Raw genomic sequence first — 57671 nt, forward strand, 5'->3', positions numbered from 1 at the left:
CCAAGCAAGCGGGGCGTGCTCCTGCAACTCAACCTCGCGCGGCTGCGGACGCTTGCACCGCGATTGCAGATATGGGGACTGTCCGCAACCATCGGCAATCTCGACGAGGCGCTCGACGTGCTCGTCCGGGATCGTCCGCGTTCCCAAATGGAAATCCTTCAGGACGACCGGCCCAAGCCATTTCATCTGCACTCGATCCTGCCGCCCGCCAGCACGCGACTGCCATGGGCCGGGCACCTGGGACTCGCCAACCTGGGCGAGGTCGCCAAGCTGGTGCTGTCTACGTCGAGCAGCATCGTCTTCACCAATACGCGCTCGCAAGCGGAGTTGTGGTTCACGGCGCTGAGTTCGATCTGGCCCGAGGAGGCAGATACGCTCGCGATTCACCACAGCTCGTTGGATCAACATGTGCGACTGCAGGTGGAGGACGGACTGCGCAATGGGCGTTTGCGCTGTGTGGTGGCCACGAGCAGCCTCGATCTGGGTGTCGATTTTCCGGCGGTTGATCGCGTCATCCAGATCGGCGGTGCGCGTTCGGTCGCGCGCACGGTACAGCGCGCGGGCCGCGCCAGGCATCGGCCAGGCGCGCCCGTACATATGGATGGAGTCGCCACGCAAGCCATGGATCTCTGCGAATTTGCCGCCACGCGCGAACTGGCTCAGGAGCAAATCTACGAAAGCCGCAAGCCGTTAGCGCTGTGCTTCGACGTGCTGAGCCAGCATGTGATGTCCATGGCGCTTGCGGGTGGGTTCGACGCCGAAGCGCTGCTGCGGGAAGTGCGATCTTCCGCCGCGTTCGAAGCACTGGATGCCACGGATTGGAGCGACGTGATGGACTTTCTCACGCGGGGCAGTTCGTCGCTCGCGGCTTATCCCGAATACGAGCGACTGACCGCAAACGAAGAAGGTCGATACGTCCCCGCCAATGCACGCGTAGCCGGACGTCACCGCATGTCCATAGGCACCATCTTCAGCCATACCGCGTTTCAGGTGCAATATCTGCGCGGCGCCCGATTGGGAAGCATCGAGGAAACCTTCCTCGCCCGGCTCAAGCCCGGCGATGTATTCAATTTCGCGGGCAGAAGCCTCGTTCTGGTCCGGATTGAAAACACCACGGCATGGGTGCGTCGCTCGAACACCATCGGCACACACACGCCGTCCTGGGCCGGATCACTCATGGCCATGTCCGCCAGGGTCGGAGAGCGAATGCAGACCCTGCTCGCACAGGCCATCACGCACGATGCAGCCTCAAGCGCAAGCGCGCCGCTTTCACGCGAGCTTCGCTATCTGCTGCCGCTTCTTCGACTGCAACAGCAACGCTCGCACGTGCCTGCCGAGAACGAACTGCTGATCGAACAGATTGATCCCGCATCGCCGAAGCGTGCATCGGGAGGCAAAAAACAGCAAGATGCACCACGCGCGGCGAGCCTTTTCGTCTACCCCTTTGCGGGCAGAGTCGTCCACGAAGGCCTTGCCCTGCTGCTCGCCACGCGTATCGCCCAGGCGCAGCCCAACACCTTCTCGTGGAACTGCAATGAAATCGGCTTCATGCTGCACCCTGAAAACCCCATCGATGCGAGCGCCATTGACTGGCAAGGCATTCTCTCGGGAGATCACCTGGAGGCGGACCTACAGGCCGCGATCAATTTCAGCGAACTGGCCCGCAAACGCTTCAAGGAAATCGCTCAGATCGCCGGGCTGGTGACGACGCGCATGCCGGGCTCGCGCATTCCGGACAGACAATTGCAGGTCTCGGCAGGACTGCTCTTTGACGTATTGAGCAAATATGACGCTGAACACATTCTCTTGCGCGCCGCAAGGCGTGAGGCGCTCGATCAGGAATTGCATCTACCCACGATGCGCGAGAGCCTCGCCCGCATGTCAATTCAGCATCGCGTCATAGCGCGTTCTGAAAAGCACACGCCGTTTTCCTTCGGCCTGTGGGCGGAGAGTTTCCGAGGGCAGCTCTCCAACGAAAGCTGGAGCGAACGCATCAAGCGCCTGTCCGTTCAAAGCGATGAGCCCACGATGCGCGAAGGCGCACCACCACGACGGCGCCGCACCAATCCCTCATGAACAGCCAGTCCCTCAATATCCCACAGGGCCTCGAGGTCCGCATAGCGGGGCATGAATTCATCGCACTGCCCGAGCGGGCGCTCTATTGGCCCACGCATCGGACATTGATGATCGCCGACCTGCACCTGGGGAAAAGCGACACGTTCCGTTCGTTCGGCATAGCCGTCCCTATCGACGTTCAGATGCATGACCTGCAACGATTGAACGGCTTACTCGACGCACTTAAACCCGAATCTCTCGTGATACTCGGCGACTTCGTGCATGGCGCCATCGTCGGATCGCAGACATCCCACGCGTGGCGCAAATTGAGAGAAGCGCACCACTCCACGCGATTCATCCTCACGCGCGGCAACCACGACCGTACGGTGCTGGCAGAACAATGGTTGATTGACGACCTGGTTCCCAGCCTGTTGCTTGGTGATGACGTTCTCTTGAGTCACGAACCTGCGCATTCTCGAACCTCGCACAAGGAGTTCAGTTTGAACATCCATGGTCATAAGCACCCCGTCTTCCGCCCCCATCACTGGAACCGCGCCATGCCCGCGATGGTTTTTGAGGGAACCGAACTGGCTTTGCCCGCTTTTTCGCATTTCACTGCGGGAGTGCGAGTGGGGGGAAGGGAAGTCGGGTTTGGGTGTTTCAGGTAGACGGCTCGTCGGGCGTGGTGGAACTGCGGATTCGGTGAGTCATTCGCCAAGGGAGATTTCAACATCCATCACACTCGCGACAGCGTCACCGCGCCGACGCGCCGGATTCATGAGTGTGCGGGGCAGATACTCCAGCGACGCGTTAGCCCCCGCATTCGCCTCCGGCTCCAGAACAGCCCAGCGCTCGACAACATCCGTGGCAGATATCGGATTCGCAGAACAACACCGGACACGGGGACTTTTCACCACGTTTTGTTGCGCAAACATCGCTTTCGCAGGTAGGAGGACATCCATTTCATCTGCGTGGAGGGGAGCACATTGCCTATTCACAATCAGCACCGCGACAATGACAAGCACAAGACAGATCCGTCGAAGTCGTCCCAGATCGCCGTAGCTCCAGACAAGATGAACGCTCCAACCCTGACATCGCCAGTTCACGGCACCTCGTTACTCTTGCGCAAGGAACGTTGGCGAGGACTTGCGCAACGTTCTACGGCGCGCTTGCCAGCGATACTCTTGATCGCGCTATTGCTGCTGCAATGGCTCACCGGCTGCGCCACCAGCAAACTCCCCACCAACGTCGAGCGCCCCGTCTCCACGGCGTCCGCTCCGGTGGCGACCGCTCCGCTGGTGCAGCTCGCGCAGGCGCGTAAGCAAAAGGAAAGCAAGGCCGGGGCTGCGGCTTCCGGGTTCATGTTGTTGACTGGGGCGCAGACGGCCTATGGGAGTCGCCTGTCGCTGGTGGAGCAGGCGCGGCATACGCTGGATCTGCAGTACTACGCGATTCACGCGGATGCGAGCACCGAGCGGTTACTGGTGGCGATTGTGGATGCGGCGCGGCGTGGGGTTCGGGTGCGGATTCTGCTCGACGATTTTCACGGAACCGGCCGCAATGCGCTGGTGATGCGCATGGCGTTCGTACCGAACGTGCAGATGCGCATGTTCAATCCGCTGCCGGGTGATCGCGAGAACATCGTCAGCCGCATGTGGCATGCGGCGACCGATTTTCAGCGTGCGCAGCAGCGCATGCACAACAAGCTTTTTCTCTCCGACAACGTGATGGGCGTAATGGGCGGGCGCAATCTTGGAGACTCGTATTTCGGCAACGCCGAGGCCAACTTCATCGATGCCGATGTGCTCGTGGTAGGGCCGCTGGTGCAGGATCTGTCGCGCAGTTTTGACGAGTACTGGAACAACGAGCGCGCCTACCCGGTGCAGTCGCTGATCGAAAAGAAGGAACTCGACCGCATGCGCGCGGATTTTGCTCGGCGTGACGAAGCGGCCTCCGACTCCGACTCGGGGTCTGCCGAGAACGGCGATGCCAAGGTCAGTGACCGTGAAGGGCGAGCAAACGCCGCCCCACTGCAAGACGCGTCGGCCGCTCAGAACACAGGTGGCGCACGGCCCATGCCGCCGGACGGCGAGCCGCGACCGGGCATGAAAGATGCCGTCACGCAGGAGCAGCGCGCGCAGGCCTGGAACATGCAGTCGCTCGATCTCGCGAAAGCTCCGTTGATCTGGGGCAACGCGATCATGCTGGCGGACAAACCGGGCAAGATTCCCGCGGTCGATGCGGAAGGCAATACCGATCCGTTGACGTCGCACGCGTCCGCGCGTGCCAGTCCGCAGGCGCGGAAAACCTTGCGCGGAGAGAACGATGACGATGGCGAATCCGGTAAAAAGAGCGCCGCAGCCGTCGCACCGGCACCTGTGCAGCCGCCGGATTCCGTAGTCGATGGACTCGTCAGCCTGATCGACTATGTGAACAAGGACCTGCTGGTCGTCTCGCCCTACTTTGTGCCCGGCGAGCGCATGATGGAAACCTTCAAAGCGGCCGTGGATCGCGGCGTTCGCGTGCGCATACTGACCAATTCGCTGGCCTCCAACGACGCGCCTGTGGCGCACATTGGTTACGCGCGCTACCGCGAACAGTTGATCAGGAACGGCATCGAGTTGTATGAACTGGTCAGCGACCCGAGCAATTTGCGTTCGGCTCTCGGCATGGGCAGTACCGGCAGCGCCACGCCGCAGGCGCAGCGTGTGATGCTGCACTCCAAGGTGCTGGTGCTCGACGGCCGGCTCACCGTGGTCGGATCGATGAATCTGGATCAGCGATCCAAGCTGCAGAACACCGAAATCGCGGTGCTGGTGCGCAGCCGCAAGCTGTCCGCCGAAACCACGCAACTGATCGAACAGGGCCTGACACAGGGCGCATGGCGCGTGGTGCTGGAGAATGACCGGCTGGTCTGGAAACCGCCACAGAACAGCGACCTCAAGGAAGAGACGACCGATCCCGATACCAGTCTGCCGCTGCGCATGATGCTCAAACTCATCGCGCCGCTGGTGCCGGACTCGGTGCTTTGAGCACTTCGGCGTATCAATGCTGCATCAGTGCGTCATCTGCCAGTCGACTTCCTTCTGGCTGGGTTCGGCCACCTCGAAGGGACCGTGCTGCGTTTTGAGCCAGGCCGTGATGTCACGCTGATTGCGCATGGCGCGCACGTGGGCGAACGCGCACTCCGCCTCGGCAAAGCGCCTGCGCAGTAGATTGAGCCATTGCTTGAGTCGCCCGGCGCGCTGTGCGGGCTCCAGATCCGCGCAGACCATTTGCCAGAAACGAATGATGTGCGGCCCAAGGTCCTTCCATTCGACGGCCCCGCCCACACCTTCATCCGCGTCGACCGAGCGTATCGCGAGCGCGAGGCCGGGATCGGCGACGATGCCGCGCCCCAGCATGAGGTCATCGCAACCGGATTCGCGACGACAGCGCAGCGCGTCCTGCACCGTCCAGATTTCGCCATTGGCGATGACCGGGATGTTCAAGGCGGCGCGAATCGCCGGTATGCGTTCCCAGTAGGCGGGCGGGCGATATCCGTCGGCCTTGGTGCGCGCGTGCACGACCAGTTCACTCGATCCTCCGGCCTGCATCGCCTGGGCGCAATCGATGGCGAGGCTGTCGTCGTCGTAACCCAGGCGCATCTTCGTGGAGACCACCATCTGCGCGGGCACGGCACGGCGTACTGCCTCGACCACGCGGCCGATGCGGTCAGGCTCGCGCAGGAGCGATGCACCGCCACCATGCCGGTTCACGACCTTGGCGGGACAACCGAAATTCAGATCGACACCGAACGGACCGAGTTCGGCGAGTCGCGCGGCATTCTGTGCAAGCGCCTGCGGATCCGAACCGAGCAGTTGGGGGCGAACCGGCACGCCAGACAAGGTGCGGCACCCGTTGCGCAGTTCGGGGATGTAGCGGTGAAAAACGTGATCGGGCAAAAGCCGGTCGGTGATGCGAATGAATTCCGAGACGCAGCGATCCATGCCGCCCACGCGGGTCAGCACATCGCGCAAGACGAAATCCAACAGCCCCTCCATCGGAGCCAACAGCAGTTGCATGGCGGACGACCTATGCGAAGTGGAAGGCCGAGGAGCTTAGCCGCACCGCCATGCAGCCCAGAGCGTCAACTTGCGCGGGGACTGCACGGCACTGTTTCTTTGTCTCTCTCGGCTTATCCGTGAACCGGCCGCTTCAGGCGAACTTCCTCGACCTTCACTCCGCCGACCACGTGTGTCTTTGCGGTGGTCATCTCGCGCTTGAAACCGGCCATTTCGTGAAAACGAAGTGCCCGCTCGTTGCGCAGCGGCACCCACGAGGTCACCGAAGTGCAGCCCTCTTCCTGAAGACCGTCGCGCGCCGCATCCCACAGAGCCAGGCCAACGCCCTTGTTCCAATGGGTGGGAGCCGCGTAGATGGCCCAAATCTCGCCCGTGGTGGGGCGACTCTTTTCATCGCGGGAGCGATCAAAACCGATAAAACCGACGATCTTGTCACCGTCAACGGCAACCTGAACCTGAGGCTCGCAGTATTCGATGGCTTCGCGCCAGTACGCCTGACGCTTTTCCACCGAAGACATGGATTTCAGTTGGTCGTCGGGAACCAGACCTCGGTATGCCTCCAGCGCGGAAGCAGTGTGAACCTGAGCAATGGCTTTTGCATCGCGAAGTGTCGCGGGACGAACCTGAATACTGGACATGGGGAGAACGAAACGTGTGAAACAACGAAAAACCCATCATTCTCGCAAAAATGTGGGTTGGGTTCACGCGCTCGTTTGTTTCCATAGCGGCCAGGCTGCTTTTTCCATGTTCTGCTTGCCTAAATGGCCAACATCGTTCATAGCAGCCCAATGCGCCGGATCGGAAGACTCCTGCCGCACCGCGCTCACCCTGCCGATATTGTTCAGAAGAGCCTGCGCAGCAGCGACATGATACGGTCAAATTGAGGCCCATAAGGCGGATAGAGCATCGCGCCCATCGAAAATCGCGATTGAACAAGCACCGATTTCTGATGGCTGAAGCGCAGGTAGCCGGCCTCGCCGTGGTAGCCACCCCAGCCGCTGTCGCCCACGCCGCCGAACGCCAGACCGTCGTGCGCGATGTGCATGAGCGTTTCGTTCACGCTCACCCCTCCGCTGACGGTGCGCTGAAGCACGGAATCGCGCACCGCATCGCTCTTGCCGAACCAGTACAGCGCCAGTGGCCTCGGGCCGTTGTTGATCAGCGTGATGGCATCGTCGAGCCGGTCATACACCACCACGGGAAGGATCGGGCCGAAGATTTCTTCCTGCATGAGCTGCATCTCCTGCGTGGCACCGAACACCAGGGAAGGCGGCATCTGGCGTGCCACGCCGTCGCCGATGGTCGTGGGCGGCGGCGCGGGCGTGCCGGGCTGCGGCGTCAGGACCTGCACGTCGGCACCTTGCGTCTGCGCCTGCTGCAGCATGTTGCGCAAACGCGCAAGATGCCGCGAATCGATGATGGCCGCATAGTCCGGGTTTCCCTCGAAATAGGGAAACAGCCTGGCCACCGCCGCGCGATACGCCTCCGTAAACGCGACCTCCTTGCCGCGCGGCAGCAGCAGGTAGTCGGGCGCAATGCATGTCTGCCCGCCGTTGAGCAGCTTGCCGTGTGCGATCTTCAGCGCTGCGTCGGCCATGTCGCAATCGGCATCGATGATGCATGGCGACTTGCCGCCGAGCTCGAGCGTGGTCGGCGTGAGATTGGCCGCGGCGGCCTGCGCGACCTTGCGCCCGACGGCCGTGGAGCCGGTGAACACCAGATGATCGAACGGCAGCGAAGCCACCAGCGCAGCAATCGCCGCATCGCCCTGCACCACGCACATCTCGTCGGGCGCGAAGAACTGCGCCACCAGCGAAGCCATTTGCGCGGACGTATGAGGAGTCAGTTCGCTCGGCTTGATCAACACGCGATTGCCCGCCGCCAGCGCGTCGATCGCGGGACCCAGCGCAAGCTGCACCGGGTAGTTCCACGGCGCGATCACGCCCACCACGCCCAGTGGCTGCGTCTGCACATGGGCGCTGGCAGGCATCAGGTAAAGCGGCGTGCGTGCGCGGCGCGGCTTCATCCATTGGGACAGTTTTTTGAGCACATGCGCGAGCTGCGCGCGCAGCACAAAAAAATCGGCCACTTCGGTGAGCCGCTGCGAGCGCATGCCGAAGTCCGCCTGCACCGCCGCAGCGAGCACCGGCGCGTTTTCCTCAAGCAGTTTCTTCATCCGCAACAGCCGCTCGCGCCGCACCAGCAAGGGCACATCGACCTGTGCCCGGCTGGCCTCACGCTGCAGCTCGAACAGTCGGCGAATGTCATCGGGATGCGTATAACTGGTCATATTTGTTCATCATATCGGCGCAAGCGAACAGGCCAGTGAACTGCCCCGCAGCGAACTGAGAATTTGTAAAAATCAGCACGCAGCCCGCCCAAAAGAGGCACAGACAAAGCGAAGTGCCGCACACGCCTCTCTCCATCCACCCGTCCGAAAAAAGAAAACGCCGCTGAAGGAATTTCTTCCCAGCGGCGTTTTGCCATTGTTAACACTCGCCTGTCAAGGCAGAAATCTCACCGCACTTCCCGCGCCTGCACATCCGTCACATCCGGCGCTGCCCTGAGCAGCCCAGCCCCACGCATCCGGGACTCACCATCGGAAAACGACGAGGAAGAAGATGAAGACGACGCAGACGAATCACGCGGTGCAGACCACCGTCCCGTGCTGCGATACACCGTGCTCCATCCACTGCGTGGATCCATCTTCATCGCCCACGGCATGACGGGCTGGCCCGTGAGCCGCGCCCAAAGAGCACGCGCACCCCACACCAGCGCCAACAGCATCGCGGCGGCAAGCACGCTCAGAAACACCACCACACCGCCAACGATGACGATGAGGCGCAAAACAATTCGGACGATGCCGGACAACAGATCGTTCAAAGCAGTCTTTCCTTTCTAACCCTGGGGCTCGCACCCGTTCGTTCCCATATTACCGGTGCGAGCCACTCATTGCAGCATCAAGCCCTTCGCGGGCTCTGCCGAATTCAAATACCCCTGGGTCCTTCACAGGATCCACGGAAACCGGAATCACGCTCTTGGGCGGATATTTGCCCTCCAGCAACAGCTTGGACAACGGATTCTCGATACGTTGCTGGATCGCGCGCTTGAGCGGGCGAGCACCAAACACCGGATCGAAACCCACCTTGGCCAATTCTTCCATCGCAGCAGGCGAAACCTCAAGATGCAGGTCCATCTTCTCGAGACGCGCCTCGAGCAGCTTGAGCTGGATGCGCGCAATCGATTCGATATTCCTGGCGTCAAGCGCGTGGAACACGACGGTTTCGTCGATGCGATTGAGGAATTCGGGTCGGAAATTGTTTTTAAGTTCCCCCAGACCGCTTCCTTGATGTCTTCCGAACTCTGGCCGACCATGCTCTGGATGAGATGCGAGCCGATATTGCTCGTCATGACGATCACCGTGTTCTTGAAATCCACGGTACGGCCCTGGCCGTCGGTCAGGCGACCATCGTCGAGCACCTGCAGCAGCACGTTGAACACGTCGGGGTGCGCTTTCTCGACCTCATCGAGCAGCACCACGCTGTAAGGCTTGCGGCGAACCGCCTCGGTCAGATAGCCGCCTTCCTCGTAGCCTACGTAGCCCGGAGGCGCGCCGATCAGCCGAGCCACGGAATGCTTTTCCATGAACTCGCTCATGTCGATGCGGATCAGGTGGTCCTGGCTGTCGAACAGGAAACCGGCGAGCGCCTTGCACAGCTCGGTCTTGCCGACGCCGGTCGGGCCGAGGAACAGAAAGCTGCCCAGCGGCCGGTTGGGGTCCGAAAGACCCGAACGCGAGCGGCGAATGGCGTTCGCCACGGCCGAGATCGCCTCATCCTGACCGACCACGCGCTCATGCAGCTTGGCCTCCATGTGCAGCAGCTTGTCCTTCTCGCCCTGCATCATCTTGGAGACCGGGATGCCGGTCGCGCGGCTCACCACCTCGGCGATTTCCTCGGCGCCCACCTGGGTGCGCAGCAAACGGTTCTTCTTGCCTGCAACGCCTTCGGCCTGCGCCTCGTTGTTCTCGGCGGCCTTGAGTTCGCGCTCAAGTTCGGGCAGCTTGCCGTATTGCAGTTCGGCCACCTTGTTGAAGTCGCCCTTGCGCTTGAACTCGTCGATCTGGATGCGAATGGTGTCGAGTTCCTTGCGGATCTGCTCCGAGCCTTGCGCTGCGGCCTTTTCGGCCTTCCACACTTCCTCGAGATCGGCGTATTCGCGTTCGAGCATGCCGAGATCGCTCTCGATCAGCGTGAGTCGCCGTTGCGAAGCCTCGTCCTTTTCCTTCTTCATCGCCTCGCGCTCGATCTTCAACTGGATCATGCGGCGTTCGAGCTTGTCCATTTCCTCGGGCTTGGAGTCGATCTCGATCTTCACCTTGGCTGCCGCCTCGTCGATCAGATCGATCGCCTTGTCGGGCAGGAAACGGTCGGTGATGTAGCGATGGCTCAGCTCGGCAGCGGCGACGATGGCCGGGTCGGTGATGTCCACGCCGTGGTGCGCCTCGTAGCGCACCTGGAGGCCGCGCAAGATCGCAATCGTGTCTTCGACCGATGGCTCTTCCACAAGCACCTTCTGGAAGCGCCGCTCAAGCGCCGCATCCTTCTCGATGTACTTGCGGTATTCATCGAGCGTGGTCGCGCCGATGCAATGCAGCTCGCCGCGCGCGAGTGCGGGCTTGAGCATGTTGCCCGCGTCCATCGCGCCCTCGGCCTTGCCGGCGCCCACCATGGTGTGGATTTCGTCGATGAAGAGAATGATGCGGCCTTCCTGCTTGGCCACGTCGTTGAGCACGGCCTTCAGGCGCTCCTCGAACTCGCCGCGATATTTGGCACCGGCCAGCAGGCCCGCCATGTCGAGCACCAGCACGCTCTTGTCCTTGAGCGACTCGGGCACCTCACCAGCCACGATGCGCTGCGCAAGACCTTCCACAATGGCGGTCTTGCCCACACCGGGCTCGCCGATGAGCACCGGATTGTTCTTGCTGCGGCGTTGCAGCACCTGGATCGCGCGGCGGATTTCATCGTCGCGCCCGATCACCGGATCGAGCTTGCCGCTGCGGGCGCGCTCGGTCAGGTCGAGCGTGTATTTCTTGAGCGCCTCGCGCTGGCTCTCGCCTTCTGCACTGTCCATCGTCTGTCCTCCGCGTACGGCGTCAATGGCCGCTTCCACACTTTTACGGGTCAATCCATTTTGCTTGGCCAGCTCGGAAGCCTTGGAGCCGCTGTCGGCGAGCGCCAGCAAAAACAGCTCGCTCGCGATGAACTGGTCACCGCGCTTGATGGCTTCCTTTTCCGTTGCCTGCAACAGCTTGTTGAGATCGGGGCCGATCTGCACTTGCTGATCCTGGCCCTGCACCTGCGGGAGCTGCTTGACGGCGTTTTCGGCGGCCGTGGTGAGCGCGGCCACATTCACGCCAGCGCGTTGCAGCAGCGACCTTGGGCCGTCGGGCTGGCGCAGCATCGCGACCAGCAGATGCAGCGGGTCGATGTAGGGGTTGTCGTTGCCCAGCGCCAGTGATTGTGCGTCTGCGAGGGCTTCCTGAAATTTGGTGGTCAGTTTGTCAATTCGCATGGTGTTTTATGTGTGCTGCTCCGAAAAGGAGCGATTGCGGAATATCTGATATCCAGGAGGGGGATTTTCAAGAGCTTTTGCGTGCAATTGTCTCAATTTCGCCCACAAACACCTCCAGCCCGCCCGGAAGCGGCATGAAGTCCCCGCGAGTCATGCAGGATTTTTGCGCGACCGCCGCGCGTGCAGCGTAGGAGCAATCCGCTTGTGCCGTTCACCGGAGGCTGCAATCCACCGCGCGCAACCGGCTCAGGCAGCAGCAGGCGGATGCGACCAGCGCGCGAGGGCCTGTTCATCGCTCACGCGCGCATCGACCCAGCGCGCGCCTTGCAGTGTCTGCTCCTTCTTCCAGAACGGCGCGAGCGATTTCAGATAGTCCATGATGTATTCACAGCCTTGAAACGACATGCCGCGATGCGCCGACGTGACCGCCACCAGCACGATCTGATCCATCGGCGCGAGCAGGCCCACGCGGTGAATCACGCGCACCCCATGCAAGCCAAAGCGCTCGACCGCCTGATCGATGATGGTCTCGATCGATTTTTCAGTCATGCCCGGATAGTGCTCAAGCTCCATGCTCGCCACCGGGTCGCCCTCATTGCGATCACGCACGGTCCCGACAAACGTGCAGACCGCGCCCACGCGAGCGTCACCGGCGCGCAGCGTGGCGACCTCTGCCGAAAGATCGAAATCCTCGGTCTGAACCGAGACACGGGGCGCGCGATGGGTCGAGTCAGTCATGCGTTCATTGTCGCAGTTGTGCGCTGGCGGCCGCCAGCCATGACCCCGCCCCGCGCTAACCTGAACACTCGCGTTAGCATCGGTGATTCATTCGAATTGCAAGCCATGGCCACTCACACCATCAACACCGACGAGTACATGCTCTACCCGTCGCCGCAGAACCAGCACCGCGTGGTGTTCGAGCATCAGGCGTTCGTCCCTTATCCCTACGCGCTGATTCACCTGCCGGATTTCAAGTTCGTGGGCCGGGTGTCGCTGTTTGCCGCGCACCGCCGCGCGGACAACAAGATGGGGCAACTCGTGAGCTGCGAGTTGCCCGAGGATCTCGCGCGCTTCGAGCGTCTGTTCCGACCCGACTGAGCAAGGCACGCAGCATGGACGAAACCTCGCAGATCCAGCCCCGCCGAGTTTCGTGGAGATCCACGCCAGCAAAAACGGCAAGCTGCTGCTGCCCAAGATCGAGCTGGTTGAACGCTACGAGTTGTGCGAAGACCTGGCGAGCCACCTGATCGAGCAGGCCCAGTTGCTCTATCACGGCGGCAATGCGTCCGAGGAAGGCGTGTTGCTGGGCATGCACGCAGGGCTTGCGGCCGAGGGCTCCGTGGTCAGTCCCAACGAAGCGCGCTGGATCACCATGCGCATGGCCGAACTGCTCAACTGGCATGCCCCGCAACTTCCAGACAACACTTCACACGACGGTTGAGCGCCTCTGCCTTTTGCTTGCTACACTCGCCGCCATGCCTTCCCGCTTTGCCGCCGACCCTGTTCCCAGCGCCCACGCCTTGTGCGTGATGCGCAGTGCCGACATGGCCTCTGCCAGCAAAGCCAAAAAACCCAAGCTCGTCTGACCGGAGCCGAGGTTCCGTCCAGATGAGCGACGGAACCGGCCAGGCAGCCTCTCTTTCTTCTTCTTTTCTCTCTCCCCTGTTTTCGTACTGACCGGCATCTCGCCGGCAGCTGCCAGGCCCCACCGTCATGCATTTGGCCGGTGGCAAGGGGGCGCGCCGTTTTCGTCGCTCCCCCGACCCGGTCTTTCAATCCACTTCTGAAAGATCCAGCCATGCCTTCATCCCATCAAAGCCAGCCATCAACGACCGACTTCTCGGGTCTGTGGATACCACTGGTCACTCCATTTCGCGACGACGCCGTGGACCACGACGCCCTGCACGCGCTCGCGGTGCGCATGCGGCAGGCGGGTATCGCGGGCTTTTGCGCGTGCGGCTCGACCGGTGAAGCCGCCGCGCTTTCCCACGACGAAGAGGACGCCGTGCTCAGCACCATTCTCGATGCGGCGGGCGGCTTGCCGGTGATGATGGGTGCGGCCGATTGCCATCTCGGCCGCATGCTCGAACGCGTGCAGCAACTCAATTCGCGGGCACTCGCCGCGCTGCTGGTGCCCGCGCCCACCTATATTCGCCCGTCGCAGGAGGGGCTGATGCACTGGTTCACCCGCATCGCGGACGCGAGCGCCCACCCCATCGTCATCTACGACATTCCCTACCGCACCGGGGCGACGCTCGAACTCGCGACACTGCGCGCGCTCGCGCGCCACCCGAACATCGTTGCGATCAAGGATTGTGGCGGCGACGCGGCCAAGACGCAGAGGCTGATCGACGAAGGCGCATTGCAGGTGCTGGCCGGTGAAGACGTGCAGATCTTCACGAGCCTTGCGCTCGGTGCGCGGGGTGCCATCGCGGCCAGCGCCCATGCGCACACGGATCATTTTGTTGCGCTGCTGCGGTTGCTCTCCACCGGCCAGCTCGGCGCCGCCCGCGCGCTCTGGGCCCCGCTCCAGCAGCACATCCGCGCGAGCTTCGCCGAACCCAATCCCGCGCCGATCAAGGGCTGGCTTGCGCGTCAGGGATGGATGACCGCCGAGCTGCGCGCACCGATGACACCGGCATCCAGCGCGGTCGTCGATCAGCTTTGTGCGATCCAGTTGCCTCAACGACCGCGCGATGCGCAAGGGCACGAAAGCGACTGAATCAGCTGGGGGCGCGCAGCCTCAGCAGCATGCGCTGCACCTGGCCATGCGTCCAGGCTCCACCGCGCGCGGCGGGAATGCCGCGTTCGTTGAGCACCTCGGCCATCCTGCGATGCGTGAGCCCTTCGGCCATCAGTTCGGCAAACACGGCCCGATGCTGAACGGCGAACGCGTCCGCATCGGCCTTGCGCTTTTCGACCGTCGCGCGAATGTTGTCGGCGCCCGCGGTGCCCAGCTTCACGCCGCGTGCCTTGGCTTCGGACAGTGCCTTGCGCGTGCGCGAACTGATGGTTTCGTCAGCGGCGTCGGACATCTCAGCCGCCCGTGACCGGAGGAAAGAATGCGACTTCATCACCGCTGTGGATCACCGCGTCGGCCTTGCACATCACCTGGTTGAGCGCCGTGCGCACCGCCCGGCCCGAAGCCAGTGCGGCGGCGGCGGACTCGCCTCGCGTGCGGATCAGTTCCTCGCGCAACGCGCCCACGGTCGCCGCTCCGGTTTCGATGCGCTCGCTGCCGGTGCCCATGGCCTCACGGATCGATGCAAAGTAGAGGACGCTGATCTGATGGCGCACGGTGGTTTCCTGGTTCATTGCAGTAGCTCCGAAAACGGGATGTAGCGAACCGCGTCGCCCTTTTTTATCATCGTCATCGCAGGATTGTCGACCAGTCCGTCACCCCAAACGGCGGAGGTGAGCACGCCCGAACTCTGGTTGCGAAACAGCTCAAGCGTGCCCTGCGGTGTCTGGCGCACGCGCAGGAATTCACGGCGTGCATCGGGCTTGTTGATCTCGAATCCGGCAGTCGCGTTGAGCGCACGCGGCGCCACATCCTGCACACCCTGAAGGCGCAGGATGAAAGGCCGCACCAGCATCAGAAACGTCGTGAAACTGGACACCGGATTGCCCGGCAGGCCCATGAAATATGCGCTACCGCGACCATCGCCGCCGCGATGCACCTTGCCGAAAGCGAAAGGCTTGCCCGGCTTCATCGCAATCTTCCAGAGACCGAGTTCACCGAGTTGCTCGACGGCGGGCCGCACATGGTCTTCTTCGCCCACCGACACACCGGCGCTCGAAAGAATCAGATCGCTGTTCGCGGCAGCCTCGCTCATGACCCGCAGCGTGGCGTCGCGGTCGTCCGGAACAATGCCGCAATCGTGCACCTCGCAGCCTAGCCGCACGAGCAAGGCGCGCAGGAAGAACCGGTTGCTGTTGTAGATCGATCCCGGCGGCATGTCCGCAGGTGCGACGTCGCCCGGCATGACCAGTTCATCGCCCGTGGAAAACAAGGCCACGCGCGGGCGACGAGCCACCTGCAAGCGACCGAGACCAATGCTCGCGGCCAGGCCCAACGCGGCCGGAGTCAGGCGCGTGCCCGCCGCAAGAATCGTCGCGCCGCGCGCGATGTCCTCGCCCGCGCGGCGCACCCATTGCGCAGGCCTTGGCACCACGTTGATGCGCACAGCGCCGCCATCCACCGTTTCGGTGTCTTCCTGCATCACGATGGCGTCAGCGCCCTCGGGCACGGGCGCGCCGGTGAAAATGCGCGCGGCCGTTTGTGCCGCCAGCGCGGTGCCGACCTGACCCGCCGCAATGCGCTGGCTCACGGGCAGCACGACGCCCGCTTGCTGCACATCGGCACCACGCACGGCATATCCATCCATCGCGGAATTGTCGAGCGGCGGCACCTGCAGATCGGACACCGCATCCGCCCAAAGCACGCGGCCATCGGCGTCGAACGTGTCCACCGTGTCGGGTGCGTCCAGCCGCGTGGCCACGGGCAGCACGGCGGCCAGGGCATCGTCGAGTGACATGAGATTCGGCGGGGTGTGCGGCTTCAACGTGAAGACTCCTTGCTGTGTCGTTGTTGTTGCTGTGTGCTGCGATCCGGATGACCGGCGTAGGCGAAACGTCCGGCATGGGCCTGCATCCAGTCAACGATTGTGGCCGGATCGTTGAGATCGAGCATCGTCAGCGGGCCGTTCAGGCGCAGACGATCCGCATCGTCGGTGGCAACGGCGACGACCGCCGCGTCTTCCAGGCAACGCAGGGTGCGCGGCTTTTCATGGGCCTGTGGCTCCCGCCAGATCTCGATCTTGGGCAGATCGCTGGTTTTGAATCCCTCGACGATCGCCCAGTCCACCGATGGATCCAGCTCGGCGAGCATGTCGTGCACCGACAACTCGGGGCATGCCTGCTCGAATTCGCGCATCAGGGCCAGTCGCTGATCGGACACCACGAGCACCTCGAACGCGCCCGCCTGACGATGCCGCCAACTGTCCTTGCCCGGCAGATCCACGTCGAACCCGTGATGCGCGTGCTTGACCACCGAGACGCGCTCGCCGCGTTCGCGCAGCAGGCGAATCACCTGCTCGAGCACGGTGGTTTTGCCAGCGCCTGAATAGCCTGCGAAACCAATGGCCTTCATATTCCCACCCGTTCCATCTGACCAAAAAACAACCGGCGCATACCGCGAGGCATACGCCGGTTCGATTGTGACTGCAAAAAAATCACTGAGGTATGAAGCGGTGTATCAGCGGCAATGCTGCGCGATGAAATCCTTGACCTTCTGTACGTCCGCAGCCATCACAACCACCCGCTTGGGCAGCGCCTCGATGCCGTCAAACTTCGCAGGCCGATCGGGTTCACGGCCCAGCGCTTCCTCGATGGTGGCGGCAAACTTGATCGGCAGTGCGGTTTCGAGAACGATCATCGGCACACCGGGCGCGAGGTTCTCACGCGCAACCTTCACGCCGTCGGCGGTGTGGGTGTCGATCATGTCGCCGAAGCGCTCGTAGCTGTCCTTGATGGTGGCGACACGGTCCGCGTGCGTGCTCTTGCCGCTCACGAAACCATACTTGCCCGCTGCGTCCTTGAAGGCCGGATCGGCGCTCAGGTCGAACTGGCCTTGCTTGCCAATGCCTTCGCCAAACAACTGGGCCAGCCGCGCGGCGTCGCGCCCCACCAGATCGAACACGAAGCGCTCGAAATTGCTGGCCTTTGAAATGTCCATCGACGGGCTCGACGTCTCGTACGTGTGGGCCGCGCCGCGCACCTTGTAGACACCCGTGCGGAAGAACTCGTCAAGCACGTCGTTCTCGTTGGTGGCCACCACCAGCCGGGAAATCGGCAGACCCATCTGGCGTGCGACATGGCCCGCGCAGATGTTGCCGAAGTTGCCGCTAGGCACGGTGAAGCTCACCTTCTCGGCATTGCTCTTCGTCGCCTGCAGATAGCCCGCAAAGTAGTACACGACCTGCGCGAGCAGCCGTGCCCAGTTGATCGAATTGACGGTGCCGATCTTGTAACGCGCCTTGAACGCGTGATCGTTCGAGACGGCCTTGACGATGTCCTGGCAATCATCGAACACGCCCTCGATGGCAATGTTGTGAATGTTCTCGTCCTGCAGGCTGAACATCTGCGCCTGCTGAAACGGGCTCATGCGGCCCTCAGGGCTCGTCATGAAGACGCGCACGCCGTGCTTGCCGCGCATCGCGTATTCGGCCGCGCTGCCGGTGTCGCCGCTGGTTGCGCCGAGGATGTTGAGTTCTTCGCCACGGCGCGCGAGTTCGTACTCGAACAGATTGCCCAGCAACTGCATCGCCATGTCCTTGAATGCGAGCGTCGGACCGTTGGACAGCGCCTCGATCAACAGACCGTCTTCACCGAGCTTGCGTACCGGCACGATGGCGTCGGTGCCGAAGATGTCCCGGGTATAGGTCTTCGCGCACAGCGCCTTCAGGTCTGCGGCAGGAATATCGTCGATGTAGAGCGAGAGGATTTCGTAGGCCAGCGCGGCGTAACCCTGCCTGGCGTAGACCTCGCGCAGTTGCGTGAGCCTCGCATCATCGACTTGCGGATAGCTCTCGGGCAGATACAGGCCGCCATCGGGAGCGAGGCCCGCGAGCAGGATGTCGCAAAAACGCTTGCGATCAGCGTGACCACGGGTCGAGAGATACAACATGACAGCAGTGCCTCAGTTCAGTTCTTCCTTGCGGATGCGGTTGATCGGGGCCAGCACGGTCGGCAGGCCCTGAATCTCGGCGAGCGCGCGGTCCATGTCGCCTTCACGCGTGTCATGCGTGAGGATGATGAGGTCGGTCTGCGTGGAGCCTTCGCCGCCCACTTCGTCGGCCTCGCGCTGCAGCACGGCGTCGATGCTGATGCCTGCGTTCGCGAGGATACCGGTGATCTTGGCGAGCACACCGGCCTCATCGGAGACGCGAATGCGCAGGTAGTAGCTGGTGACGACGTCGGCCATCGGCAGCACCGGCAGCTCGCCACCGGCAGCCACGAGCGAGCTCGACTGGAAGGCCAGAGGCGGCACGCGGTGCGCCGGATCGGCTTCGTGCAGACGCGCGATGTCGACCAGATCGGAGATCACGGCAGAGGCCGTCGGCTCCGAGCCCGCGCCCTTGCCGTAGTACAGCGTGGTGCCGACCGCATCGCCATTCACGACGACGGCGTTCATCGCGCCCTCCACATTGGCGATCAGGCGCTTGGCCGGCACGAGCGACGGATGCACGCGCAGCTCGATGCCCTTGTCGGTGCGCTTGGTGATGCCCAGCAGCTTGATGCGGTAGCCCAGTTGCTCGGCATATTTGATGTCGGCAGCCGCCAGCTTGGTGATGCCTTCCACGTATGCCTTGTCGAACTGCACGGGAATGCCGAACGCAATCGCGCTCATCAGCGTGGCCTTGTGCGCGGCGTCCACGCCTTCGATGTCGAAGGTCGGGTCGGCTTCGGCGTAGCCCAGGCGCTGGGCCTCCTTGAGTACCACGTCGAAATCGAGCCCCTTGTCACGCATCTCGGACAGGATGAAATTGGTCGTGCCGTTGATGATGCCCGCCACCCACTGGATCTGGTTGGCGGTCAGGCCTTCGCGCAATGCCTTGATGATCGGAATGCCACCGGCCACGGCCGCTTCGTAGGCCACGATCACGCCCTTCTCGGCAGCGGCCTTGAAGATCTCCGTGCCGTGCACCGCGAGTAGCGCCTTGTTGGCAGTGACCACGTGCTTGCCTGCGGCGATGGCTTCGAGCACCAGCGCCTTGGCGATGCCGTAGCCCCCGATCAACTCGACCACGACGTCGATGTCGGGATTGGCGAGCACTTCGCGTGCATCGCCGACCACCTTGACCTCATTGCCCACGAGGGACTTGGCGCGCGCCGTATCCAGATCGGCGACCATGGCAATCTCAATGCCACGACCCGCGCGGCGGCGGATCTCATCCTGATTGCGTGCCAGCACATTGAAAGTGCCGCTGCCCACGGTGCCAATGCCCAGAAGGCCTACCTGGATCGGTTTCATATACGAGAGTTTTCAGTCGGTCAAAAAACGGCGCGCTTCGCCCCGTGGGGCACGCGCAGGAGAAAAAGAACGGGAGGCAATGCGGATCAGGCCGCATGCTCCCTGGAAGCCTTCGGCTTCTTGGCATCGGTTGCGGTCTCGCCGGTGTTCGCGGCGCTCACGTTGCGCGGCTTGTCCGTGCCGTGGCGCTGACGGTATTTTTGCAAAAACTTGGCAAGACGCGCGATGGCCTCGCGCAGGTCGGCCTCGTGCGGCAGGAACACGATGCGGAAGTGATCGGGCCTGGGCCAGTTGAAACCCGTGCCCTGCACCAGCATGACCTTGGTTTCCTGCAATACCTCGAGAAAGAATTCCTGATCGTCCTCGATCGGATAGACCTCGGGGTCAAGGCGCGGAAACATGTAGAGCGCGCCCTGCGGCTTCACGCACGAGACGCCGGGAATCGCGTTGATCAGCTCCCACGCCATGTCGCGTTGCTTGCGCAGGCGACCGCCTTCGCAGATCAGGTCGTTGATGCTCTGGTAGCCGCCGAGCGCGGTTTGCACGGCCCATTGGCCGGGCACGTTCGCGCACAGGCGCATGTTGGAGAGCATGTTCAGGCCCTCGATGTAGTCCTTGGCGGCCTTCTTGTCGCCCGAGACCACCATCCAGCCGGCGCGGTAGCCGCAACTGCGATAGGCCTTGGAGAGCGAGTTGAAGGTCAGCGTGAGAACGTCCTGTGACAGGCTGGCAAGCGGCGTGTGCGTGGCATCGTCGTACAGCACCTTGTCATAGACCTCGTCGGCAAAGATCACGAGGCCGTGCTCGCGTGCCAGCGCCACGATCTCTTCGAGCAGTTCCCGGCTGTAGAGCGCGCCGGTGGGGTTGTTGGGGTTGATGACCACAATGCCCTTGGTGTGGGGCGTGATCTTCTTGCGGATGTCCGCCATGTTGGGCATCCAGCCGCGCTCCTCATCGCACATGTAGTGCACGGGCGTGCCGCCGGACAGGCTGGTGGCCGCAGTCCACAGCGGATAGTCGGGCGCCGGCAGCAGCAGTTCGTCGCCGTTGTCGAGCAGCGCGTTGGTGGCCAGGCTGATCAACTCGGACGCGCCATTGCCCAGATAGATGTCATCGAGCGTCACACCGGCAATGCCCTGCTTCTGGGTTTCGTGCATGACCGCCTTGCGCGCGGCAAAAATGCCCTTGCTGTCGGAATAGCCAGCCGAAGTCGGCAAATTGCGGATCATGTCCTGCTGGATTTCCTCGGGCGCATCGAAACCGAACACCGCCAGATTGCCGATGTTGAGTTTGATGATCTTCTGGCCGTCTTCCTCCATTTTCTTCGCCGCGTCCATGATCGGCCCGCGGATGTCATAGCAGACGTTGGCTAACTTGGCAGATTTGAGGACGGGTTTCATGGCTTGAAATAAAGGCTGTAAATGCATCAGGACGGGGAAACATCCTGACGAAACCTATAATTTAAGCACAGTTCCCCCTGTACCACGCCGCATATCCCGTTTGTGTCGCCCATCCATGGCGCATCCGTCGCGGCAACCTGATCGTGAGTGTCCCCATGAAACTGCATGCCGACCGCTTTGACGTCCAGACCATCAGCGGCTACGGCCCGGGCTGGATTGCCATCGACAAGGAAGAATTCACCCACAGCCTGATCGTGGGTTCACGCGGCGAGCGCATCGAGTGGAATTGCGCGAGCTTCGAAGACCTCACGGCCGCGCATTTCGCGCAGCTTGCCAACCTCGACGCCGAAGTGGTGATTTTTGGCAGCGGCAAAAAAAATCGCTTTCCACCCGCAGCATGGCTCGCGCCACTGATGGAAAAACGGATCGGACTCGAATCGATGAGCACCCAGGCCGCGTGCCGCACCTACAACATTCTCGCGGGCGAAGGCCGCAACGTCGTGGCCGCGTTGCTGCTGGAAAAAGATGAATAGGGAACGGGTATCGCCGGGAAATGGCGATAGCTGGCAAAAATGAGGGAATCAGGGTAAAATCATGGGTTGTCGTCGGGGGACTTTCCCACAAAAGCAATAAACACCAAATGCTCCCGACTTTTCAACGACTACATTGAGAGATTGAGTGCCATGGCGATCGTTGTCAACAAACCCCTTCCTGAATTTGAAGCCAACGCGACTGGCGGAGTCAAGGTATCCAACGCCTCGCATCTGGGTCAAATTCTGGTTCTGTATTTTTATCCCAAGGACAATACGCCCGGTTGTACCACGGAAGCAATGCAATTCCGCGATAAGTACAAAGAATTTGTGAAGGCCGGTGCCGCAGTGTTCGGCGTGTCGCGCGACAACATGAAGTCTCACGACGACTTCAAGGAAAAGCTGGAACTGCCGTTCGAGCTGATCGCAGATACCGAAGAGAAGATGTGCCACATGTTTGGCGTGGTCAAGAACAAGATCATGTACGGCAAGAAGGTCAAGGGCATCGAGCGCTCGACCTTCCTCGTCGGCCCCGACGGCCTGCTGATGCAGGAGTGGCGCGGCCTGAAGGTTCCCGGCCATGTGGACGATGTGCTCAAGGCCGTCAAGACCATCAAGGTGCAGGACAAGAAAGCGGCCTGAAAACCCGCCTCTGTGTCAAAGCATCACAGCGAGTGTGCATAATGGATCAATGCCTTTGATTTTCAGCAACGCGCACTCCAGATTCGAAAGCCGCCCGGGTTTCCAGGCGGCTTTTTGCTTTTGAAGTTTCCTGAGTTCCCTCTGAGTTCCCTTACTGAATTCCTCTAGCTAGCGAGGCTTTTTGCACCATGCCCCTGCCACCCGCACCGACCAAGCGCGCCGCGCTGCTCTCCCCGGAAGCCTTCCGCCAAGGCGCCTCGAGCGCGCATGATTCAGATTCCACCGCAGACTCCGTTGTTGCCGAGCGTTCCGACGCACCGGAAGTGACCCGATCCAACGCAGCTTTGGCGACAGCATCCGGCAAACGCCAGAAAACCGCCCGCGCCGCCACCACGACGAAGTCCCCTGCTGGTGCCACTGCCAGGACGCAGACGCCCCCACCACGGCAAGGACCGCGCCTGCACGCGAGACCACAGTGAGCGCTCCGGTTGCCGCCCGCGCACGGGAAGTGCCTGCCTCAGTGGCCAGAGTCGGCACCGCGAACAAGGGCAAGACACGCCAGGCGCGCAGCAATGGCCCCAAGAAGCTGTTCGTGCTCGACACGAATGTGCTGCTGCACGATCCGACCAGCCTGTTCCGCTTCGAGGAACACGACATCTTCCTGCCGATGATCGTGCTCGAAGAGCTCGATGGCCACAAAAAGGGCATGACGGAGGTGGCGCGCAACGGCCGCCAGGTCAGCCGCACACTCGATGCGTTGGCCGCGGCTGATGGCGAGGACATCGCGCTCGGTCTGCAACTGAACGCCACAGGCCAGAAGGCGGCCAACGGCAAGCTGTATTTCCAGACCTCGCCGCTCGATTACACGCTGCCCTCGAGCCTGCCGCAGGGCAAGGCGGACAACCAGATTCTGGGTGTGGTCGCGGCGCTGCGTCAGCAGTTCGCTCCGCGCGACGTGGTGCTGGTGTCCAAGGACATCAACATGCGCGTGAAGGCGCGTGCGCTGGGCCTGGATGCCGAGGACTACCAGAACGACAAGACCCTGGAGGACGGCGATCTGCTGTACTCCGGCGTGTTGGCGCTGCCAACCGACTTCTGGGCCAAGGCCGGCAAGAACGTCGAAAGCTGGCAAAGCGGTGCACACAACTTCTACCGCGTGACGAGCCCGCTGGTCTCGCAGATGATGATCAACCAGTTCGTGTTCTTCGAGGCGCCGGGCGAGCCGAGCCTCTACGCGCGGGTTACGGAAATCCGGGAGAAGACCGCGGTTTTGCAGACGCTCAAGGACTACGGCTCACAGAAGAACGCCGTCTGGGGCGTGAACACGCGCAATCGCGAGCAGAACTTCGCGATGAACCTGCTCATGGATCCGGAAGTCGACTTTGTCACGCTCACCGGCACCGCCGGTACCGGCAAGACGCTGATGGCGCTGGCCGCCGGTCTCACGCAGGTGCTTGACGAGCGCCGCTATACCGAAATCATCATGACGCGCGCCACAGTGAGCGTTGGTGAAGACATCGGTTTCCTGCCCGGCACCGAGGAGGAAAAGATGGGTCCGTGGATGGGCGCGCTTGATGACAACCTCGAGTTTCTTGCCAAGGGCGATGGCGGCAATCCCGGCGAATGGGGTCGCGCCGCCACCAATGAGCTGATCCGCAGCCGCATCAAGATCAAGAGCATGAACTTCATGCGCGGTCGCACCTTCCTCAACAAGTACGTGATCATCGATGAGGCCCAGAACCTGACGCCCAAGCAGATGAAGACGCTGATCACCCGCGCCGGGCCGGGCACCAAGATCATCTGCATGGGCAATCTTGCGCAGATCGACACGCCCTACCTCACCGAAGGCTCATCGGGCCTGACCTATGCGGTCGACAGGTTCAAGGGCTGGCCCATAGCGGTCACATCACGCTGGCTCGCGGTGAGCGCTCGCGCCTGGCCGATTTCGCGAGCGAGGTGCTGTAAGACATGGCGATTCCGTGGCTTACCGCGCTCAAGCTCGTTCCATGGGGCGACGTGATCGACGCCGCACCGCAGGTCATCAAGGCGGCCAAGGGACTGGTCAAGAAGAAGGATGCGCAACAGGCCGAGGCCGCCGCCGAAGCGGCCTCGACCGCGGGGCGACTGCCTGCGTCCTCTTCTTCTTCCGAACTCGCCCTGCAGCAAGTGAAGGCGCTCGAGACGCGCGTGCATCTGATGGAGCAATCGCAGCGCCAATCGCTTGAGATCATCGAGAAACTGGCCGAGCAGAATGCCCAGCTGGTGACGACCGTGGACGCGCTTCGCGTAGGCGCCCAACGGCTTGTCTGGGCATGTTCGGCGCTCGGCGCGGCCCTTGTGGGCGTGGTCATCTATCTGGTCGTCAACGCCTCACGTACCTGAGCCGCAGAGCCCACCGAGGCTGCAGCGCCCAAGTGGGCGCCGCAGCCTTTTTCTTTGGCGCTGACGCGCGAACACGGGCTGGTTTCATTACGAAATACAATCAAACACCAAGGGTAAACCCTCGTAGCAATTGAAGCTCAATAAGCCACATTGCATGCTTCAAAAACGCAATTCGCACCTGAATCGAGCGTGCAGCGCGTTAGAAACGCAATAAACAACTACGTAAATCGAGGAACCTGCATGCAGTTTCAATGGAATGATCCCACCGCCATCATGTTCGTCATCTACCTGGTGGCGATGCTCGGCATCGGCTGGCTGGGCTATCTGGGCACCAAGAATCTGTCCGACTACATCCTCGGTGGCCGCAGCCTGGGCAGCTTCGTGACCGCATTGTCGGCGGGTGCATCCGACATGAGCGGCTGGTTGCTCATGGGACTGCCCGGTGCGATCTACCTCACCGGGCTGTCCGAATCGTGGATCGCCATCGGCCTGATCATCGGGGCTTACCTCAACTGGCGCTTCGTCGCCGCGCGCCTGCGCCTGTATACCGAGCGCGCAGGCAACGCGCTCACGCTGCCCGACTACCTCGCCAACCGTTTCGAGGATCGCAGCAACGTGCTGCGCATCGTCACGGCGCTCGTGATCCTGGTGTTCTTCACGCTCTACTGCGCGTCCGGCGTGGTCGCCGGTGCCCGGTTGTTCGAGAACATGTTCGGCATGCCCTATGCCACCGCGCTCTGGGTTGGCGCACTGTGCACCATTGCCTATGTGTTCATCGGCGGCTTTCTCGCCGTGAGCTGGACAGACACGATCCAGGCATCCCTGATGATCACCGCGCTGATTCTCGCTCCGGTGATTGCTTGGTTTGCGGTGCAGGGGCAATTGCAGCCAGGCCAGGACTGGAGCGCCATCGTCCCGCCCGAAAAATTCGACATGTTCCGCAACGCCAGCTTCGTCGGCATCGTCTCGCTGCTGGCATGGGGGCTTGGCTACTTTGGCCAGCCTCACATCCTCGTGCGCTTCATGGCCGCCTCTTCGGTGCAGACCATTCCTTCGGCGCGCCGCATCAGCATGGCGTGGATGATTCTGTGCCTCGCCGGTGCAGTGGCAGTCGGCTTCGTCGGCATTCCTTATTTCGCGAGCCACCCCGAAGGTGCCGCGGCCGTGAACGCCAATGCAGAGACCGTGTTCATGGAAATCTCCAAGCAACTGTTCAACCCCTGGATTGCCGGTGCCTTGCTGGCCGCGATTCTGGCCGCCGTGATGAGCACGCTCTCATGCCAGTTGCTGGTGTGCTCGAGCGCGCTCACGGAGGACATCTACCGCACCTTCCTGCGCAAGAACGCCAGCGAGAAGGAGCTGGTCTGGGTCGGCCGCACGATGGTGCTGCTGATTGCCCTGATTGCCATCGCGATTGCCAGCAACCCCGAATCGAAGGTGCTGGGCATGGTGAGCTACGCGTGGGCCGGTTTTGGCGCGGCGTTCGGTCCGGTGATCATTCTCTCGCTCTTCTGGAACCGCATGACGCGTGGCGGTGCGCTCGCGGGCATCATCGTCGGCGCCGTTACCGTGCTGGTGTGGAAGCACTTCGGCTGGCTGGGTCTGTATGAGATCGTCCCGGGCTTCGTGTTCGCGTGGATCGCCGTGCTGCTTGTGAGCAGGATGAGCGCCGAGCCATCGGCGGAAATGCGGGCGGCACACGAGGCCGCCGAGCGCGAGTTCAAGCAGATTGGCGCGCAGTAGGAGCGGGCAGGAAGGCGTGGAGGGCTGCGTCCATCGCCCTCGCGCGAGCGAACCAGCCACCCGACGTCATGTGGCGGCGGGACGATTCGCTCCGCTCAGTAGTCGTCCCCGGCGCCCATCGCCAGATTCTCGAATCGCGTCTGGTTCTTCTGGAAGAACAGCTTCACCGTCCCTGTCGGTCCGTTACGCTGCTTGCCGATGATCACCTCGGCAATGTTCGGCTCCTTGGAATCCTTGTTGTAGTAGTCGTCGCGGTAGATGAACATGATGATGTCCGCGTCCTGCTCGATGGCTCCGGATTCGCGCAGGTCCGACATCATGGGCCGCTTGTCGGTGCGCTGCTCCACCGAGCGATTGAGCTGCGAGAGCGCGATCACCGGACATTGCAGCTCCTTGGCCAGCATCTTCAGGCCGCGCGAGATTTCGCCCAGCTCAGTCGCGCGATTGTCCGAACTGCTGGCGCCCGAGCCGCTCATCAGTTGCAGGTAGTCGACCACGATCAGGCCGAGCTTGCCGCACTGGCGCGCGAGACGTCGCGCGTTGGCGCGCAGCTCGATCGGCGTCAGGCCCGGTGTTTCGTCGATATGCAGCGACACGGTACGCAGTCGCTCGATGGCCTCGGTCAGGCGCGGCCATTCCTCGTCGTTGAGCTTGCCGGTGCGCAAATTGCCCTGGTTCACGCGGCCAATCGAACCGACGATACGCACGGCCAGCTGGGCCGCGCCCATTTCCATCGAGAAGATGGCCACCGGCAGACCTTCATTGAGCGCCACGTGTTCGGCGATATTCACCGCGAACGAGGTCTTGCCCATCGACGGACGCGCTGCGAGCACCACCATGTCGCCGGCCTGCAGGCCGCTGGTCATGCGATCCAGATCGGCAAACCCCGTGGGAATGCCGGTCACGTCCATCGGGTTGTCGGCCTTCTCCTGAATGTCGTCAAGCAGATCGACCACCAGCGTGCCTAGCGACTGAAAGCCCTGCTTCATCTTCGAGCCCTCTTCGCCAATCGCGAAGATCTTCTGCTCGGCCTCTTCCAGGATGTTCTTGACCGGCTTGCCCATCGGATTGAAGGCATTGGTCGATATCTCGTCGCTGGCGGTCACCAGCTTGCGCAGGATCGAACGCTCACGCACGATCTCCGCATAGCGACGGATGTTGCTCGCGCTCGGCACATATTGCGCGAGCGTGTTCAGGTACATCAGTCCGCCGATTTCCTCGGACTTGCCCAGACTCTGCAACTGCTCGTACACGGTGATCACGTCGGCCGGCTTGCTCCCGTTGACCAGCGTGGCGATGGCCGAAAAGATCAGGCGGTGCTCGTTGCGGTAGAAGTCGCTGTCCACGAGCAAATCACCCACCCGATCCCACGCCATGTTGTCCAGCAACAGACCGCCCAGCACGCTTGACTCGGCCTCCACCGAATGCGGCGGAATACGCAGGCGAGCCACCTCGCGATCCACCGGCTGCGCAGAGTCGTGGACAGGGAAATCAGGCGCTTGAGCGGACATCGGGATCACTACACTTTCAGAAATCGAACAGGCGATGCTAGTGGTTCAGGCGCGGCTTGTCACGGGAAAAGCCTTGGGCGAGATGTGCGGCGACTTGCCCTGTCTCGCAAGCGTACGCCGGAGCGAGCTTCTGAAGCGAAGCGAGCACCCCACCACCCAGCCCCAATGCCAAGACGGCCCCTCAGGCTAGGCGTGTGGCCGCAGACAGTACCGTGGTACGGCAAGGCCTCCGTGGTACGGCAAGGCCTCACAACAACGCATGAGGGCCGTATTGGCACCCCCAAACGACCCACCATCGAAGCCGAAAGGCTTCGCCAAAACCCGAGAAAAACACAAAAGCCGCCCGGAGGCGGCTTTGAATCAATCCAACGGCAAGGTTGAATTAAGCGTGTTCGCCGTAGACGGACACGGTCACGTCCACAACCACATCGGTGTGCAGCGCAACGTTCACGGTATTGTCACCCACCATCTTGATCGGACCATTGGGCATGCGAACTTGCGACTTGGCAACTTCAAAACCCATGCGGCCGAGTTCTTCGGCGATGTCGTGATTGGTCACGGAACCGAACAGACGACCGTCAACGCCGGACTTCTGTGTCAGCTTCACGGTCTGGCCGTTGAGCTTTTCGCCGGAAGCCTGAGCGGCGGCCAGCTTTTCGGCCGCAGCCTTTTCGAGTTCGACGCGCTTGGCTTCGAATTCAGCCTTGTTGGCTTCGGTGGCGCGACGAGCGCGGCCCGAAGGAATCAGGAAGTTGCGCGCGTAGCCGTCTTTGACCTTGACGATTTCGCCGAGGTTACCGAGGTTCACAACCTTGTCGAGCAAAATAACTTGCATTGTCGTGCTCCTTAGATCTTGTGCTGATCGGTGTAGGGCAACATGGCCAGGAAGCGGGCACGCTTGATGGCAGTGTTGAGCTGACGCTGATAAATGGCACGGGTGCCAGTCAGGCGTGCAGGGATGATCTTGCCGTTTTCGGCGATGAAGTCACGCAGGGTGTCGACATCCTTGTAGTCGATTTCTTCGACGCCGGCGACGGTGAAGCGGCAGAAGCGCTTGCGCTTGAACAGCAGCGACTGGGTGTTGCGCTTAGGACGCTTGTCCTTGTTGAATTTCTTGAACGTGGCCATTGGTGAGCCTCTTGAAAATTAATCCTGTTGAATATCCTGGATGTGAAAAACGACGCCTTTGCCATTGCGCGGTGATGCGAGAAAGCCCTGGAAATTCCAGTTGCTTCCCAGCGCCTGACGTGCAAGCCGCTCCGCGAGCGCCCCGAACGCCACCGCCTTGATGACGAGTTTGACTTGCCGTTGTACTCCGGCTTCCTGTTGCTGAGACTCGTGTTCGAGCTTCAGGTCAAGAGCGGGCAATCCGGCGGGCGTGTAGCGCAGCGCTTGAAGCTCCGCAATACAGGCCGTCATGGCTATCTGGTTTTTCACTCCCCCTGGCTGTCTGAAGAACGTTGTGGTCGGTCAGTCGATTTACTGACGCTCGTTCGTAGCCACGACTTCGGCCTGAGTGGCCTTGCGCGCTTCTTCACGTTCCACGGTCTTCATCATCGAGGAAGCGCCGGTGTCGGCCTTCTTCTTCTGGACGGTCAGGTGACGCAGAACGGCGTCGTTGAACTTGAACGCGTGTTCCAGTTCAGCCATCACGGCCTGGTCAGCCTCGATGTTCAGGCACAGGTAGTGAGCCTTGGCAAGCTTGTTGATCAGGTATGCCAGTTGGCGGCGGCCCCAGTCTTCCACGCGATGAACCTGACCACCGCCCTGGGTGATCATGCTCTTGTAGCGCTCGAACATTGCGGGAACCTGCTCGCTTTGATCCGGGTGGATCAACAGGATGATTTCGTAGTGACGCATGCAAACTCCTTTTGGATTGCTTGTTGCAACCACCCGCAGCGTCTGTTGTAGCGGTGTGGCAAGGGAACTCAGCATTATAGCGAGATTCCAGATACTTGACCAGCCTCATCCACCGCCCGATCTAGAATGACCCCGGCGTGGCCCGTCCTCCGCCCGGAATAGGTAAACAAAATCAACCTGATAGCCTGTGGGCTTGAAATCGGCGCTCGCGTCCTCATCTGCGCCTCATCGATTCCATTTCACGACAAAAGACATGTCCGATCCAAAGTACAACCCATTTGCTGAACCTGTCGATCCCATGATGTCCCCCGAGGAAATAGAGGCCGCTCAGGCCGCCAACGAAGCCGACCAGTTCGGCGCGCTTCAGGCCGAAGTGGCTGAACTCAAGGCCAAAAATGCCGAGTTGGCCGACCAGTACCTGCGCGCCAAGGCCGATACCGAGAACATGCGTCGCCGCTCCGAAGAGGAAGTCGCGAAGGCACGCAAATTCGGCATCGAGAGTTTTGCAGAAAGCCTGCTGCCCGTGGCCGACAGCCTGGACGCCGCCCTGGCCATCGAAAACGCCACCGCCGAGCAACTGCGCGAGGGCTCGGACGCCACGCTGCGGCAGCTCAATTCGGCGCTCGAACGCAACAAGGTCATGGTCATCAATCCGCCCGCCGGTACCCGGTTCGACCCGCACCAGCACCAGGGCATCAGCATGGTTCCTTCCGATCAGGAGCCCAACACCATCGTGAGCGTGTTGCAAAAGGGCTACCTGATCGCCGATCGCGTGATGCGCCCCGCTCTGGTGACCGTGGCGGCGCCCCAATAATCGACCGCTATTAAATAAAGAGCAACTCAATAATTTTTAGCTTCGGTCACTTGAAGGTGATCAACTTATCCACAAGTAACTGGTCATCCAAACCAAACACACCAACTTTTCAAAATACGGAGAAACAAAATGGGAAAAATCATCGGCATTGACCTCGGCACGACCAACAGCTGTGTTGCCATCATGGAAGGCAACAACACCCGAGTCATCGAAAATTCTGAAGGCGCGCGCACCACGCCTTCGATCATTGCTTACCTCGAAGACGGTGAGATTCTGGTCGGCGCCTCGGCAAAACGCCAGGCCGTCACCAACCCCAAGAACACGCTGTACGCGATCAAGCGCCTGATCGGTCGCAAGTTCGACGAGAAGGAAGTGCAGAAGGACATCGACCTGATGCCCTTCAAGATCATCAAGGCCGACAACGGTGACGCCTGGGTGCAGGTGCGCGATCAGAAGCTGGCTCCTCCGCAGATCAGCGCCGAAGTGCTGCGCAAGATGAAGAAAACCGCCGAAGACTTCCTCGGCGAGCCCGTGACCGAGGCCGTGATCACGGTTCCTGCGTACTTCAACGATGCTCAGCGTCAGGCCACCAAGGACGCCGGCCGCATTGCCGGTCTGGACGTCAAGCGCATCATCAACGAGCCTACCGCTGCCGCTCTGGCCTTCGGTCTTGACAAGCAGGACAAGGCCGACCGCAAGATCGCCGTGTATGACCTGGGTGGCGGTACGTTCGACGTGTCGATCATCGAGATCGCCGACGTGGACGGTGAAAAGCAGTTCGAAGTGCTCTCGACCAATGGCGACACCTTCCTCGGTGGCGAGGATTTCGACCAGCGCATCATCAACTACATCATCGACGAGTTCAAGAAGGATCAGGGCGTGGACCTGTCCAAGGACGTGCTGGCCCTGCAGCGCCTGAAGGAAGCCGCAGAAAAGGCCAAGATCGAACTCTCGAACTCCGCTCAGACCGACATCAACCTGCCCTACATCACGGCAGACGCGTCCGGCCCGAAGCACCTGAACATCAAGCTGACCCGCGCCAAGCTGGAAAGCCTGGTCGACGACCTGATCGAGCGCACCATCGCTCCTTGCCGCACCGCGATCAAGGATGCCGGCATCAGCGTGTCCGACATCAACGACGTGATTCTGGTCGGCGGCATGTCCCGCATGCCCAAGGTGCAGGAGAAGGTCAAGGAATTCTTCGGCAAGGACCCGCGCAAGGACGTGAACCCTGACGAAGCCGTGGCCGTGGGTGCCGCGATTCAGGGTCAGGTGCTGTCGGGCGACCGCAAGGACGTGCTGCTGCTGGACGTGACTCCGCTGTCTCTGGGTATTGAAACCCTGGGTGGCGTGATGACCAAGATGATCGCCAAGAACACGACGATCCCGACCAAGTTCGCCCAGACCTTCTCGACCGCTGAAGACAACCAGCCGGCCGTGACGATCAAGGTGTTCCAGGGTGAGCGTGAAATCGCCAGCGCCAACAAGGCTCTGGGTGAATTCAATCTTGAGGGCATTCCACCAGCCACCCGTGGCACGCCGCAGATCGAAGTGAGCTTTGACATCGACGCCAACGGTATCCTGCACGTGGGTGCCAAGGACAAGGCCACGGGCAAGGAAAACAAGATCACCATCAAGGCCAACTCGGGCATCTCCGAGGAGGAAATCCAGAAGATGGTGAAGGACGCCGAGCTCAACGCCGCGGACGACAAGAAGAAGCTGGAACTGGTCCAGGCACGCAATCAGGGTGAGGCCGCAGTGCACACCGTGACCAAGAGCCTGTCCGAGCACGGCGACAAGCTGGAAGCCGGTGAGAAGGAAAAGATCGAAGCTGCGGTCAAGGCCCTGGAAGAAGCCCTCAAGGGTGAAGACAAGGCCGACATCGATGCCAAGACCACGGCCCTGATGGAAGCCAGCCAGAAGCTCGGCGAGAAGCTGTACGCCGATCAGGCCGGTGCGGCAGATGCGGCAGCCGCAGGTGGTGCCGGTGCTGGTGCCGCCCAGGGCAGCGCCCCGGCCGATGACAACGTCGTCGATGCCGAGGTCAAGGAAGTCAAGAAAGACTGAGCCGCGCGAGCGTGCTAGTTCCCGCCGCGCTCGGTTCTCTCACGGAGCCGACGCGGCGTTTGTGTTCCCACCGGCCCCTGAGCTGGAGACGAAATGTCCAAACGAGATTTTTATGAAGTTCTCGGCGTTCCCAAGAATGCTTCCGAGGACGAGATCAAGAAGGCCTATCGCAAGTTGGCGATGAAGTACCACCCCGACCGCAATCAGGGTGATGCCGCCAAGGGCGCTGAAGACAAGTTCAAGGAGGCCAAGGAAGCCTACGAGATCCTCTGCGACAGCAGCAGGCGCGCCGCCTATGACCAGTACGGCCATGCGGGCGTGGATCCGAACATGCGCGGTGGCGCCGAGGGCTTTGGCGGCTTTGCCGAGGCCTTTGGCGACATCTTCGGCGACATGTTCGGCGGAGCGGCTGGCGCACGCGGGCGCGGGGGTCGGCAGGTCTATCGCGGCAACGATCTGTCGTACGCGATGGAAGTCACGCTCGAAGAAGCGGCCAACGGCAAGGACGCGCAGATCCGCATTCCCTCGTGGGATGACTGCGAAACCTGCCACGGCAGCGGCGCCAAGCCCGGCACGCAGCCCAAGACCTGCGGCACCTGCCAGGGCTCGGGCGTGGTGCAGATGCGCCAGGGCTTCTTTGCCGTGCAGCAGTCATGTCCACATTGCCGTGGCACAGGCAAGATCATTCCGGAGCCCTGCACGACCTGCCATGGCCAGGGCAAGATCAAGTCGCAGAAGACGCTGGAAGTGAAGATTCCCGCCGGGATCGACGACGGCATGCGCATCCGCTCGACCGGCAACGGCGAGCCAGGCTCCAATGGCGGGCCACCTGGCGACCTGTACATCGAGATCCGCGTGAAGAAACACGAGATCTTCGAGCGCGACGGCGACGATCTGCATTGCGAGGTGCCGGTGAGCTTTGCGACTGCGGCGCTCGGCGGAGAAATCGAAGTGCCAACGCTCGCAGGCAAGGCCGCCATCGACATTCCCGAAGGCACACAGGCCGGCAAGCAGTTCCGGCTGCGCGGCAAGGGCATCAAGGGCGTGCGCGCCAGCTATCCGGGCGACCTGTATTGCCACGTCGTCGTGGAAACGCCGGTCAAGCTCACCGAATTCCAGCGCAAGCTGCTCAAGGAATTCGACGAGTCGCTCAAGAAGGGGGCAGCAAGCATTCGCCGTCCACCGAAACCTGGACAGACAAGCTGAAAAACCTGTTTAGCTGATTCAGATTATTGTTTGTTGATTTAATAAGGGCCGGGATTCTGTTCACCACAGATTCCGGCCCTTTGTGCGTGAGGGTTATGACGGAAGTCCGCACGGGCTTGCCGTAAGGTGCGGCCCAGTTTCAACGACACGATATCGGTAACCCCATGCCTCCTGCCATGCCCATGCGCGAATTCACATTGCGCGGAGTGCTTCTTGGCGCACTCATCACACTCGCCTTCACCGCAGCAAACGTCTATCTGGGCCTCAAGGTCGGTTTGACTTTCGCATCCGCCATCCCTGCCGCCGTGATCTCGATGGCCCTGCTCTACAAGTTCAAGGATTCCAACATCCTTGAAAACAACCTCGTGCAGACCCAGGCCTCGGCCGCAGGCACGCTTTCCAGCGTGATCTTCGTGATTCCCGGATTGGTGATGATGGGCCTGTGGAGCGGGTTTCCGTTCTGGCAGACGGCGCTGATCTGCGCGGCCGGCGGGACGCTGGGCGTGCTCTACACGATTCCACTGCGCCGCGTGATGGTGGTGCAGTCCGAGTTGCCCTACCCGAAGGCGTCGCTGCCGCCGAGGTATTGCGGGTCGGCGATGCCCAGCGCCATGCCGACACCCGGGCAGCGCCAAGCGCTCGGGCGGCCTGCGCGAACTGGGCTGGGGCTCGGGCATGGCCGCAGTCTTCGGCTTGTTCAGCGGGGGATTCCGGCTGCTCGGCGACGCGGTGAATTTCTGGATTCCCGCGGGCTCGGTGGCATTTCGCATCTCCGCCGGATTCTCACCGGCACTGCTCGCAGCCGGATACCTGATGGGCCTTTCGGCGGGCATCGCGGTGTTCGTGGGTGTCGTGTTGTGCTGGTTCGTCATCGTGCCCTGGCTCGCATCGGGAGCCACGCTGGCCGCCGGTCAGACACTCGCAGCGCTGTCAACCCAACTCTGGAGCGAAAAGGCCAAGTTCGTCGGAGCGGGCCTGATTGCCGTCTCCGCCTCTGGGCGCTCATCACGCTGGCTGGCCCGATTCTGGCAGCCATCCGCGCGCAACCCGCAGGGCGGTCGCTCACCCAAGCCGAAGGCAAGCGCGACGAAACCGATCTCGACATGCCGCGCAGCTGGATGCTGATGATCGGCCTCGCGGCGCTCGCCGTGCTGTTCCTCGTGGTCAACTACTTCATCGGCGCGCACATGCCCGAGCTGGCTGCGGGCCACCGCTACCTGCTGTCGGCCCTGTGCGTGGTGTTTGCCGCCATTTTCGGATTTCTCGTCGCCGCTGCGTGCGGGTACATGGCCGGGCTGGTGGGCTCGTCGGCAAGCCCGATCTCGGGCATCGGCATCATCGCGACCGTGCTCATGGGCCTGTCCATCCTCGGACTGAGCGCGGTGATCCCGTCGTTTCATGCAAGCCTCTCTGGCAATCTGGGCGTGGTGCTGGTGCTGTTCATGGTGTCGGTGATTCTTGCCATGGCGGCGATCTCCAACGACAACCTGCAGGATCTGAAAACCGGCTATCTCGTCGGTGCCACGCCATGGCGTCAGCAGGTGGTGCTGATCATCGGCTGTGCGGTTGGCGCGCTCGTGATTCCGCCGGTGCTGGACCTGCTCTACAACGCCTACGGATTCGCGGGCGCGATGCCGCGCGCGGACATGGACCCCAAGCTCGCGCTGGAAGCACCGCAGGCCAATCTGATGAAGCAGATCGCCTCGGGCATCTTCAGCGGCTCGCTCGACTGGAGCATGCTGGGTCTCGGCGTGGTGATCGGCATGATCGTGATTGCCATCGACTGGACCCTGCGCAAGAAGACGACTGGCGCCAGCATGCCGCCGCTGGCGGTGGGCCTTGGCATCTATCTGCCGCCAACCATCGGCATGACGCTGACCTTCGGCGCCTTGCTCGGACTGGTGGTGCAGCGCGCGATTCGCAAATACGCAACCGGGCGCGGCAGCGACTGGGCCCGCGCCGCAGAGGAACGCGGCCTGCTGCTGGCCTCGGGTTTGATCGTCGGAGAAAGCCTCATGGGCCTCGTCATCGCCGGTGTGATCGGCTTCAGCGGAAAGAATGCGCCACTCGCCTTGGTCGGTGAGAGTTTCACGGTCGGCCCATGGCTGGGCCTGTTCTACTTCATCGCGCTTGGAATCGTCTTCTATCGCCGCGTCGTGAAAAAATGATTTGGTGAAACGTCCCTGAGCTTTTTGCGGCGCGCTGATGGCGCGCCGCTTTCCTGCTTGTCGGCGTAGCGCCTTTCGCGCGGGTGCACAGCCTGCCATCGTCAAATCAGCGGTCACCCATCACCATTCAGCGTTTACTCATCGCGAATGGCGATGCCAAAGTCAAATTTCCGCCATAAAATGTGGGCAGCATTCTGATTTCACGATCACTACCCACGCAATGAAAAGCTCCGAGCGCAGTTTCGCGCGCCGTATCGACCTCACCTCGCTGCAACTGTTCGTCGCAGTCTGCGAGCTGGGCAGCATCGGGCGCGCGGCGGAGCGTGAATTCATTGCGGCATCGGCCGTCAGCAAGCGCCTGTCCGATCTGGAAACGGCGGTGGACACCGCCCTGCTCTATCGCCACAGCCGTGGCGTCACGCTGACCCCGGCGGGCGAGAGCCTGCTGCATCACGCGCGTACCGTGCTGTTTGGCCTCGAGCGCATGCAGGGTGAGCTTTCCGAATATGCCGACGGCGTGCGCGGACATGTGCGCATGCACGCCAACATCTCGGCCATCGTCCAGTTTCTTCCCGAGGACCTCGGCGCATTTGCGAGCGAGCACAGTCAGGTCAAGATCGATCTGCAGGAACACCTGAGCCAGGACGTGATGAACGCGGTGCGCGATGGCGCGACCGATCTGGGGGTGTGCCACACCGGCACCGCCGATGATCCCGAGGGCCTGCAAAGCCGCGCCTACCGTAACGACCGGCTGGTCGTGGTGATGCCGCAGAGCCATGCGCTGGCGCAGCGCGAATCCATCACCTTCGCCGAGGTGATGGAATGGGACCTCGTCGGCCTCCAGGCGGGCAGCAGCATCTCCCTCGCAATGCGCCAGGCCGCCGGCCAGACCGCCAAGCCGCTGCGCCAGCGCATGCAGGTCACGAGCCTGGATGCCATGTGCCGCATGATCGACAACGGCCTCGGCATCGGGCTGATTCCGGATCGCGCATTTGCGCTGATGCATGGCATGGGCCATCTCGCCGCCGTGCATCTGGACGAGCCCTGGGCCGAGCGCGAACTCAGCGTCGTCGCCAGAGATTTCGACGCCCTGCCCGTCACCGCGCGACTGCTCGTCGAACATCTGACCCGGCATGGCACGCCGCATACCGCAAGCCATGCGCTGGCAGCCTGACACGAAAGATGTCGGCACAATAGACCGAACCCCACCATCAGACCCTAGGAAAGAAAAGAGCACATCATGGGACGCACCCTCTACGACAAAGTCTTCGACGAACATGTGGTTCACACCGAAGAAGACGGCACCGCAGTTCTCTACATCGACCGCCATCTGGTGCATGAAGTGACCAGCCCGCAGGCGTTCGAGGGCCTTCGCGACGCGGGCCGCAAGGTCTGGCGCGTGAGTTCCATCGTAGCAACCGCCGACCACAACACGCCGACGACCGATTGGGATCAGGGCTATGACGGCATCACCGACCCGATCAGCAAGGAACAGATCACCACGCTCGACAAGAACATTGCCGAAGTGGGCGCGGCCGCGTTCTTCCCGTTCCTGTCTAGGCGTCAGGGCATCGTGCATGTGATCGGCCCGGAAAATGGTGCCACGCTTCCCGGCATGACCGTGGTCTGCGGCGACAGCCACACCTCGACGCACGGCGCCTTCGGTGCGTTGGCGCACGGCATCGGCACCTCGGAGGTCGAACACGTGATGGCCACGCAGACGCTGCTCGCCAAGAAGGCCAAGAACCTGCTGGTCAAGGTCAACGGCAAGGTCGCGCCTGGCGTGACGGCCAAGGACATCGTGCTGGCCATCATCGGCAAGATCGGTACGGCGGGCGGCACGGGCTACACCATCGAATTCGCGGGCGAGGCGATCCGCGACCTGAGCATGGAAGGTCGCATGACGGTCTGCAACATGGCCATCGAAGCGGGCGCGCGCGCCGGCATGGTCGCCGTGGACGACAAGACGATTGCCTATGTGAAAGGCCGTCCGCTTTCGCCAACCGGCGTTGAATGGACTCAGGCCGAGGCGTATTGGCGCACGCTGCATTCCGACGCGGATGCAAAGTTCGATCAGGTCGTGGAGCTCGACGCCGCCGGCATCGTGCCGCAGGTCACCTGGGGCACGTCGCCCGAGATGGTGCTCGGCGTGGACGCCAGCGTGCCGGATCCCGAGAAGGAAAAGGATGCCAGCAAGCGCGGTGCCATCGAGCGTGCACTGACCTACATGAACCTTGAGCCCGGCAAGCCGCTCAACGACGTTTTCGTCGACAAGGTCTTCATCGGTTCATGCACCAACAGCCGCATCGAGGACATGCGCGAAGCCGCCGCGGTGGTCAAGAAGCTCGGCCAGAAGGTCGCCAGGAACATCAAGCTCGCGATGGTCGTCCCGGGCTCCGGTCTCGTGAAGGAACAGGCGGAGCGCGAAGGACTCGACAAGATCTTCGTGGCCGCCGGTTTCGAGTGGCGCGAACCCGGATGCTCGATGTGTCTTGCGATGAACGCCGACCGCCTCGAGCCCGGCGAGCGCTGCGCATCCACCAGCAACCGCAACTTCGAGGGCCGTCAGGGCGCCGGTGGTCGCACGCACCTGGTGAGTCCGGCGATGGCAGCAGCCGCAGCCATCCACGGACATTTCGTGGATGTGAGAAAGTTCGCCTGAGTGTCCGTCAACCCATCAACCTAAAAACCAGGGAAATCATCATGACCAAGTTCGCCATTGCCATCGCTCTGATCAGCACCTTCGTTCTCTCCGGTTGCAACACCGTCAAGGGCGTCGGCCAGGACGTGCAACGCGCTGGCGGCGCACTCGAGCGCGCGGCCGACAAGTAAGAACCAAACGGTAATCCAAAAATGCAAAAATTCACCGTGCACAAGGGCCTCGTGGCCCCGATGGATCGCGAGAACGTCGATACCGATGCGATCATTCCCAAGCAGTTTCTCAAGTCGATCAAGAAGACCGGCTTTGGCGTGAACCTGTTCGACGAATGGCGCTACCTCGACCACGGCGAGCCCGGCCAGGACCCGGCAAGCCGCAAGCCGAACCCGGATTTCGTGCTGAACAAGCCGCGCTATCAAGGCGCATCCATCCTGCTCGCACGCAAGAACTTCGGCTGCGGCTCAAGCCGCGAGCATGCGCCGTGGGCGCTCGACCAGTATGGTTTCCGCGCCATTCTCGCGCCGAGCTTTGCCGACATCTTCTTCAACAACAGCTTCAAGAACGGCCTGCTGCCCATCGTGCTGCCAGAGTCCGTGATCGAGCAGTTGTTCAACGAGGTGCAAGCGTTCCCGGGCTACGAACTCACCGTCGATCTGGAACGACAGGTCGTCGTGCGTCCGCAGGGCGAGGAGATTGCGTTCGACGTGATTCCATTCCGCAAATACTGCCTGCTCAACGGTTTTGACGACATCGGCCTCACACTGCGCCACGCCGACAAGATCAAGACCTTCGAAGCGGCCCGCCTCGCCTCCAAGCCCTGGCTCGCACACACGATGCCGGCCAACGCCTGACTTTGCGCCCTTTCGCGCGCAGGTGCGAGGGACGTAGAGATTCAAACATTCCACTTCAATCTCATTCATCATGAAAATCGCAGTTTTGCCCGGAGACGGCATCGGCACTGAAATCGTCGCGGAAGCCGTCAAGGTGCTGGACGCACTCGACCTCGATCTGGAGATGGAATCGGCACTGGTCGGCGGCGCGGCATTCGATGCGCACGGTCACCCGTTGCCCGAGTCCACGCTCAAGCTCGCCAAGGAGGCCGATGCCATCCTGTTCGGAGCCGTGGGCGACTGGAAGTACGACAAGCTCGATCGTCCGCTGCGCCCGAGCAAGCCATTCTGGGCCTGCGCAAGAGCCTCGGCCTGTTTGCCAATTTCCGTCCGGCGATCTGCTATGAGCAGCTCGTGGGCGCGTCCAGCCTCAAGCCCGAACTCGTGGCGGGTCTGGACATCCTCATCATCCGCGAACTGACCGGCGACATCTATTTCGGCCAGCCGCGTGGCCGACGCACCGCCGCCGATGGGCATTTCCCCGGCGCAGAAGAAGCCTTCGACACGATGCGCTATTCCAGGCCCGAAATCGAGCGTATCGCCCGAGTGGCTTTCGAAGCGGCGCGCAAGCGCAACAAGAAGGTGACGAGCGTCGACAAGGCCAACGTGCTGGAGACGTTCCAGTTCTGGAAGGACGTGGTCATCGAGGTGCACAAGGACTATCCGGACATCGAGCTGCAGCACATGTATGTCGACAACGCCGCCATGCAACTGGTGAAGGCCCCGAAGTCGTTCGACGTGATCGTCACCGGCAACATGTTCGGCGACATTCTGTCCGACGAAGCCTCGATGCTGACCGGCTCCATCGGCATGCTGCCATCGGCCAGCCTGAACGACAGGAAGCAGGGCCTCTACGAACCCAGCCACGGCAGCGCGCCGGACATCGCGGGCAAGGGCATTGCCAACCCGCTCGCGACGATTCTGTCGGCCGCGATGATGCTGCGCTTCTCGTTGAACCAGGAGGCCGCCGCCGACCGCATCGAGGTCGCCGTTCAGAAGGTGCTCGCCCAAGGACTGCGCACGCCGGACATCTTCAGCGAAGGCACGACCAAGGTCAGCACCCAGGACATGGGTGATGCCGTGGTGAAGGCGCTCGACTGATCGAGCCGATTCGCAACGCAAAGGCCACCCCAGGCCGCTCCGGTGCGGCGCGCTCTGCAGAAAGCAAAAAAGACAGCCTGCCGACTGTCTTTTTTGCTGTGTTCACCGATCCGCTACACAATGCGCGGACCGTGCTCAGCCTCAGCTATTGTCTTTCACTGTCTTGGTCGCACCGTTGGTCTTGACGGACTCGATTCCAGCATCGCGTGACTGGGCAGAGGCATACATCTGGCTCGAGCCGATGACCTGGTGATTGGCCGCCTTCAGGTTGAAGAACCACTTGCCGTTCGTGGATTCTTTGCGCTCGTAGCGCTCCTCCTGCGCAGCGTTTTTCTGCACCGATTCGATACCGTTCTCTGCCGATGATTTGGTCTTGTAGAGTTCGCTCGTGAGAATGGTCTCGGCGTTGCCGGCCTTGAGGACGAAGCGGAATTGACCGTCGCTGCTTTTGCTGAGTTCAAACCAACCTGCCATGGACTGCTCCTGATAAAGAGGGGGATGAATATTCGACCGCGCGATTTTGGTGAATGGAAGTTGTTTGACGACCATCGAAAACCGAGCAAATCGTAGCAAAAGCATATTCCGAATGAACAAACTAATTGCAAAGAATGTTGTTCAACAAAAACAACCGGTTTTCGGCGGCTCCGCTACAATCAGCGCCTATGTTTGCCGCACGCCCGTTCGCCCTGAACACTGCACCAGTCGCCCCGACTGGTTTGGCTGCGCGCGCATCCATCTCCAAAATTACGACGATTAAGGGCTGACCCAGCCTGGTTCGTCGTGCGCCCTTCCTGGCCAGACGAGCCGGGCGAGCAGTCCTGAATGGCACTGTTTCTTATCTTGAAAGGGCGTTGAAAATGAGCAAGCTGGTAGGTTTGGTAGGCTGGCGCGGCATGGTCGGCTCGGTTCTGATGGACCGCATGCAACAGGAAAAGGATTTCGACCTGATCGAGCCCCTGTTCTTCTCCACATCCAACGCGGGCGGCAAGGCCCCGGCGATGGCCAGGAACGAAACCACGCTGCAGGACGCGTTCAACATCGACGCGCTCAAGCGCTGCGACATCATCGTCACCGCCCAGGGTGGCGACTATACGAGCGAAGTGTTCCCCAAGCTGCGTGCCGCTGGCTGGAACGGCCACTGGATCGACGCGGCTTCCACGCTGCGTATGAAAGACGATGCCGTCATCGTGCTCGATCCGGTGAACATGCCGGTGATCAAGAATGCGCTCAGCCAAGGCGGCAAGAACTGGATTGGCGGCAATTGCACGGTCTCGTGCATGCTGATGGGCGTGGGCGCGCTGTACAAGGCCGGTCTGGTTGAGTGGATGAGCACCCAGACCTATCAGGCGGCGTCCGGTGGCGGCGCACAACACATGCGCGAGCTGCTCACGCAGTACGGCATCCTGAATGCCGAAGTGAAGGCGTTGCTGGACGATCCCAAGAGCGCGATCCTCGAAATCGACCGCATGGTGGTGGCAAAGCAACGTGCACTGTCGGCGGACGAAACCGCCAACTTCCTCGTGCCGCTCGGCGGCAGCCTGATCCCGTGGATCGACAAGGATCTGGGCAATGGCATGTCCAAGGAAGAATGGAAGGGCATGGCCGAAACCAACAAGATCATGGGTGTGGGCGAAGGCTTCGGCTCTCCCGCGATTCCAGTGGATGGTTTCTGTGTGCGCGTGGGCGCCATGCGCTGCCACAGCCAGGCGCTGACCTTCAAGCTCAAGAAGGACGTGCCCGTCGCCGACATCGAAGCGATGATGGCCGCAGACAACGAGTGGGTGAAGGTCGTGCCGAACAACAAGGAAGCCACCCTCAAGGACCTGACTCCCGTGGCCGTGACGGGCACCATGACCATTCCCGTGGGCCGCGTGCGCAAGCTGGCGATGGGTCCCGAGTATGTGGGCGCGTTCACCATCGGCGACCAACTGCTGTGGGGCGCGGCCGAGCCGCTGCGCCGCATGCTGCGCATCCTGCTCGACGCCTGAGTTTGTTCCGGCAATCACCCGCCGATGGCCGATCGGTGATCGGCGGGGTGTGGATACAATTTGCGACGCCGCGTTGTCGGTTACCAACATGTGAAATAGCGCTTTCCTACCAAACACCGCGGAGTCGTTGTTGGAGCGTCGCTTCAGCTTGTCAGTGCAAAACATTGATGCTATGGTGCTTTTACATATTTTCACGACCCGTAGTGAATGACGCCAAAAGAAAATCCAATGCGTCATCCAAAAGCCCAATAAATCATTAATAAGTTGCACACATGCATCGCTGGAAATTTTCTGTTTTGGCGGCGGCTGCCATCGTCTCTACCGGCCTGTTCACGGCTGATGTCCATGCGTTGGCACTGGGCCAGATCCATGTGCGGTCCGCTCTGGGGAGCCATTGCGAGCGGACATCGACCTGCCGCAGGTTTCTGCGGCAGAGGCCGAGTCGCTGAAGGCATCGACCGCTACGGCCGACGTCTATCGCGCCCAGGGCCTGGACTACACGCCGTCGGTCAACGACATCCGCGTACAGTTCCAGCGCCGCCCGGATGGCACGGGCGTGCTGCGCCTGAGCAGCTCCAAGGCCATCAACGATCCTTTCATCGATCTGGTGATCGACGCGACCTGGGCCTCGGGCCACATCGTGCGCAGCTACACCATGCTGCTCGACCCGCCTGAAATGCGTCGTCAGGCAGAACCGCAAACCACCGCACCGCAAATCAGCTCGCCTGATTCGCGCTTCTCGGAACCGGCCGCGCCATCGGTGTCCGCGCCGGCTCCCGCGCCACGCAACCTGCCGCAGACCCAGGAACGTCGCCAAGCGCCAACACAGCGCATGGCACCCGCTCCGGCCCGATGGCCGACGCAGGCAGTGGCGAGGAAGTGCGCGTGCGTTCGGGCGAAACCGCTGGCCGCATCGCCGGTGCTCACCGTCCGGCAGGCGTGTCGCTCGACCAGATGCTGGTCGCCATGATGCGCGCCAACCCCAACGCCTTCATCAACGGCAACGTCAACCGCCTGCGCGCGGGCACGGTATTGAACATCCCGACCGAGTCTCAGGCCCAGGCCGTGACGCCCGGCGAAGCGCGCAAGATCATTGCCGCCCAAAGCCGCAACTTCAACGAGTTCCGCCGCCGCCTTGCCACCGCCGCCCCGTCGGCGGATGTGGGCACGCCGCAACGCGCCGCCACGGGCTCCGTGCAGTCGCAGGTGGATGATCAAAAGGCTGCCTCCACTTCGTCCGACAAGCTCACGCTGTCCAAGGGCGGCATCCAGTCCGCCAAGAAGGATGAAAAGCTCGCTCAGGATCGCCAGTCGAACCAGAACGCTGAGCGCATGGCCGAGCTGTCCAAGAACATCTCTGATCTGAACAAGGTCGGCGCTGCAGCCGGTTCGCCCGCTCCTGCCGCATCTTCCGCAGCCAGCAAGCCCGCTGACCTGCCAGCCGTCGCCACCGTGCCGGCAACGGCTCCAGGCACTTCGGCAACTCCTGCCGCGTCGGTCGCATCGAGCGCTGCCGCCACCAGCGCAGCAGTCGCCGCGTCTGCTGCAACCGACGCCGCCTCTGCGGCCGTTGCGGCCGCAAGCGCGGCTACCGACGCCGCGAGCGATGCAGCGTCGGCCGCATCGGCAGCTGCGTCCGCTGCCTCCGCCCCGGTCAAGAAGCCGCGCGTCGTGGCGCCTCCTCCACCTCCGCCAGAGCCAACCTTCTTCGAGTCGATGACCGAAGACCCGCTGGTTCTGGGTGGCCTTGGCATTGCGCTGCTCGCACTGCTGGGTCTCGGTGGCTACAAGCTCGCACAACGCCGCAAGGCCGCGTCGCTTTCGGCTTCCGACAGCTCGATGATGGACAGCAATCTGGCACCCGACTCGTTCTTCGGAGCGAGCGGTGGCCAGCGTGTGGACACCGCCAACAGCGGCCTGTCCACCGGCTCGTCGTCGCTCGCCTACTCGCCCAGCCAGCTCGATGCCGGTGAAGTCGATCCAGTGGCCGAAGCCGACGTGTATCTGGCCTATGGCCGCGACTTGCAGGCCGAAGAAATCCTGCGCGAAGCCGCCCGCACCAATCCCGAGCGCACGTCCATCCACGTGAAGCTCGCGGAAATCTACGCCAAGCGCCAGGACCGCAAGGCGCTGGAAGCACAGGCACGTGAACTGTTCACGCTGACCCAGGGCCAGGGCGTGGACTGGGCACGCGTGGCCGAACTCGGTCGCACGCAGGATCCGGAGAATCCGTTCTATCAGCAGTCCGTCGCCCGCGCGGCTGGCTCGGTTGCCGCCGCTGGCGTTGCCGCAGCTGCGGTTGCGCCAAGACCCGAACATCTGGATCTCGATGCGCCCAGCACGCTGCCGGTGCAGTTCCACACGCCGACACCGGCTCCCGTGCCCCCGGCAGCTCTCGGTGATCTGGATCTCGATCTGGACATCGGATCGTCCGCACCAGGCCCCGCTCCGCAGAATCACCAGTGGACACCTCCGATCACAGCCACGGCGCCCGATACCTCTGCCGCCAAGCTGCCGGATTTTGAACTGCCGTCGCTGTCGCTGGATACGCCTGCACCAGCGCCCGCTCCCGGCACGAGGCCCGCAAGCGCAGCAAGTGGTCTCGACTTCCAGCTGGATGACCTGGCCTTCAACAAGCCTGCCGCCGGTGCCGCAACGCCAGCCGCCGCAGCCGCATCCAATCACATCGAAACGACGGCTCGCCAACCGCTGGAATTCGACCTGGGCGGCCTGTCGCTCGACCTGAATCAGCCAGCCACCGGCGGCACGGTGCATCCAACGACCGCTCCGGCTCCGCTGTCTGCTGGCTTGGCCGTATCGATGCCCGAAGGCCCGCTGCACACCAAGCTGGCGCTCGCCGAAGAATTCAACGCCATCGGGGACAGCGAAGGTGCGCGCACCCTCGTCGAGGAAGTGATTGCCGAGTCCTCCGGCGAACTCAAGCTGCGCGCCCAGCAACTGCTCTCCCGACTGGGCTGAACTTGAGTCCTGCGCCAGTGCACGCGTCCTGTGCGATCCTCACGCTCCCGGAATGGAGAAAACACCGATGAGGATTGCACTGGGTGTCAGCTACAACGGTCAGGCCTACAGCGGCTGGCAAAGCCAGCTCTCCGGCAACACCGTACAAGATCATCTCGAAGCGGCCCTGGGCCGCTTTGCTACTCATGAGATCTCCACGATCTGCGCGGGCCGCACCGACGCGGGCGTGCACGGCATCATGCAGGTCGTGCATTTCAATACCGAACTACAACGCGCGCCGTTTTCCTGGGTGCGCGGCACCAACACCTTTCTGCCGCCCGGCATTGCCGTGCAATGGGCGCAACCCGTGCCCGACGAATTCCACTCGCGCGGGAGCGCCGTGGCACGCCGCTATGCCTACGTGTTGCTACAGTCGCCCGTGCGTCCCAGCGTCGATGCTGGCCGCGTGGGCTGGGTGTTCCATGCGCTTGATGGCGATGCGATGCGCCGCGCCGCGTCCTATCTGCTGGGCGAGCATGACTTCACCTCCTTCCGCGCTTCGGCCTGCCAGGCCAAGTCGCCCGTGAAGACCATGCATCGCATCGACATCTCACGACGCGGCCCTGAAGGCGCCGCCATCGAGGATGAGCGCAACCGCCCTCACCATTTCACGCCCTGCTACTGGCGATTCGAGTTCGAGGCCAACGCTTTTTTGCACCACATGATCCGCAACCTCATGGGTTGCCTGATTACGGTCGGCCAGGGTATCCAATCGCCTGAGTGGATGCAGGAAGTGCTGACCGCGCGCTCGCGCGATGCCGCAGCGCCCACGTTCTCGCCAGACGGGCTTTATTTCCTTGGCCCGGTCTACGATGAAAAATGGGGACTTCCTGCGCGCACTGCTGCGTATGATTGGCTCCCCTGAGTTCGACTACCCCTGCGCGCACTGAAACGGGCGCGACCACCAATCCCATGGACGACCCACTCATCGAGGGCCTGAGCCCCCGCGTATCCCCCATTCACCCGACCCAACGCACGCGCATCAAGATCTGCGGACTGACCCGCGAGCAGGATGTGGATGTCGCGGTGGCCGCCGGGCCGACGCCGTTGGCTTTGTGATGTACGCCGCGAGCCCGCGCGCCGTCACGCCCGAACGCGCTGCCGAACTGGCCCGCCGCCTGCCGCCCTTCGTCACGCCGGTGCTGCTGTTCGTGAATGCGCCGGCTGATGAGGTCATCGCAGCCAGCGCCAAGGTGCCGGGCTCCATCCTCCAGTTCCATGGCGACGAGACGCCCGAAGCGTGCTGGCTTGCGAGTGGAAAAGGCCAACGACCTTACCTGGCCGCGGCACGAATTCCACTCGGGGATGGTGCGGCTTCCTTCAACCTCGTAAAATACGCGCTGGATCACTCTAGAGCCCAGGCCATCCTGCTCGACGCCCATGTCGAGGGATTCGGCGGTGGCGGGAAAACATTCAATTGGTCACTTCTTCCAACAAGCGTAGCCTCTCACCTCGTTTTGTCTGGTGGACTCACGCCTGCAAACGTGACCGATGGCATCTTGCAGCTACGCCCGCGTTGTCTGACGCTGGCCGTTGACGTGAGCTCCGGCGTCGAAGCCGATGCACCCGGGGGAGGAACCCTCAAAGGCATCAAGGACGCCGACAAGATCCACCGCTTCATCGCGGCCGCGAGGGCCGCAGATGCAGCAACTGCAAGAATTTTCTGACCATGTCCCAATATCAATTCCCTGACGCAATGGGCCATTTCGGCCCGTATGGCGGCACCTTCGCCAGCGAGACGCTGACCCACGCCATCAACGAGCTGCGCGAGGCCTATGCCAAATACCAGCACGATTCGGAGTTCCTCAAGGAATTCCGCTACGAGCTGGCGCATTTCGTGGGCCGCCCCTCCCCGGTCTACCACGCCGCGCGCACCAGCGAGGAGATGGGCGGCGCGCAGATCTACCTCAAGCGCGAAGACCTGAACCACACCGGCGCGCACAAGATCAACAACGTGATCGGCCAGGCCATGCTCGCCAGGCGCATGGGCAAGCCGCGCATCATTGCCGAGACCGGCGCCGGTCAGCACGGCGTGGCCACGGCCACGATCTGCGCTCGCTACGGTCTCGAATGCGTGGTCTACATGGGTGCCGAGGACGTCAAGCGCCAAAGCCCCAACGTCTTTCGCATGAAGCTGCTGGGCGCGACGGTCATTCCCGTCGAATCGGGCAGCAGGACGCTCAAGGACGCGCTCAACGAAGCGATGCGCGACTGGGTGGCCAACGTGGACAACACCTTCTACATCATCGGCACCGTCGCAGGGCCGCACCCCTATCCGATGATGGTGCGCGACTTCCAGAGCGTGATCGGCAACGAATGCCTGACGCAGATGCCCGAGATGCTCAAGGAGCAGAAGATCGCGGCCGAGCAGCCCGATGCGGTGGTCGCCTGCGTCGGCGGCGGCAGCAACGCCATGGGCATTTTCTACCCCTACATCCCGCATGAAAAAACCCGCCTGATCGGCGTCGAGGCGGCAGGCGAAGGTCTCGACAGTGGCAAGCACTCGGCGTCGCTGCAACGAGGCTCCTCGGGCGTGCTGCATGGCAACCGCACCTTCATCCTGCAGGACGAGAACGGCCAGATCACCGAGACGCACAGCATCAGCGCGGGCCTCGACTATCCCGGCGTCGGTCCCGAGCATGCCTGGCTTCAGGAGCTCAAGCGCGCGCAATATGTCGGCATCACCGACAAGGAGGCGCTCGATGCGTTCCACTATCTGTGCCGCACCGAAGGCATCATTCCCGCGCTCGAGTCGAGCCACGCATTTGCGTATGCGATGAAGCTCGCAAAAGAAATGCGCCGGGACCAGTCGATTCTCGTCTGCCTTTCGGGCCGTGGCGACAAGGACATTGGCACCGTGGCAGACCTCAGTGGCAGCGACTATTACGACCGCCCAAGCATGCGCGGTCACACAGTCAAGGGAGGCCCCGCAGCATGAGCGCCAGCAATCGAAAAGGCCGAATCACCGAAACCTTCGACAAGCTCCTGTCCGAAGGCCGCTCGGCACTTATTCCATACGTCACCGCAGGCTACCCGTTCGCGGCGATCACGCCCTCGCTGATGCATGGCATGGTCGAGGCTGGTGCCGACGTGATCGAGCTCGGTGTGCCGTTTTCCGATCCCATGGCCGACGGCCCGGTGATCCAGAAGGCCGGTGACCGCGCGATCGCCAATGGCGTGAATCTCAAGCAGGTGCTCGCCTATGTGCACGAGTTCCGCCAGAGGAACCAGACCACGCCCGTGGTACTGATGGGCTACGCCAATCCCGTGGAGCGCTACGACCAGAGCCACGGCGCGGACGCCTTCGTCAACGACGCGGCCGAGGCCGGTGTCGACGGCGTGCTGATCGTCGACTGCCCGCCCGAGGAAGCCACGGGATTCGCCGCCAAACTGCGCGCGAAGAACATGGACCTGATCTTCCTGCTAGCGCCCACGAGCACACCCGAACGCATGCGCCAGGTCGCGGAAGTCGCGAGCGGCTATGTCTACTACGTATCGCTCAAGGGCGTGACCGGCTCCGGCGCGCTTGATACCGGTGCGGTCGAGGCCATGCTGCCCAAAATCCGCGAACACGTGAAGATTCCCGTGGGCGTGGGCTTTGGCATCCGTGACGCGCAGACGGCGGCGACCATCGCGCAGTTCTCCGATGCGGTCATCATCGGCACCAAGATCATCCAGTTGCTCGAAGATCAGCCGCACGAGAAGATCATTCCCCTGACCGTCGATTTCCTGCGTGGTGTGCGCAAGGCAATGGACGCATAATCGCGCAGTCGCGCCCGTTGCGTTTCGCACCCCACGAAACGCAACGCGGCGCTTGCGAATTGGAAAGGAACCTATGTCCTGGCTCGAAAAACTGCTGCCCTCCAAGATCCAGCAGACCGACCCCGCTGAACGTCGCCAGATGCCCGAAGGCCTCTGGATCAAGTGCCCAAGCTGCGAATCCGTGCTCTACAAAGCCGATCTGGAACACAACCAGATGGTCTGCCCGACCTGCGGCCATCACCATCGCATCGGTGCGCGAGCGCGCCTCGATGCGTTTCTCGACCCCGAAGGTCGTTATGAACTCGGCCAGGAAGTGCTTCCGGTCGATCCACTCAAATTCAAGGACAGCCGCAAGTACCCCGAGCGCCTCAAGGAAGCCCTTGAGCACACCGGAGAGACCGATGCGCTCGTCGTCATGGGCGGCTCCGTCAAGAGCATCAATCTGGTTGCGGCCTGCTTCGAGTTCGAATTCATGGGCGGCTCCATGGGCTCAGTCGTAGGCGAGCGCTTCGTGCGCGGCGTCGAGACCGCCATCGAGCAGAAGGTGCCCTTCATCTGCTTCACCGCCACCGGCGGCGCGCGCATGCAGGAAGGCCTGCTCTCGCTGATGCAGATGGCCAAGACCAATGCGGCGCTCACACGTCTTGCCAAAAAGGGCCTGCCCTACATCAGCGTGCTGACCGACCCAACCATGGGCGGCGTCTCCGCAGGCTTCGCCTTCGTGGGCGACATCGTGATCGCCGAGCCCAAGGCGCTGATCGGCTTCGCCGGGCCGCGCGTGATCGAATCCACCGTGCGCGTGAAGCTGCCCGAGGGCTTTCAGCGTGCCGAATTCCTGCAGACCAAGGGAGCGGTCGACTTCATCTGCGACCGCCGCGAACTGCGCCAGACCATCGCCCAATCGCTCGCGATGCTACAGCGACTGCCGGTCGACGCCGTATCCTGATCCACACGCACGGTCCCATCGGAAAACCGCCAGGCTTCATACCAAGCTGGCGGTTTTTTGTTGGCAACGCAATGGCTTCGAGGAAAGCCGTTCAGAACAGCGCGAGACTCAAAACCGCAACGCGCAGATGGTTCAGCACGATCAACAGCACCTGCAGAATCACGATCACCACCAGCGGCGAAAAATCGATTCCGCCCATGAGCGGCACATAGCGACGCACTGGCCGCAGCAGCGGCTCGCACAGGCGCTCCATCACAACGCTGATGGGTGAATGCGCCTGCACCCACGACAGAACCGTGTTGACGATCAGAAGCATCATCATCCCGGAGAGCGCGACACGGGCCATGCCGAAGAGCGACTCCAGCGGCGCATAGACGATCACCGAATGCAGGTTCGACAGCAGCGTGAGGATCGCGTATTCGACGAGTTGCGCGAGATAGGCACCGATCAGGCACGACAGATCCCAACGCCCCGCCGACGGCACGATCTTGCGCAGCGGCATCACCAGCCAGTCCGTGAGGGCAAACACCAGTCGCCCCATCGGATTGGCAAACGGAATGCGCTGCATCTGCATGTACAGCCGCAGCAGGCAGGCCCCGGTGATGAGCCCGCTGACGATATCCAGCAGCAGTGAAACAATATCTAGAAGCATGGTGTCCCAAAACAAATCAGCACGTGCACCCCAAATGGACATGCACAACGTGGGATGATAACGATGCCCATCGCAACGAACGCGCCATGCCCCAACAACTGACCCTGTCTTCCCTGCCCCTGTTTCCTCTCGGCACGGTACTGTTTCCCGATGGGGAACTGGCCCTGCGTGTGTTCGAGGTGCGCTATCTCGACATGGTGCGAAAGTGCCATCAGGCGGGCGCGCCATTCGGCGTGGTGGCACTTGAAAGCGGCGCCGAAGTTCGCAAGGCCGGAGCGGCACCGGAGCAGCTCCATCGCATCGGCACACTCGCCACCATCGAAGAACTGAATTCGCCGCAAGCGGGTTTGCTGACCTTGCGCTGCAAGGGCAGCGACCGCTTTCAGATCACCAGCCAACGCCTGCTGGGCCACGGCCTCTGGATCGCGGACGTCAGCATCATCCCAGCCGACCAGAGCGTCGCCATTCCCGCAGAACTGCAGGCCTGCGCCGACCTGCTCGCCAACGCACTGCAGTCACTGCGCGAGCGCTCCGGCGAGGCGGGCTCACCCATTCACATCACGCCGACCGCCGCGCAGTTGAATGACTGCGCCTGGGTCTCCAATCGCTGGTGCGAGCTGCTACCGATTCCGCTTGAACTCAAGCAGCGGCTGATGTCCCTCGACAACCCGCTCGCGCGCCTGGAACTGGTGAGCGACGTGCTGGAGAAAACCGGCATCGCGCGCTTATAGATCCATCGCGAAGGCATGTCGACCCGTCTGCCACCCAAGTGCATAAGCCAAAAGTGATCGGGCCCGCAGGCATTCGGCCACGGTACCAATGAGCACCATCAGCATCCGCGAGCGACTGTCACTCTGCAACTGCACGACCCAAAATGGCTTATGGCAAGCGACAACCCTAGACACGCCGATTTGTTCTTTGTAAGCAGCGCTCACTACATCACCCGCGCGAACGTATTGCCTTTGCAGCGATCAGCTTGCGGCGTTGGCTTCGTCGCTATCCATATCGAAACTGGACACCGGGTGTATTTCAAAGACGCGCCGACTCTACCTCCATTCTTGGTCACCGGAAGCGCGCCCTGCTTTTAAGTGCTGGAGGGCAGTTCGAAACCGGAGCGATTTCGTTTGCAACTTCGCCTACATTCGCCAGATTTGAGTCACGTCAATCGACGCCGCGTCTTGCCTTTATCCTCTTCCGATAGCCTGCTCGGACAAGGAAACTGAACCGCAAATGCGACAAACTGTTGCAGCCAGGCAACCATTTTGGACCTCGTGGACGTCGGCCTGAGGTGTCAGATATTTTCACTGTGAGGGAGCGATTCAGCGGAAACTATCGTTAACGCAGATTCATACAATTAACCGCATTACTCGTTGGAAAATCTGAGCAAGTTGTCGGCGAATTGCACGCTGATCTCGTTACTTTTCGGCGGAGCTACAGATTTCCAACGATTGTCGTTGTGGGGCTCGCCCATGTCTTACTATCGCTGTACAGCTTGTTGCTAATCAGCGATGATAGGATCGTTCTTCCTATTTTCGATACAAATCAATTGCATTCATGGCTGCTGTCGATACCGCCCCCAAAAGCGTGACTCCCATCGTTCTGCCAGGGTTGGCGCGGACGTTGATGTCCGCTGGCAAGCTCGAGCAGAAGGCTGCCGAGGATATCGTCAGGAAGGCTCAAGGCGCGAAGTCGGCATTCATCGCCGAGCTGATTGGCTCGGGCATCATCACGTCGGCCGAACTGGCACACACCGTCTCGAGCGTGTTCGGCGCACCGCTGGTCGATGTGGACGCGCTCGACACCTTGCGCATGCCGCAGGATGCGCTGGACAGCAAGATCTGTCTGAAGCACCGGGTCGCGGTGCTGAACAAGCGCGGCAACCGTCTGGTCATTGCGACTGCCGATCCCACCGATCATGAAGCGGCGGAACAGATCAAGTTCACCACCCAGATGGGCGTCGACTGGATCATTGCCGAGTACGACAAGCTGGGCAAGTTCGTCGAAAAGGTCACCAAGGGAGCAGCGGAAGCGCTGGACAGCATTGTCTCGGGTGGAGACTTCGAATTCGGCGACGTTCCCATCGAAGAAGCCGATGATGCTCAGGACGTGGGGCAGAACGACGTCGAAGACGCCCCCATCGTCAAGTTCCTGCAGAAGATGCTTATCGACGCGTTCAACATGCGCGCCTCCGATTTGCATTTCGAACCCTATGAGCACACCTATCGCGTGCGCTTTCGCGTGGACGGCGAGTTGCGTGAAATCTCCAGCCCGCCACCGGCGATCAAGGAAAAGCTCGCCTCGCGCATCAAGGTGATTTCGCGCCTCGACATTTCCGAGAAGCGCGTGCCGCAAGACGGCCGCATGAAGCTCAAGGTCGGCGCTGATCGTGTCATCGATTTTCGTGTGAGCACCTTGCCGACCCTGTTTGGCGAGAAGATCGTGATCCGTATTCTGGATCCGAGCAGCGCCAAGCTGGGCATTGAAGCCCTTGGTTATGAACCCGAGGAGAAGGCGCGTCTGCTGACGGCTATTGGCCGTCCCTACGGGATGATTTTGGTTACCGGCCCCACGGGCTCCGGCAAGACCGTGTCGCTCTATACCTGCCTGAACCTGCTGAACAAGCCGGGCGTGAATATTTCAACGGCGGAAGACCCGTCCGAAATCAACTTGCCGGGCGTCAATCAGGTCAATGTGAATGAGAAGGCGGGGCTGAATTTCGCCGTCGCGCTCAAAGCGTTTCTGCGCCAGGATCCGGACATCATCATGGTCGGCGAAATCCGGGATCTGGAAACCGCCGACATCGCCATCAAGGCCGCTCAAACCGGTCACTTGGTGCTATCGACCCTGCACACCAACGACGCTCCCACCACGTTGACGCGCATGCGCAACATGGGAATTGCGCCGTTCAATATTGCCTCGAGCGTGATCCTGATCACGGCACAGCGTCTGGCCCGCCGCCTCTGCCCGAATTGCAAGGAGCCGGCCGACATTCCTCACGAAGCGCTTGTGGATGCAGGCTATAGTGAGGAAGATATCGATGGCTCGTGGGTCACCTACAAGCCGGTCGGCTGCAGCGCCTGCAACAACGGCTACAAGGGACGCGTCGGCATCTACGAGGTGATGCCGATTTCCGAAGAAATGCAACGCATCATCCTGCGGGACGGCAGCGCGCTGGAAATCGCCAAGCAGGCACGCCTCGAGGGGTGCGGTCACTGCGTACGTCGGGCTTGTACAAGGCGCGCACTGGCATGACGTCACTTGAAGAAGTGCTGGCCTGCACCAATGAATAACAAATCGAGGAAAGCTTCGACAGGATATGGCAACTGCAGCATCAAGAGGTGTCAAGGACGTCGTCTTTGAGTGGGAAGGCAAGGACCGTGGGGGCAAGGTCGTGCGCGGCGAAATTCGCGCGGCGGGCGAAAACCAGGTCAAGGCCACGCTGCGCCGCCAGGGGTGCTTGCCACCAAGATCAAGAAGCGCCGCATGCGCTCGGGCAAGAAGATCAAGCCCAAGGACATCGCGCTGTTCACGCGCCAGATGGCGACCATGATGAAGGCCGGTGTGCCTCTGCTGCAGGCGTTCGACATCGTCGGTCGCGGCAATACCAACCCAAGCGTGTCCAAGCTGCTCAACGATATCCGCGGCGACGTGGAAACCGGTACCTCGCTGAACGGGGCGTTCCGCAAGTTTCCGACGTACTTCGACAGCCTCTACTGCAATTTGGTGGAAGCCGGCGAACAGGCCGGTATCCTCGAAGCCCTGCTGGATCGTCTCGCGACCTATATGGAAAAGACCGAAGCGATCAAGTCCAAGATCCGCTCGGCCCTGATGTATCCCACTGCGGTGGTCGTTGTGGCTTTTGTTGTTGTGACGGTCATCATGATCTTTGTGATCCCGGCGTTCAAGGATGTGTTCACCTCGTTCGGCGCAGATCTGCCCGCTCCCACCCTGTTCGTGATGGCAGTCAGCGAATTCTTCGTCGCCTATTGGTGGCTGATCTTCGGCATCATCGGCGGAGGGGTCTACTTTTTCTTGCAGGCATGGAAACGCAGCGAGAAGATGCAGCGGTTCATGGACCGGGCCCTTTTGAAGATGCCGATTTTCGGTGATCTCATCAACAAGTCCTGTATTGCGCGCTGGACGCGTACGCTTTCGACCATGTTCGCGGCAGGTGTGCCATTGGTGGAGGCGCTGGACTCCGTGGGCGGTGCTTCGGGTAACTCCCTTTATGCCGATGCCACTTCAAAGATCCAGCAGGAAGTCTCCACCGGCACCAGTCTGACCAATGCGATGACGAATGCCAATGTGTTTCCGTCGATGGTCATTCAGATGGTTGCGATCGGTGAAGAGTCTGGCTCCATTGATCACATGCTGGGCAAGTCCGCCGATTTCTACGAAGCGGAAGTCGACGAAATGGTGGCCGGCCTGTCCAGCCTGATGGAGCCGATCATTATCGTTTTCCTTGGTACTCTGATCGGCGGTATCGTGGTGTCGATGTACCTGCCCATCTTCAAGCTCGGCCAGGTGGTTTGATGTTTGGTGTGGATTGGATGGATGCCATCGCCATTGGCATCCTTGGATTGTTGATCGGCAGTTTCCTGAACGTGGTGATCCACCGGGTGCCGTTGATGATGGAGCGCGACTGGCTCGGCGACGTCCTGAATTTCATCAAAGAAAAAGATTACAGGTTGATCGACGCCAACAACCAGCCGGTGGTTGCGAGCGAGGAGAAATTCAATCTCATGACGCCCGCCTCGCGTTGTCCGCACTGCGGGCATGCGATCCGCTGGTACGAAAACATTCCCGTCGTGAGCTATATCGCGCTCGGAGGAAAATGCTCAGGCTGCAAGGCGCGCATCAGTCCGCGCTATCCCTTGGTCGAGCTGGTCACGGGCACGTTCTTCTATCTGTGCGCCAGCAAGTGGGGCTGGTCGATGACCACGCTGATGTGGTGCGGTTTCTCCGCCGCCGTCATCGCGCTCGCCATGATCGACTGGGACACCACGCTTTTGCCCGACAGCATCACGCTGCCGCTAGTCTGGGCGGGCCTGATCGGCTCGGCGATGCAGTGGCTGCCCGTGCCGCTTTTTGATTCCGTGGCGGGCGCCGCAGCCGGATATCTGTCGCTCTGGCTGGTGTACTGGGCGTTCAAGCTGGTGACTGGCAAAGAAGGCATGGGTATGGTGACTTCAAGCTCTTTGCGGCATTTGGTGCGTGGTTCGGCTGGACGGCGCTGGTGCCCATCATTCTCATGGCTTCGGTGATCGGCGCAATCATCGGGATTGGCCTGAAGTTGACCAACGGATTGCGTGACGGAAAATACATACCATTCGGACCATTTCTCGCATTGGGAGGCCTCACGGCCATGATCATTGGTCCGCAACGCATGCTGCAAAGCGTATTTTCGGCTCTCGGCATTTAACGCTGAAACAACCATGGCGCGGTTGAACAGAAAGAGCTTCTACGTCGGACTCACTGGTGGAATCGGCAGCGGCAAAAGCACCGTTGGCGGCATGCTGCGCGACCATGGCGCGGCACTCATCGATGCCGATCAGATAGCGCGGTCCGTCACTGTTGCGGGCGGTGCTGCGATCCCCGCGATTCGGAACGAGTTCGGTGCCGAGTTTTTCGATGCCACCGGTGCACTGGATCGTGCCCGCATGCGAGATCTGGTATTTGCCGACGCCAGCGCCAAAGATCGGCTCGAGGCCATTGTTCACCCACTCGTCGGACAGGCAACCTGGGCTGCGGCCAAAGCGGCCGAGGGCCGTGACCATGGCGTCATCGTGTTCGATATTCCGCTGCTTGTCGAATCACGCCGCTGGTCATCGCAGCTCGACGCGGTGGTCGTGGTGGACTGCACTCACGAAACCCAGATTGCCCGCGTGCAGCGGAGGAACGGGCTCGCGCGCGAAGCGGTCGAAGCCATCATCGCCGCGCAAGCCAGCAGGCAGCAGCGTCGGGCCGCTGCGGATTGGGTGATTTTTAACGATGGGTTGTCTTTGTTAGATCTGCAAACAAAAGCTCGCATGATCGCCTTGCGGTTCGGGCTATGATGTGCGCCAACGTGCTGACACAAATCAACCCACCAGCACCACCTGAGCCCGGGAAGCCCGCAGCGTGATTCTCTACGAATACCCCTTCAACGAACGCCTGAGAACCTACTTACGGTTGGAGCAGTTGTTTCGCCGTCTTGGCGAGTTGATTCCGCGCGCGCATGCCATGGACCATCACTTCGCGCTGGTCACGATTTTCGAGATCATGGATGTGGCCGCGCGTGTTGACCTGAAGACCGACGTGCTCAAGGATCTGGACAAACAGAAGCTGGTGCTCGACTCCTACCGCGGCAACCCTTCGATATCCGAGCGTGTGCTCGACGGCTTCGTCTCGCAGCTTAATACCTGCTTCAGCGAGCTGAACGCGCAGAGCGGCAAGACCGGACAGACCCTCACCGACAACGAGTGGCTCATGAGCATCCGCAGTCGCGTGGGCATTCCAGGCGGCACCTGCAGTTTCGATCTTCCCGCCTACCATGCATGGCGCAGTCTCTCGCCCGAAAAGCGCCAGCGCGACCTTCAGGATTGGTCGCACACGCTGGCACCGC

Annotated in this window: 46 protein-coding genes and 10 pseudogenes (2 of these 56 running past the window's edge); 35 read left to right on the forward strand and 21 right to left on the reverse strand. The window is 61.7% G+C overall.

The window, feature by feature from the left end:
- The 3 genes from H9K75_RS06965 to H9K75_RS06975 form a co-directional block, all read left to right on the forward strand.
- A protein-coding gene (locus H9K75_RS06965; protein ID WP_226858588.1) for a ligase-associated DNA damage response DEXH box helicase crosses the window boundary here: on the forward strand, positions 1 to 2076 show its 3' portion. Its footprint begins 525 nt before the window's first position; 2076 of the gene's 2601 nt are visible here — the last part of the coding sequence; its start codon lies beyond the left edge, outside the window; it ends in the stop codon at positions 2074 to 2076.
- Positions 2073 to 2723 carry a ligase-associated DNA damage response endonuclease PdeM gene (gene pdeM, locus H9K75_RS06970; RefSeq protein ID WP_187725218.1) on the forward strand — a complete coding sequence of 217 codons (651 nt, stop codon included), beginning with the start codon at positions 2073 to 2075 and terminating at the stop codon, positions 2721 to 2723. Before H9K75_RS06965 ends, pdeM begins: the two co-directional genes overlap by 4 nt.
- Positions 2724 to 3224: 501 nt before the next feature.
- Positions 3225 to 5087, forward strand: a complete 1863-nt coding sequence (locus H9K75_RS06975; protein WP_226858589.1) for a phospholipase D family protein — start codon at positions 3225 to 3227, stop codon at positions 5085 to 5087.
- 24 nt (positions 5088 to 5111) lie between these two features.
- Here the strand turns inward: H9K75_RS06975 and H9K75_RS06980 are convergent, their stop codons facing one another.
- The 6 genes and pseudogenes from H9K75_RS06980 to moaE all read right to left on the reverse strand — a co-directional run bounded on the left by H9K75_RS06980 (position 5112) and on the right by moaE (position 12431).
- Positions 5112 to 6119: a tRNA dihydrouridine synthase gene (locus H9K75_RS06980; RefSeq protein WP_187725220.1), complete on the reverse strand. Its 1008-nt coding sequence runs from the start codon at positions 6117 to 6119 to the stop codon at positions 5112 to 5114.
- A 113-nt stretch (positions 6120 to 6232) separates the two neighbouring features.
- Positions 6233 to 6757 (reverse strand): GNAT family N-acetyltransferase, encoded by a 525-nt coding sequence (locus tag H9K75_RS06985; protein WP_187725221.1) that lies wholly within the window; start codon positions 6755 to 6757, stop codon positions 6233 to 6235.
- A 203-nt stretch (positions 6758 to 6960) separates the two neighbouring features.
- Complete coding sequence (locus tag H9K75_RS06990; protein WP_187725222.1) at positions 6961 to 8409, reverse strand: aldehyde dehydrogenase family protein; 1449 nt, start codon at positions 8407 to 8409, stop codon at positions 6961 to 6963.
- A gap of 227 nt (positions 8410 to 8636) precedes the next feature.
- A complete protein-coding gene (locus tag H9K75_RS06995) occupies positions 8637 to 9002 on the reverse strand; it encodes a hypothetical protein (protein WP_187725223.1) in 366 nt (121 codons plus the stop codon).
- Between the two features lie 49 nt (positions 9003 to 9051).
- Positions 9052 to 11693 (reverse strand): annotated as a pseudogene (clpB, locus tag H9K75_RS07000) (ATP-dependent chaperone ClpB).
- A gap of 246 nt (positions 11694 to 11939) precedes the next feature.
- Positions 11940 to 12431 carry a molybdopterin synthase catalytic subunit MoaE gene (gene moaE, locus H9K75_RS07005; RefSeq protein WP_187725224.1) on the reverse strand — a complete coding sequence of 164 codons (492 nt, stop codon included), beginning with the start codon at positions 12429 to 12431 and terminating at the stop codon, positions 11940 to 11942.
- A 105-nt stretch (positions 12432 to 12536) separates the two neighbouring features.
- Between moaE and H9K75_RS07010 the strand changes: the two genes are divergently transcribed.
- The 3 genes and pseudogenes from H9K75_RS07010 (at position 12537) to dapA (ending at position 14415) form a co-directional block, all read left to right on the forward strand.
- The gene (locus H9K75_RS07010; protein ID WP_187725225.1) at positions 12537 to 12791 is read left to right on the forward strand and encodes a hypothetical protein; all 255 of its coding nucleotides are present in this window, start codon (positions 12537 to 12539) and stop codon (positions 12789 to 12791) included.
- Positions 12792 to 12805: 14 nt separating this feature from the next.
- Positions 12806 to 13134, forward strand: a pseudogene (locus tag H9K75_RS07015) (hypothetical protein).
- 357 nt (positions 13135 to 13491) lie between these two features.
- A complete protein-coding gene (gene dapA, locus H9K75_RS07020) occupies positions 13492 to 14415 on the forward strand; it encodes a 4-hydroxy-tetrahydrodipicolinate synthase (protein WP_187725226.1) in 924 nt (307 codons plus the stop codon).
- 1 nt (position 14416) lies between these two features.
- On the opposite strand, the gene H9K75_RS07025 is transcribed toward dapA, so the two are convergent.
- The 7 genes from H9K75_RS07025 to H9K75_RS07055 form a co-directional block, all read right to left on the reverse strand.
- Entirely contained in the window at positions 14417 to 14728 is a 312-nt protein-coding gene (locus H9K75_RS07025; RefSeq protein ID WP_187725227.1) for a recombinase family protein, read from the reverse strand.
- A gap of 1 nt (position 14729) precedes the next feature.
- Positions 14730 to 15008: a molybdopterin converting factor subunit 1 gene (gene moaD, locus H9K75_RS07030; RefSeq protein WP_187725228.1), complete on the reverse strand. Its 279-nt coding sequence runs from the start codon at positions 15006 to 15008 to the stop codon at positions 14730 to 14732.
- The gene (locus H9K75_RS07035; protein ID WP_187725949.1) at positions 15005 to 16231 is read right to left on the reverse strand and encodes a molybdopterin molybdotransferase MoeA; all 1227 of its coding nucleotides are present in this window, start codon (positions 16229 to 16231) and stop codon (positions 15005 to 15007) included. Before H9K75_RS07035 ends, moaD begins: the two co-directional genes overlap by 4 nt.
- A gap of 23 nt (positions 16232 to 16254) precedes the next feature.
- A complete protein-coding gene (gene mobB / locus H9K75_RS07040) occupies positions 16255 to 16845 on the reverse strand; it encodes a molybdopterin-guanine dinucleotide biosynthesis protein B (protein ID WP_187725229.1) in 591 nt (196 codons plus the stop codon).
- A gap of 105 nt (positions 16846 to 16950) precedes the next feature.
- Entirely contained in the window at positions 16951 to 18381 is a 1431-nt protein-coding gene (thrC, locus tag H9K75_RS07045) for a threonine synthase (protein ID WP_187725230.1), read from the reverse strand.
- Positions 18382 to 18393: 12 nt separating this feature from the next.
- Positions 18394 to 19728, reverse strand: coding sequence for a homoserine dehydrogenase (locus H9K75_RS07050; RefSeq protein ID WP_187725231.1), 1335 nt, complete (start codon positions 19726 to 19728; stop codon positions 18394 to 18396).
- 86 nt (positions 19729 to 19814) lie between these two features.
- A complete protein-coding gene (locus H9K75_RS07055) occupies positions 19815 to 21128 on the reverse strand; it encodes a pyridoxal phosphate-dependent aminotransferase (protein ID WP_226858590.1) in 1314 nt (437 codons plus the stop codon).
- Between the two features lie 155 nt (positions 21129 to 21283).
- On the opposite strand from H9K75_RS07055, the gene H9K75_RS07060 reads away from it, so the two are divergent.
- From H9K75_RS07060 to putP, 5 genes and pseudogenes are all read left to right on the forward strand, one after another.
- Positions 21284 to 21661, forward strand: coding sequence for an Mth938-like domain-containing protein (locus H9K75_RS07060; protein WP_187725232.1), 378 nt, complete (start codon positions 21284 to 21286; stop codon positions 21659 to 21661).
- A gap of 150 nt (positions 21662 to 21811) precedes the next feature.
- The gene (locus H9K75_RS07065; protein WP_187725233.1) at positions 21812 to 22300 is read left to right on the forward strand and encodes a peroxiredoxin; all 489 of its coding nucleotides are present in this window, start codon (positions 21812 to 21814) and stop codon (positions 22298 to 22300) included.
- A gap of 188 nt (positions 22301 to 22488) precedes the next feature.
- Positions 22489 to 24265, forward strand: a pseudogene (locus tag H9K75_RS07070) (PhoH family protein).
- A 3-nt stretch (positions 24266 to 24268) separates the two neighbouring features.
- Positions 24269 to 24682, forward strand: coding sequence for a hypothetical protein (locus tag H9K75_RS07075; protein WP_187725234.1), 414 nt, complete (start codon positions 24269 to 24271; stop codon positions 24680 to 24682).
- A gap of 240 nt (positions 24683 to 24922) precedes the next feature.
- Positions 24923 to 26425 carry a sodium/proline symporter PutP gene (gene putP, locus H9K75_RS07080; RefSeq protein ID WP_187725235.1) on the forward strand — a complete coding sequence of 501 codons (1503 nt, stop codon included), beginning with the start codon at positions 24923 to 24925 and terminating at the stop codon, positions 26423 to 26425.
- Positions 26426 to 26520: 95 nt separating this feature from the next.
- On the opposite strand, the gene dnaB is transcribed toward putP, so the two are convergent.
- The 5 genes from dnaB to rpsF all read right to left on the reverse strand — a co-directional run bounded on the left by dnaB (position 26521) and on the right by rpsF (position 29796).
- On the reverse strand, positions 26521 to 27936 hold the full coding sequence (dnaB, locus tag H9K75_RS07085) for a replicative DNA helicase (protein WP_187725236.1): 1416 nt from the start codon (positions 27934 to 27936) through the stop codon (positions 26521 to 26523).
- 382 nt (positions 27937 to 28318) lie between these two features.
- Positions 28319 to 28771, reverse strand: coding sequence for a 50S ribosomal protein L9 (gene rplI, locus H9K75_RS07090; RefSeq protein ID WP_187725237.1), 453 nt, complete (start codon positions 28769 to 28771; stop codon positions 28319 to 28321).
- Between the two features lie 11 nt (positions 28772 to 28782).
- A complete protein-coding gene (gene rpsR, locus H9K75_RS07095; protein WP_166069388.1) occupies positions 28783 to 29064 on the reverse strand; it encodes a 30S ribosomal protein S18 in 282 nt (93 codons plus the stop codon).
- A gap of 18 nt (positions 29065 to 29082) precedes the next feature.
- Complete coding sequence (gene priB / locus H9K75_RS07100) at positions 29083 to 29355, reverse strand: primosomal replication protein N (RefSeq protein WP_404826434.1); 273 nt, start codon at positions 29353 to 29355, stop codon at positions 29083 to 29085.
- A 60-nt stretch (positions 29356 to 29415) separates the two neighbouring features.
- Positions 29416 to 29796 (reverse strand): 30S ribosomal protein S6, encoded by a 381-nt coding sequence (gene rpsF, locus H9K75_RS07105; protein WP_187725239.1) that lies wholly within the window; start codon positions 29794 to 29796, stop codon positions 29416 to 29418.
- A gap of 253 nt (positions 29797 to 30049) precedes the next feature.
- On the opposite strand from rpsF, the gene grpE reads away from it, so the two are divergent.
- The 9 genes and pseudogenes from grpE (at position 30050) to leuB (ending at position 40701) form a co-directional block, all read left to right on the forward strand.
- A complete protein-coding gene (gene grpE / locus H9K75_RS07110; RefSeq protein ID WP_187725240.1) occupies positions 30050 to 30610 on the forward strand; it encodes a nucleotide exchange factor GrpE in 561 nt (186 codons plus the stop codon).
- Positions 30611 to 30739: 129 nt separating this feature from the next.
- Complete coding sequence (gene dnaK / locus H9K75_RS07115) at positions 30740 to 32677, forward strand: molecular chaperone DnaK (protein ID WP_187725241.1); 1938 nt, start codon at positions 30740 to 30742, stop codon at positions 32675 to 32677.
- 93 nt (positions 32678 to 32770) lie between these two features.
- A pseudogene (dnaJ, locus tag H9K75_RS07120) lies at positions 32771 to 33900 on the forward strand (molecular chaperone DnaJ).
- Between the two features lie 147 nt (positions 33901 to 34047).
- Positions 34048 to 36051: pseudogene (locus H9K75_RS07125) on the forward strand (OPT family oligopeptide transporter).
- Positions 36052 to 36271: 220 nt separating this feature from the next.
- Entirely contained in the window at positions 36272 to 37225 is a 954-nt protein-coding gene (locus tag H9K75_RS07130; protein WP_187725242.1) for a LysR family transcriptional regulator, read from the forward strand.
- 66 nt (positions 37226 to 37291) lie between these two features.
- Positions 37292 to 38713: a 3-isopropylmalate dehydratase large subunit gene (leuC, locus tag H9K75_RS07135; RefSeq protein WP_187725243.1), complete on the forward strand. Its 1422-nt coding sequence runs from the start codon at positions 37292 to 37294 to the stop codon at positions 38711 to 38713.
- A gap of 41 nt (positions 38714 to 38754) precedes the next feature.
- Positions 38755 to 38883, forward strand: a complete 129-nt coding sequence (locus tag H9K75_RS07140; RefSeq protein ID WP_187725244.1) for an entericidin A/B family lipoprotein — start codon at positions 38755 to 38757, stop codon at positions 38881 to 38883.
- A 21-nt stretch (positions 38884 to 38904) separates the two neighbouring features.
- The gene (gene leuD / locus H9K75_RS07145) at positions 38905 to 39561 is read left to right on the forward strand and encodes a 3-isopropylmalate dehydratase small subunit (protein WP_187725245.1); all 657 of its coding nucleotides are present in this window, start codon (positions 38905 to 38907) and stop codon (positions 39559 to 39561) included.
- Positions 39562 to 39631: 70 nt separating this feature from the next.
- Positions 39632 to 40701 (forward strand): annotated as a pseudogene (gene leuB / locus H9K75_RS07150) (3-isopropylmalate dehydrogenase).
- A 141-nt stretch (positions 40702 to 40842) separates the two neighbouring features.
- Here leuB and H9K75_RS07155 read toward each other — a convergent pair.
- Positions 40843 to 41175, reverse strand: a complete 333-nt coding sequence (locus H9K75_RS07155) for a YegP family protein (RefSeq protein ID WP_187725950.1) — start codon at positions 41173 to 41175, stop codon at positions 40843 to 40845.
- A 112-nt stretch (positions 41176 to 41287) separates the two neighbouring features.
- On the opposite strand from H9K75_RS07155, the gene H9K75_RS23680 reads away from it, so the two are divergent.
- Both H9K75_RS23680 and asd read left to right on the forward strand, forming a co-directional pair.
- Positions 41288 to 41458: a hypothetical protein gene (locus H9K75_RS23680; protein WP_226858591.1), complete on the forward strand. Its 171-nt coding sequence runs from the start codon at positions 41288 to 41290 to the stop codon at positions 41456 to 41458.
- A 100-nt stretch (positions 41459 to 41558) separates the two neighbouring features.
- Positions 41559 to 42689 carry an aspartate-semialdehyde dehydrogenase gene (asd, locus tag H9K75_RS07160; protein WP_187725246.1) on the forward strand — a complete coding sequence of 377 codons (1131 nt, stop codon included), beginning with the start codon at positions 41559 to 41561 and terminating at the stop codon, positions 42687 to 42689.
- Positions 42690 to 42922: 233 nt separating this feature from the next.
- Here asd and H9K75_RS23685 read toward each other — a convergent pair whose 3' ends face one another.
- Positions 42923 to 43060, reverse strand: a complete 138-nt coding sequence (locus H9K75_RS23685) for a hypothetical protein (protein WP_226858802.1) — start codon at positions 43058 to 43060, stop codon at positions 42923 to 42925.
- Positions 43061 to 43083: 23 nt separating this feature from the next.
- Between H9K75_RS23685 and H9K75_RS25050 the strand changes: the two genes are divergently transcribed.
- The 7 genes and pseudogenes from H9K75_RS25050 (at position 43084) to accD (ending at position 50415) form a co-directional block, all read left to right on the forward strand.
- Positions 43084 to 43659, forward strand: coding sequence for a type IV pilus assembly protein FimV (locus tag H9K75_RS25050; protein WP_319016888.1), 576 nt, complete (start codon positions 43084 to 43086; stop codon positions 43657 to 43659).
- A complete protein-coding gene (locus tag H9K75_RS07165; RefSeq protein WP_319016889.1) occupies positions 43542 to 45668 on the forward strand; it encodes a FimV/HubP family polar landmark protein in 2127 nt (708 codons plus the stop codon). Before H9K75_RS25050 ends, H9K75_RS07165 begins: the two co-directional genes overlap by 118 nt.
- Positions 45669 to 45735: 67 nt before the next feature.
- Positions 45736 to 46572: a tRNA pseudouridine(38-40) synthase TruA gene (gene truA / locus H9K75_RS07170; RefSeq protein WP_187725247.1), complete on the forward strand. Its 837-nt coding sequence runs from the start codon at positions 45736 to 45738 to the stop codon at positions 46570 to 46572.
- A 47-nt stretch (positions 46573 to 46619) separates the two neighbouring features.
- A pseudogene (locus H9K75_RS07175) lies at positions 46620 to 47374 on the forward strand (phosphoribosylanthranilate isomerase).
- A 2-nt stretch (positions 47375 to 47376) separates the two neighbouring features.
- Positions 47377 to 48645 carry a tryptophan synthase subunit beta gene (gene trpB, locus H9K75_RS07180; protein WP_187725248.1) on the forward strand — a complete coding sequence of 423 codons (1269 nt, stop codon included), beginning with the start codon at positions 47377 to 47379 and terminating at the stop codon, positions 48643 to 48645.
- Complete coding sequence (gene trpA, locus H9K75_RS07185) at positions 48642 to 49469, forward strand: tryptophan synthase subunit alpha (protein WP_187725249.1); 828 nt, start codon at positions 48642 to 48644, stop codon at positions 49467 to 49469. The genes trpB and trpA overlap by 4 nt, the downstream gene beginning before the upstream one ends.
- 73 nt (positions 49470 to 49542) lie before the next feature.
- Positions 49543 to 50415, forward strand: coding sequence for an acetyl-CoA carboxylase, carboxyltransferase subunit beta (gene accD, locus H9K75_RS07190; protein WP_187725250.1), 873 nt, complete (start codon positions 49543 to 49545; stop codon positions 50413 to 50415).
- A 91-nt stretch (positions 50416 to 50506) separates the two neighbouring features.
- Here accD and H9K75_RS07195 read toward each other — a convergent pair whose 3' ends face one another.
- Complete coding sequence (locus H9K75_RS07195; RefSeq protein WP_187725251.1) at positions 50507 to 51067, reverse strand: YggT family protein; 561 nt, start codon at positions 51065 to 51067, stop codon at positions 50507 to 50509.
- Between the two features lie 86 nt (positions 51068 to 51153).
- On the opposite strand from H9K75_RS07195, the gene H9K75_RS07200 reads away from it, so the two are divergent.
- From H9K75_RS07200 to zapD, 6 genes and pseudogenes are all read left to right on the forward strand, one after another.
- Positions 51154 to 51798 (forward strand): LON peptidase substrate-binding domain-containing protein, encoded by a 645-nt coding sequence (locus tag H9K75_RS07200; RefSeq protein WP_187725252.1) that lies wholly within the window; start codon positions 51154 to 51156, stop codon positions 51796 to 51798.
- 823 nt (positions 51799 to 52621) lie between these two features.
- Positions 52622 to 54357 (forward strand): annotated as a pseudogene (gene pilB, locus H9K75_RS07205) (type IV-A pilus assembly ATPase PilB).
- A 26-nt stretch (positions 54358 to 54383) separates the two neighbouring features.
- Positions 54384 to 55600 (forward strand): annotated as a pseudogene (locus H9K75_RS07210) (type II secretion system F family protein).
- Positions 55600 to 56489: pseudogene (locus tag H9K75_RS07215) on the forward strand (prepilin peptidase). Before H9K75_RS07210 ends, H9K75_RS07215 begins: the two co-directional pseudogenes overlap by 1 nt.
- A 13-nt stretch (positions 56490 to 56502) precedes the next feature.
- Positions 56503 to 57123 carry a dephospho-CoA kinase gene (coaE, locus tag H9K75_RS07220; RefSeq protein ID WP_187725253.1) on the forward strand — a complete coding sequence of 207 codons (621 nt, stop codon included), beginning with the start codon at positions 56503 to 56505 and terminating at the stop codon, positions 57121 to 57123.
- A gap of 64 nt (positions 57124 to 57187) precedes the next feature.
- Positions 57188 to 57671, forward strand: partial view of a cell division protein ZapD gene (gene zapD, locus H9K75_RS07225; RefSeq protein WP_187725254.1) — the 5' portion only. 272 nt of this gene lie beyond the right edge of the window; only the first 484 of its 756 coding nucleotides appear in the window; the start codon lies at positions 57188 to 57190; the stop codon falls past the right edge of the window.

Origin of the sequence: Diaphorobacter aerolatus (genome assembly GCF_014489535.1) — a bacterium.
GTDB classification, from domain to species: Bacteria; Pseudomonadota; Gammaproteobacteria; order Burkholderiales; family Burkholderiaceae_C; genus Diaphorobacter_A; species Diaphorobacter_A aerolatus.

Excerpts from the sequence above, each read along its gene's own strand:
- pdeM (WP_187725218.1), top strand. The coding sequence starts at position 2,073 with ATGAACAGCCAGTCCCTCAATATCCCACAGGGCCTCGAGGTCCGCATA.
- H9K75_RS06980 (WP_187725220.1), bottom strand. The coding sequence starts at position 6,119 with ATGCAACTGCTGTTGGCTCCGATGGAGGGGCTGTTGGATTTCGTCTTG.
- H9K75_RS06985 (WP_187725221.1), bottom strand. The coding sequence starts at position 6,757 with ATGTCCAGTATTCAGGTTCGTCCCGCGACACTTCGCGATGCAAAAGCC.
- H9K75_RS06990 (WP_187725222.1), bottom strand. The coding sequence starts at position 8,409 with ATGACCAGTTATACGCATCCCGATGACATTCGCCGACTGTTCGAGCTG.
- moaE (WP_187725224.1), bottom strand. The coding sequence starts at position 12,431 with ATGACTGACTCGACCCATCGCGCGCCCCGTGTCTCGGTTCAGACCGAG.
- H9K75_RS07010 (WP_187725225.1), top strand. The coding sequence starts at position 12,537 with ATGGCCACTCACACCATCAACACCGACGAGTACATGCTCTACCCGTCG.
- dapA (WP_187725226.1), top strand. The coding sequence starts at position 13,492 with ATGCCTTCATCCCATCAAAGCCAGCCATCAACGACCGACTTCTCGGGT.
- H9K75_RS07025 (WP_187725227.1), bottom strand. The coding sequence starts at position 14,728 with ATGTCCGACGCCGCTGACGAAACCATCAGTTCGCGCACGCGCAAGGCA.
- moaD (WP_187725228.1), bottom strand. The coding sequence starts at position 15,008 with ATGAACCAGGAAACCACCGTGCGCCATCAGATCAGCGTCCTCTACTTT.
- H9K75_RS07035 (WP_187725949.1), bottom strand. The coding sequence starts at position 16,231 with ATGTCACTCGACGATGCCCTGGCCGCCGTGCTGCCCGTGGCCACGCGG.
- mobB (WP_187725229.1), bottom strand. The coding sequence starts at position 16,845 with ATGAAGGCCATTGGTTTCGCAGGCTATTCAGGCGCTGGCAAAACCACC.
- thrC (WP_187725230.1), bottom strand. The coding sequence starts at position 18,381 with ATGTTGTATCTCTCGACCCGTGGTCACGCTGATCGCAAGCGTTTTTGC.
- H9K75_RS07050 (WP_187725231.1), bottom strand. The coding sequence starts at position 19,728 with ATGAAACCGATCCAGGTAGGCCTTCTGGGCATTGGCACCGTGGGCAGC.
- H9K75_RS07055 (WP_226858590.1), bottom strand. The coding sequence starts at position 21,128 with ATGAAACCCGTCCTCAAATCTGCCAAGTTAGCCAACGTCTGCTATGAC.
- H9K75_RS07060 (WP_187725232.1), top strand. The coding sequence starts at position 21,284 with ATGAAACTGCATGCCGACCGCTTTGACGTCCAGACCATCAGCGGCTAC.
- H9K75_RS07065 (WP_187725233.1), top strand. The coding sequence starts at position 21,812 with ATGGCGATCGTTGTCAACAAACCCCTTCCTGAATTTGAAGCCAACGCG.
- H9K75_RS07075 (WP_187725234.1), top strand. The coding sequence starts at position 24,269 with ATGGCGATTCCGTGGCTTACCGCGCTCAAGCTCGTTCCATGGGGCGAC.
- putP (WP_187725235.1), top strand. The coding sequence starts at position 24,923 with ATGCAGTTTCAATGGAATGATCCCACCGCCATCATGTTCGTCATCTAC.
- dnaB (WP_187725236.1), bottom strand. The coding sequence starts at position 27,936 with ATGTCCGCTCAAGCGCCTGATTTCCCTGTCCACGACTCTGCGCAGCCG.
- rplI (WP_187725237.1), bottom strand. The coding sequence starts at position 28,771 with ATGCAAGTTATTTTGCTCGACAAGGTTGTGAACCTCGGTAACCTCGGC.
- rpsR (WP_166069388.1), bottom strand. The coding sequence starts at position 29,064 with ATGGCCACGTTCAAGAAATTCAACAAGGACAAGCGTCCTAAGCGCAAC.
- priB (WP_404826434.1), bottom strand. The coding sequence starts at position 29,355 with ATGACGGCCTGTATTGCGGAGCTTCAAGCGCTGCGCTACACGCCCGCC.
- rpsF (WP_187725239.1), bottom strand. The coding sequence starts at position 29,796 with ATGCGTCACTACGAAATCATCCTGTTGATCCACCCGGATCAAAGCGAG.
- grpE (WP_187725240.1), top strand. The coding sequence starts at position 30,050 with ATGTCCGATCCAAAGTACAACCCATTTGCTGAACCTGTCGATCCCATG.
- dnaK (WP_187725241.1), top strand. The coding sequence starts at position 30,740 with ATGGGAAAAATCATCGGCATTGACCTCGGCACGACCAACAGCTGTGTT.
- H9K75_RS07130 (WP_187725242.1), top strand. The coding sequence starts at position 36,272 with ATGAAAAGCTCCGAGCGCAGTTTCGCGCGCCGTATCGACCTCACCTCG.
- leuC (WP_187725243.1), top strand. The coding sequence starts at position 37,292 with ATGGGACGCACCCTCTACGACAAAGTCTTCGACGAACATGTGGTTCAC.
- H9K75_RS07140 (WP_187725244.1), top strand. The coding sequence starts at position 38,755 with ATGACCAAGTTCGCCATTGCCATCGCTCTGATCAGCACCTTCGTTCTC.
- leuD (WP_187725245.1), top strand. The coding sequence starts at position 38,905 with ATGCAAAAATTCACCGTGCACAAGGGCCTCGTGGCCCCGATGGATCGC.
- H9K75_RS07155 (WP_187725950.1), bottom strand. The coding sequence starts at position 41,175 with ATGGCAGGTTGGTTTGAACTCAGCAAAAGCAGCGACGGTCAATTCCGC.
- H9K75_RS23680 (WP_226858591.1), top strand. The coding sequence starts at position 41,288 with ATGAACAAACTAATTGCAAAGAATGTTGTTCAACAAAAACAACCGGTT.
- asd (WP_187725246.1), top strand. The coding sequence starts at position 41,559 with ATGAGCAAGCTGGTAGGTTTGGTAGGCTGGCGCGGCATGGTCGGCTCG.
- H9K75_RS23685 (WP_226858802.1), bottom strand. The coding sequence starts at position 43,060 with ATGGATCTGGCCCAGTGCCAACGCATGGACATCAGCCGTGAACAGGCC.
- H9K75_RS07165 (WP_319016889.1), top strand. The coding sequence starts at position 43,542 with ATGGCCGACGCAGGCAGTGGCGAGGAAGTGCGCGTGCGTTCGGGCGAA.
- truA (WP_187725247.1), top strand. The coding sequence starts at position 45,736 with ATGAGGATTGCACTGGGTGTCAGCTACAACGGTCAGGCCTACAGCGGC.
- trpB (WP_187725248.1), top strand. The coding sequence starts at position 47,377 with ATGTCCCAATATCAATTCCCTGACGCAATGGGCCATTTCGGCCCGTAT.
- trpA (WP_187725249.1), top strand. The coding sequence starts at position 48,642 with ATGAGCGCCAGCAATCGAAAAGGCCGAATCACCGAAACCTTCGACAAG.
- accD (WP_187725250.1), top strand. The coding sequence starts at position 49,543 with ATGTCCTGGCTCGAAAAACTGCTGCCCTCCAAGATCCAGCAGACCGAC.
- H9K75_RS07195 (WP_187725251.1), bottom strand. The coding sequence starts at position 51,067 with ATGCTTCTAGATATTGTTTCACTGCTGCTGGATATCGTCAGCGGGCTC.
- H9K75_RS07200 (WP_187725252.1), top strand. The coding sequence starts at position 51,154 with ATGCCCCAACAACTGACCCTGTCTTCCCTGCCCCTGTTTCCTCTCGGC.
- coaE (WP_187725253.1), top strand. The coding sequence starts at position 56,503 with ATGGCGCGGTTGAACAGAAAGAGCTTCTACGTCGGACTCACTGGTGGA.